Annotated in this window: 44 protein-coding genes and 3 tRNA genes; 22 read left to right on the forward strand and 25 right to left on the reverse strand. The window is 53.4% G+C overall.

Going from position 1 to position 57,671, the window contains the following annotated elements; all coding sequences use genetic code 11:
- Positions 1-408: 408 nt before the first annotated feature.
- Positions 409-1,152, forward strand: coding sequence for a hypothetical protein (locus tag CPA45_RS23020; RefSeq protein ID WP_208858554.1), 744 nt, complete (start codon positions 409-411; stop codon positions 1,150-1,152).
- 103 nt (positions 1,153-1,255) lie between these two features.
- On the opposite strand, the gene recD is transcribed toward CPA45_RS23020, so the two are convergent.
- A complete protein-coding gene (gene recD, locus CPA45_RS18510; protein ID WP_096654115.1) occupies positions 1,256-3,505 on the reverse strand; it encodes an exodeoxyribonuclease V subunit alpha in 2,250 nt (749 codons plus the stop codon).
- Entirely contained in the window at positions 3,502-7,200 is a 3,699-nt protein-coding gene (gene recB, locus CPA45_RS18515; RefSeq protein ID WP_096654117.1) for an exodeoxyribonuclease V subunit beta, read from the reverse strand. Before recB ends, recD begins: the two co-directional genes overlap by 4 nt.
- 145 nt (positions 7,201-7,345) lie before the next feature.
- On the opposite strand from recB, the gene pncB reads away from it, so the two are divergent.
- The gene (pncB, locus tag CPA45_RS18520; RefSeq protein WP_096654119.1) at positions 7,346-8,521 is read left to right on the forward strand and encodes a nicotinate phosphoribosyltransferase; all 1,176 of its coding nucleotides are present in this window, start codon (positions 7,346-7,348) and stop codon (positions 8,519-8,521) included.
- Here the strand turns inward: pncB and recC are convergent.
- Entirely contained in the window at positions 8,518-12,207 is a 3,690-nt protein-coding gene (gene recC, locus CPA45_RS18525) for an exodeoxyribonuclease V subunit gamma (protein WP_096654121.1), read from the reverse strand. The genes pncB and recC overlap by 4 nt on opposite strands.
- Before the next feature lie 152 nt (positions 12,208-12,359).
- Here recC and ilvD point away from each other — a divergent pair, with 152 nt between their 5' ends.
- Entirely contained in the window at positions 12,360-14,036 is a 1,677-nt protein-coding gene (gene ilvD, locus CPA45_RS18530) for a dihydroxy-acid dehydratase (protein WP_096654123.1), read from the forward strand.
- 391 nt (positions 14,037-14,427) lie between these two features.
- On the opposite strand, the gene CPA45_RS18540 is transcribed toward ilvD, so the two are convergent.
- The 4 genes from CPA45_RS18540 to CPA45_RS18555 all read right to left on the reverse strand — a co-directional run bounded on the left by CPA45_RS18540 (position 14,428) and on the right by CPA45_RS18555 (position 19,115).
- Positions 14,428-15,747 (reverse strand): TRAP transporter large permease, encoded by a 1,320-nt coding sequence (locus tag CPA45_RS18540; RefSeq protein ID WP_096654127.1) that lies wholly within the window; start codon positions 15,745-15,747, stop codon positions 14,428-14,430.
- Between the two features lie 68 nt (positions 15,748-15,815).
- The gene (locus tag CPA45_RS18545; protein WP_096654129.1) at positions 15,816-16,361 is read right to left on the reverse strand and encodes a TRAP transporter small permease subunit; all 546 of its coding nucleotides are present in this window, start codon (positions 16,359-16,361) and stop codon (positions 15,816-15,818) included.
- Entirely contained in the window at positions 16,354-17,373 is a 1,020-nt protein-coding gene (gene dctP, locus CPA45_RS18550) for a TRAP transporter substrate-binding protein DctP (RefSeq protein WP_096654131.1), read from the reverse strand. The genes CPA45_RS18545 and dctP overlap by 8 nt, the downstream gene beginning before the upstream one ends.
- A gap of 311 nt (positions 17,374-17,684) precedes the next feature.
- Positions 17,685-19,115 carry an aminotransferase-like domain-containing protein gene (locus CPA45_RS18555; protein WP_096654133.1) on the reverse strand — a complete coding sequence of 477 codons (1,431 nt, stop codon included), beginning with the start codon at positions 19,113-19,115 and terminating at the stop codon, positions 17,685-17,687.
- Positions 19,116-19,264: 149 nt separating this feature from the next.
- Here CPA45_RS18555 and CPA45_RS18560 point away from each other — a divergent pair, with 149 nt between their 5' ends.
- A complete protein-coding gene (locus tag CPA45_RS18560; RefSeq protein WP_096654135.1) occupies positions 19,265-20,719 on the forward strand; it encodes an NAD-dependent succinate-semialdehyde dehydrogenase in 1,455 nt (484 codons plus the stop codon).
- Positions 20,720-20,800: 81 nt separating this feature from the next.
- Positions 20,801-22,087 (forward strand): 4-aminobutyrate--2-oxoglutarate transaminase, encoded by a 1,287-nt coding sequence (gene gabT, locus CPA45_RS18565; RefSeq protein ID WP_096654137.1) that lies wholly within the window; start codon positions 20,801-20,803, stop codon positions 22,085-22,087.
- A 206-nt stretch (positions 22,088-22,293) separates the two neighbouring features.
- Here the strand turns inward: gabT and CPA45_RS18570 are convergent, their stop codons facing one another.
- The gene (locus tag CPA45_RS18570) at positions 22,294-22,566 is read right to left on the reverse strand and encodes an XRE family transcriptional regulator (RefSeq protein WP_078088275.1); all 273 of its coding nucleotides are present in this window, start codon (positions 22,564-22,566) and stop codon (positions 22,294-22,296) included.
- Between the two features lie 216 nt (positions 22,567-22,782).
- Between CPA45_RS18570 and purE the strand changes: the two genes are divergently transcribed.
- Together purE and CPA45_RS18580 are read left to right on the forward strand one after the other, a co-directional pair.
- Positions 22,783-23,295, forward strand: coding sequence for a 5-(carboxyamino)imidazole ribonucleotide mutase (purE, locus tag CPA45_RS18575; RefSeq protein ID WP_078088274.1), 513 nt, complete (start codon positions 22,783-22,785; stop codon positions 23,293-23,295).
- 12 nt (positions 23,296-23,307) lie between these two features.
- Complete coding sequence (locus tag CPA45_RS18580) at positions 23,308-24,447, forward strand: 5-(carboxyamino)imidazole ribonucleotide synthase (protein ID WP_096654139.1); 1,140 nt, start codon at positions 23,308-23,310, stop codon at positions 24,445-24,447.
- An 80-nt stretch (positions 24,448-24,527) separates the two neighbouring features.
- Here the strand turns inward: CPA45_RS18580 and CPA45_RS18585 are convergent, their stop codons facing one another.
- The 9 genes from CPA45_RS18585 to CPA45_RS18625 all read right to left on the reverse strand — a co-directional run bounded on the left by CPA45_RS18585 (position 24,528) and on the right by CPA45_RS18625 (position 33,140).
- Complete coding sequence (locus CPA45_RS18585) at positions 24,528-25,352, reverse strand: TraX family protein (RefSeq protein ID WP_096654141.1); 825 nt, start codon at positions 25,350-25,352, stop codon at positions 24,528-24,530.
- Between the two features lie 91 nt (positions 25,353-25,443).
- The gene (gene iadA, locus CPA45_RS18590) at positions 25,444-26,595 is read right to left on the reverse strand and encodes a beta-aspartyl-peptidase (protein ID WP_096654143.1); all 1,152 of its coding nucleotides are present in this window, start codon (positions 26,593-26,595) and stop codon (positions 25,444-25,446) included.
- 89 nt (positions 26,596-26,684) lie between these two features.
- A complete protein-coding gene (locus CPA45_RS18595) occupies positions 26,685-27,482 on the reverse strand; it encodes a transporter substrate-binding domain-containing protein (RefSeq protein ID WP_096654145.1) in 798 nt (265 codons plus the stop codon).
- Positions 27,483-27,808: 326 nt separating this feature from the next.
- Positions 27,809-28,579, reverse strand: a complete 771-nt coding sequence (locus CPA45_RS18600; protein ID WP_096654147.1) for a transporter substrate-binding domain-containing protein — start codon at positions 28,577-28,579, stop codon at positions 27,809-27,811.
- Between the two features lie 209 nt (positions 28,580-28,788).
- Entirely contained in the window at positions 28,789-29,559 is a 771-nt protein-coding gene (locus CPA45_RS18605) for a transporter substrate-binding domain-containing protein (protein ID WP_096654149.1), read from the reverse strand.
- Between the two features lie 137 nt (positions 29,560-29,696).
- Positions 29,697-30,428 carry an ABC transporter permease gene (locus tag CPA45_RS18610; RefSeq protein WP_078088267.1) on the reverse strand — a complete coding sequence of 244 codons (732 nt, stop codon included), beginning with the start codon at positions 30,426-30,428 and terminating at the stop codon, positions 29,697-29,699.
- 1 nt (position 30,429) lies between these two features.
- Positions 30,430-31,131, reverse strand: a complete 702-nt coding sequence (locus tag CPA45_RS18615) for an ABC transporter permease (protein WP_096654151.1) — start codon at positions 31,129-31,131, stop codon at positions 30,430-30,432.
- A gap of 15 nt (positions 31,132-31,146) precedes the next feature.
- Entirely contained in the window at positions 31,147-31,917 is a 771-nt protein-coding gene (locus tag CPA45_RS18620) for an ABC transporter ATP-binding protein (RefSeq protein WP_096654153.1), read from the reverse strand.
- Positions 31,918-32,153: 236 nt separating this feature from the next.
- Positions 32,154-33,140 carry a succinylglutamate desuccinylase gene (locus CPA45_RS18625; protein WP_096654155.1) on the reverse strand — a complete coding sequence of 329 codons (987 nt, stop codon included), beginning with the start codon at positions 33,138-33,140 and terminating at the stop codon, positions 32,154-32,156.
- 343 nt (positions 33,141-33,483) lie between these two features.
- Between CPA45_RS18625 and wrbA the strand changes: the two genes are divergently transcribed.
- The gene (gene wrbA, locus CPA45_RS18635; protein WP_096654159.1) at positions 33,484-34,083 is read left to right on the forward strand and encodes an NAD(P)H:quinone oxidoreductase; all 600 of its coding nucleotides are present in this window, start codon (positions 33,484-33,486) and stop codon (positions 34,081-34,083) included.
- Between the two features lie 105 nt (positions 34,084-34,188).
- Here the strand turns inward: wrbA and CPA45_RS18640 are convergent, their stop codons facing one another.
- Positions 34,189-35,262, reverse strand: a complete 1,074-nt coding sequence (locus tag CPA45_RS18640) for a tartrate dehydrogenase (RefSeq protein WP_096654161.1) — start codon at positions 35,260-35,262, stop codon at positions 34,189-34,191.
- 167 nt (positions 35,263-35,429) lie between these two features.
- Between CPA45_RS18640 and CPA45_RS18645 the strand changes: the two genes are divergently transcribed.
- A complete protein-coding gene (locus CPA45_RS18645) occupies positions 35,430-36,380 on the forward strand; it encodes a LysR family transcriptional regulator (RefSeq protein ID WP_096654163.1) in 951 nt (316 codons plus the stop codon).
- On the opposite strand, the gene CPA45_RS18650 is transcribed toward CPA45_RS18645, so the two are convergent.
- Entirely contained in the window at positions 36,377-36,949 is a 573-nt protein-coding gene (locus CPA45_RS18650) for a lipocalin family protein (protein WP_096654165.1), read from the reverse strand. The two genes, CPA45_RS18645 and CPA45_RS18650, sit on opposite strands and share 4 nt — an antisense overlap.
- 199 nt (positions 36,950-37,148) lie before the next feature.
- Here CPA45_RS18650 and CPA45_RS18655 point away from each other — a divergent pair, with 199 nt between their 5' ends.
- From CPA45_RS18655 to CPA45_RS18670, 4 genes are all read left to right on the forward strand, one after another.
- Entirely contained in the window at positions 37,149-37,568 is a 420-nt protein-coding gene (locus CPA45_RS18655; protein ID WP_096654167.1) for a secondary thiamine-phosphate synthase enzyme YjbQ, read from the forward strand.
- Positions 37,569-37,680: 112 nt separating this feature from the next.
- Positions 37,681-39,129 carry an alanine/glycine:cation symporter family protein gene (locus tag CPA45_RS18660; protein ID WP_096654219.1) on the forward strand — a complete coding sequence of 483 codons (1,449 nt, stop codon included), beginning with the start codon at positions 37,681-37,683 and terminating at the stop codon, positions 39,127-39,129.
- 178 nt (positions 39,130-39,307) lie between these two features.
- Positions 39,308-39,916, forward strand: a complete 609-nt coding sequence (locus tag CPA45_RS18665; protein ID WP_096654169.1) for an FMN-dependent NADH-azoreductase — start codon at positions 39,308-39,310, stop codon at positions 39,914-39,916.
- 37 nt (positions 39,917-39,953) lie between these two features.
- Complete coding sequence (locus CPA45_RS18670; protein WP_096654171.1) at positions 39,954-40,253, forward strand: MGMT family protein; 300 nt, start codon at positions 39,954-39,956, stop codon at positions 40,251-40,253.
- A 73-nt stretch (positions 40,254-40,326) separates the two neighbouring features.
- Here the strand turns inward: CPA45_RS18670 and CPA45_RS18675 are convergent, their stop codons facing one another.
- Both CPA45_RS18675 and CPA45_RS18680 read right to left on the reverse strand, forming a co-directional pair.
- Entirely contained in the window at positions 40,327-41,895 is a 1,569-nt protein-coding gene (locus CPA45_RS18675; RefSeq protein ID WP_096654173.1) for a bifunctional GNAT family N-acetyltransferase/carbon-nitrogen hydrolase family protein, read from the reverse strand.
- 43 nt (positions 41,896-41,938) lie between these two features.
- Positions 41,939-42,856, reverse strand: a complete 918-nt coding sequence (locus CPA45_RS18680; protein WP_096654175.1) for a DMT family transporter — start codon at positions 42,854-42,856, stop codon at positions 41,939-41,941.
- A 217-nt stretch (positions 42,857-43,073) separates the two neighbouring features.
- Between CPA45_RS18680 and CPA45_RS18685 the strand changes: the two genes are divergently transcribed.
- The 5 genes from CPA45_RS18685 to CPA45_RS18705 all read left to right on the forward strand — a co-directional run bounded on the left by CPA45_RS18685 (position 43,074) and on the right by CPA45_RS18705 (position 51,431).
- Positions 43,074-45,095: an NADPH-dependent 2,4-dienoyl-CoA reductase gene (locus CPA45_RS18685; protein ID WP_096654177.1), complete on the forward strand. Its 2,022-nt coding sequence runs from the start codon at positions 43,074-43,076 to the stop codon at positions 45,093-45,095.
- A gap of 160 nt (positions 45,096-45,255) precedes the next feature.
- Positions 45,256-46,299, forward strand: coding sequence for a threonine aldolase family protein (locus CPA45_RS18690; RefSeq protein WP_096654179.1), 1,044 nt, complete (start codon positions 45,256-45,258; stop codon positions 46,297-46,299).
- 263 nt (positions 46,300-46,562) lie between these two features.
- Complete coding sequence (locus CPA45_RS18695; RefSeq protein WP_096654181.1) at positions 46,563-48,485, forward strand: PrkA family serine protein kinase; 1,923 nt, start codon at positions 46,563-46,565, stop codon at positions 48,483-48,485.
- 73 nt (positions 48,486-48,558) lie between these two features.
- Positions 48,559-49,848 (forward strand): YeaH/YhbH family protein, encoded by a 1,290-nt coding sequence (locus CPA45_RS18700; RefSeq protein WP_096654183.1) that lies wholly within the window; start codon positions 48,559-48,561, stop codon positions 49,846-49,848.
- A gap of 20 nt (positions 49,849-49,868) precedes the next feature.
- The gene (locus tag CPA45_RS18705) at positions 49,869-51,431 is read left to right on the forward strand and encodes a SpoVR family protein (RefSeq protein WP_096654185.1); all 1,563 of its coding nucleotides are present in this window, start codon (positions 49,869-49,871) and stop codon (positions 51,429-51,431) included.
- A 113-nt stretch (positions 51,432-51,544) separates the two neighbouring features.
- Here CPA45_RS18705 and CPA45_RS18710 read toward each other — a convergent pair whose 3' ends face one another.
- Positions 51,545-51,859: a high-potential iron-sulfur protein gene (locus CPA45_RS18710; RefSeq protein ID WP_096654187.1), complete on the reverse strand. Its 315-nt coding sequence runs from the start codon at positions 51,857-51,859 to the stop codon at positions 51,545-51,547.
- A gap of 258 nt (positions 51,860-52,117) precedes the next feature.
- Between CPA45_RS18710 and CPA45_RS18715 the strand changes: the two genes are divergently transcribed.
- Positions 52,118-52,393, forward strand: coding sequence for an Lrp/AsnC family transcriptional regulator (locus CPA45_RS18715; protein WP_078088247.1), 276 nt, complete (start codon positions 52,118-52,120; stop codon positions 52,391-52,393).
- A gap of 117 nt (positions 52,394-52,510) precedes the next feature.
- Entirely contained in the window at positions 52,511-53,359 is an 849-nt protein-coding gene (locus CPA45_RS18720; protein WP_096654189.1) for a DNA/RNA non-specific endonuclease, read from the forward strand.
- 418 nt (positions 53,360-53,777) lie between these two features.
- Here CPA45_RS18720 and CPA45_RS18725 read toward each other — a convergent pair.
- From CPA45_RS18725 to CPA45_RS18735, 3 genes are all read right to left on the reverse strand, one after another.
- A tRNA-Leu gene (locus CPA45_RS18725) sits at positions 53,778-53,864 on the reverse strand.
- 38 nt (positions 53,865-53,902) lie between these two features.
- Positions 53,903-53,989 (reverse strand) — tRNA-Leu (locus CPA45_RS18730).
- Positions 53,990-54,065: 76 nt separating this feature from the next.
- Positions 54,066-54,152: transfer RNA gene (locus CPA45_RS18735), tRNA-Leu, on the reverse strand.
- A gap of 282 nt (positions 54,153-54,434) precedes the next feature.
- Between CPA45_RS18735 and rnr the strand changes: the two genes are divergently transcribed.
- Complete coding sequence (gene rnr / locus CPA45_RS18745; RefSeq protein ID WP_096654193.1) at positions 54,435-56,849, forward strand: ribonuclease R; 2,415 nt, start codon at positions 54,435-54,437, stop codon at positions 56,847-56,849.
- 2 nt (positions 56,850-56,851) lie between these two features.
- The gene (rlmB, locus tag CPA45_RS18750) at positions 56,852-57,649 is read left to right on the forward strand and encodes a 23S rRNA (guanosine(2251)-2'-O)-methyltransferase RlmB (protein WP_096654195.1); all 798 of its coding nucleotides are present in this window, start codon (positions 56,852-56,854) and stop codon (positions 57,647-57,649) included.
- Positions 57,650-57,671 lie beyond the last annotated feature (22 nt).

Below are 57,671 nucleotides of genomic sequence, written 5' to 3' on the forward strand. Positions count from 1 at the left end.
TCTCCTGTTAGGTTTGGTCGCCTTTTCAGCTTAGCCAAACAGGCTGAGCTGGGGGAGAAGGCTCAATGAGTATCAAGGCGCTGCTATCGGACAAATTTTCCGCTTCGCTCCACTTTTGCCACCGGTGTTCGCGACGTTAAAGCGCTATATCAGTGGCTCCTAAAAGACCGCTTTTGGCCGAGTCCGATCTTCAGGCTACGTTGATGGAGCTGATCCGGTAGCTGGCCGCCCGGCAAATGTTGCCGAAGCATTCATTTGGGACAGGCTGCAACAGGGTGATTAATTCACATTAAAAAGCATATTAACGGTTTCTTAGTAAAGCGGTTGACAATTTGATCGAGAAGTAACTTTTTTCTGGATATATGTCAGTTATCATCACTGTTATATGAATTAGCTGGTTGCATAAAAATGATAGATAAAAGGCTAGTAGAGTTAAGAAAGAGGGTTAGGTCTAGTAGAAAGATCGTTGTTGATACAATCCTTGAGGATCACTCAGCTAGTATATGTATTGTCTGTGGTGCTACCGATGACTTAACTAAGGAGCATGTTGTACCTAAATGGGCATTTGATAACAATCAAAAAAAGTTTTTCGTAACAGCTATAAATGGTATAGGCCAGAGCTACAGTAAAACCACCTTGCCTGCATGTGAGGAATGCAATGGACACCTTCTTGGCTCCCTAGAGCGCTATATAGAGCAGCTGTTTAGACACAGTGACGTAACGCAAACGCCATTGTCAGACTCTGATAAACAAAAAGTAATATTATGGCTTGAGTTGATCGATTATAAATTTCAGGCTTTAGATCTTCGTCGTAAGTTAAAGAAGCCGAAAGATGGTCCTTATATAAAATTCTTAGCTGACTATCCTGTCGGTGTAATGCAGCGTTTGGATTTGTCGCCGAGCAAGGTGTTTTCTATGTTTCGCAACAGTCTAAAAAGGCTTGAGATTGCGGATAAGTCTAAACGCTTAAACTCGTTGGTGGTATTTTCGACGTCTAACGAAAACTATCATTTTTTCCATCAAGCTAATGAATATATTTTCGTTGAGCTGCCTCAGTGCAAAATTGCTTTGTTCTACTACATAAATAAAAACTTTATTGATGAAAGAAGCGCTTATGAAAGCGCAATGAATATAATAAAAAAAGTATACTAATCTGCATAATGCGACGTCATTATATAAACAAACCCTTAAAGGCCGCTCCTGGTCGAAGGCCGACATTACCAGCACCGCTAATGTCGGTTTTGATTACAGCCTTCTACATCCCACTCACCCTCATCACTTCCCTAGTAACCGCCTCATTCAACACCCCGCGTTTGGCTTCAATCAGCGTGAGCCAGTCGCGGGCGCGGGTGATGCCGGTGTAGACCAGCTCACGGGTGAGAATCGGGTTGATGGTGGGCGGTAGCAGCAGGGCGGTGTGTAAGAACTCCGAGCCTTGGGATTTGTGTACCGTCATCGCGAATACCGTTTCTACCGCGTGCAGGCGAGAGGGCAGCACCCAGCGGATGGGTTTATCGGCATCGCTAGTCGGAAACGCGACTCTCAACAGCTTTTGTTGCGGATTGCGGGGATCCGGCACGGCCAGGGTTATGCCGATATCGCCGTTCATTAGTTTTAGGCCGTAGTCGTTTTGGGTGACTAGTACCGGGCGGCCTTCATACCAGCCTTTTTCCAACGTGTAATCACTGCCAAACAATAGCTTTTCGCTGCGTAGGGTTTTGGCGATATGCAGGTTTAAGCCTTCTACTCCCCAGGGGCCTTTGCGCAGCGCGCATAGCAGTTGGAAGTGGCTGTAGGCGCTTAGCACCTCGCTTGCCCAGGCGTTATAGGCTGCTGGGTTTTCTTCAAACGATTCTCCACGCGGGCGCTGTGCGTTCAGCACCTTTAGGTAATGTCGGTAGCCGGTGGGTGGGGCGATGGGCTCATTTTTGTGGTTGGTGCGGCCTTCACCACCATTCAGAAACTTATCCGCACTGCCGTGAATGACCAGCTTATCTAGCGTGGTGTCCTCTGAAAGCGTTAGGTGGTGCAGGTCTGGGTAGCCATGGCGCAGCACGGCGTTAACTGCCTGCTGTTTTTCCCGGTCAGTTTGGGCGTGGCTGGGCTGGTTAATCGCCTGGGCCAACTGGCCGATACCGCTGTGTTCGTTAAAGCGGTGGCTTACCCGCAGCATGGTAATGGCTTGGTCCAGCGGCTGGCCCTGGGCATCCAAGTACTCGGGTGGCAGTGGCTGGCCGGTGGCGCTTTCCAGCCATTGGGCAGTTGTTGGGGTGTAGTGAGCGGCCTCGGCGCGGCGGCATAAGTCGCCGAGTACTGAGCCTGCCTCTACCGATGCCAGCTGGTCTTTATCCCCCAGTAGCACGCACTGGGCATTGGCGGGCAGGGCGCTCAGCACGGCGGCCATCATTTCGATATCCACCATGGAGGCTTCGTCGATTACCAGTACATCCAGTGCCAGCGGATTGGTGGCGTTGTGGCGGAAGTGCCGGGTGTCGGGCCTTGCACCTAGAAGGCGGTGTAGTGTCGTCACTTCGGTAGGAATCGCAATTGCGTTGGACGCAGCAGCAGGTAAGTGCTCACTTAGCAGCGCTTCCAGTTGTGTTAAGGGCAAGCTGCTTACCTGCCCAGCGATGGATTCATTTAGCCGAGCGGCGGCTTTGCCGGTGGGGGCGGCTAGGCGAATACGCAGCGGCTGGCTGGGCTGGCGGGCCAGTTGCAGCGTTTGCAGCAGGGCGAGTAGGCGTACCACGGTGGTGGTTTTACCGGTACCGGGGCCACCAGTAATAATGCCGAAACGGCTGCGGGCGGCTAGGGCACAGGCGGTTTTTTGCCAGTCCAGGGTGGTGGTATTTTCAAACAGCGTGTTTAGGGCCTGGGGGAGTAACCCTTGGTGGTTATCGTCATCCATCACCTCTAGGCGGCTGGCGATTTGCTGGTGCAGGCTTTGCTCGTACTGCCAGTAGCGGCGCAGGTAGAGCCGCGTGTGCGAGACTGAGCCTGAACCGGTGCTAGAACTTGCGTAAGCCGTCACTACCACCAGCGGTGTGTTGCCTGAACCTTCGCTGGTTAGCACTGGGTGGTGAAGCGCCGCTTGCCACTCGGCTAAGGTGAGCGTGGCGAGCACAGCACTGGGTAGCGGCGGTGGGTCGGTTAAATCATCGCCTTCCGGCGGTAGCGAAAGGGCGAAATCCGGTGCGTTAAGCGTGGTGTTTAAATCCAGACACACATGCCCACGGCCTAGCTGGTGGCTGGCCAGTGCGGCGGCCAGCAGTAGCAGCGCGGGGGCATCCGGTGCTTCCGTTGCTAAAAAACGCACCAGGGCTCGGTCTAAATCCCGCAGCCAGCCCCGTGCTACCCAGCGTTCGCACAGGGCTAGCAGCGCGGTGGTATCACTTAGCGCAGGGTGGGGGCTGATTGGCAGCGTTGTCACTTCGGGCTGTGCTGCTTCTGCCTCTGGAGCATCGCCAAACAGGTCGAAGGTGTGGGTGTCTTTGGGCTTACTCATACCGTCGCTTCCTGTGCAGGGCTTGAAAACGATGCGCCTGCAAACAGGCTATCCAGGGCTTCGATCAGTTCAACCGGAGCTGGCTCGGAAAATACTCCGCGCCCTGGGCTGCGGCTACCACGCAGAAAGACTGTCATCGAACCACCCAGGTGTTGGTGCGGGTCGTAGTCGGGGAGACGTGCTTTTAACAGCCGGTGCATGGCTAGCAGGTAAAGCGCGGCCTGTAGATCATAGCGCTTGGCCAGCAGCGCATGGCGCAAGGCTTCCGGTTCGTAATCGCTGTCATTTGGCCCTAAATAGTTCGATTTCCAGTCCAGCACGTAAAAGCGTCCCTGGTGCTCGAAGGCTAAATCTATAAAGCCTTTGAGCATACCGTTAAGGGTGTCGGCATCCAGTGCTGGGCGTTCTATCCCTGGCAGTAAGTGGCTACTGACCAGCGTATCAATTGCCTGGGTGCTTACTCGGTTGGCGGCAAACCAGAACTCTAGCTCTACTTGGTAGCTGCCAAGCTCGCTCAGCGCGACGCTTTGTTGGTTCGGCGCTGCCAGCGGTAACGGGGTGGTCAGCAGCGCTGAAAGCCAGCCAACCAGCGGTTCCTGCCATGCTTGCCAGCCGCGCAGCTGCACTCGCCGCCATAGCATATCGTTGAGTGAATCGTGGTCGTTGGCAGCGGCTGCAAACCCTTGTCTGCCTGCCCATTCCAATAGCCCGTGCAAAAAAGTGCCCGGCCCTGGGCCTCTTGGAAACTTGTGTAGGTGGAAAGTATCTGGCTGAGAAATATCTTGTGGTTCATCCAGCACTTCGAAAGCGGTGGCTTCCTGGGCGGTAGTGGGTTCGAGGGGCGTGGCCGTGGGGGCGGTAAGTGTGCCGGAGAGGCGCAGTGCTGAGTAGCTGGCAATCCACCAGTGCTCTTTGGCAGGCCGTGTGGGTGTGCGGGCATGCCCAAGCGCTACGCTCTGTTTAGGTAGGGTAAGGCGTTGTGCGCTGGGGAGGGGCGGTTCGCTGACGTGAATCGCACTGTTCTCTACCAAGCTATTGAGCGCGCTAGTTAGCGCTGCCGGTGCCATCGTTTTTCCGCCGCTAATCAGATAACCCAGGGCGCTATTTTCCAGCCCTTGGAGCGGGGCTACTCCCAGCCACGTGGCGTGGCGGGCGCGGGTTAGCGCTACGTACAGTTTGCGCAGGTCTTCCCCTAGGCGCTCCCGGTCGGCGGTGGCCAGCGTTTCTTCATCCGCGCTTAGGCTGAGCTGAAGGCTGCCTTGGGCATCGTGCCAGCGCAGTGGTATGTCTTTGTCGCTCACTGGGCGGTGGTTGGCGATAAACGGTAAAAATACCAGCGGGTACTCAAGCCCCTTGGATTTGTGGATGGTAACAACCTTGACCAAATCCGCATCGCTTTCCAGGCGCAGCTTGTGGCTGTCACCGTGGCTTTCCGGGTCGGCAATGGCGTCAAACAGAAAGCGAATTAACGCGTGTTCGCCATCAAGTTCAGCGCTTGCTTGCTGCAGTAGTTCGCCTAAGTGCAGCAGGTCGGTGAGCAAGCGCTCACCCTCTGCGAATTCTCCCAGTAGACGGGTTGGTATATCGAAATCCACCATCATACGGCGAATTAGCGGCAGCACACCTTGGCGCTGCCATAGGCGGTGGTAGTGGCTAAACTGTTCTACCCGCGCTTCCCAGGCCAGTTCGTTTTGTTGCAGGTGATCAAGGTCGGCTAGGCTTAGCCCCAACACCGGTGTCGCTAAGGCGGCGCGCAGGTGCGCTTCGGCTTGGCGGGAGCTGGCTAACGGCTCGGCGCAGGCGCGCAGCCAGCGTTCTACCTGCTTAGCCATGGGTGAGCTGAACACCTTGTCGTGGTCGGAAAGGTAAACACTTTTCACTCCACGACTGGCCAGCGCTAAGCGAATGGCGCGGGCTTCTTGCAGGCCGTTAACCAGGACTGCCATATCCGATGGTTTTAACGGGGTGAGGTCATCGCCTTTCTGAAAACCGCTCATTCCTCCATTATCGCCGCTTTGGCCTGCAGCGAGCAGTTCCACCATATAGGTAGCGCAGCGTTCGGCCATTTCGGTTTGGTAGGCGGTTTTGGAAAGCGGTTCATCCGATACCAGTGGCCATAGCGTCATGGCGGGTAGCGGCTGGCCTTGGTGGACCAACTGTTCGTCGCGGCCTTTGGCATCCACCGATAAGAAGGGCAGCGGGTTGTTGCCATCTTCCTCACGGAACAGAAATGCCCCTGCGGGGTGCTGGTCAGCGTAGTGGAAACAGTGATTCACCGCGTCGACCATGGCGCGACTGGAACGGAAGTTGGTGCCCAGCGTAACGTGGCGGCCTGCGGTGTCCTGGCGGGCTTGCAGATAGGTAAAAATATCCGCACCGCGAAAGGCGTAGATGGCCTGCTTGGGATCACCGATCAGTAGCATGGCGGCGTCGCGGCGTGGGTTTGCAACGTCGTAGACCGCGTTAAAGATGCGGTACTGAATCGGGTCGGTATCCTGGAACTCGTCAATCAATGCCACTGGGAACTGGCGCAAAATTTGCGCTGCCAGGGCCTCTTTATTGGTGCCTTGCAGGGCGCGGTCTAAATGAGTGAGTAGGTCGTTGGGGCCCATTTCGGCGCGACGTTCTTGTTCCCGCTCCATACGCACTTTGCACCACTGCACGGCATGAATCAGCAGATCGTTGCGTGGTTCCGGCAGGGCGTTGAGGGCGTCGGGCATTGCCGCCAGTGCTTGCCAAGCGGCTGGGCAGGGAGGGGCGCCCTCTTTCCATATTTCGGCCATGCCGTCTGGGGTTAGGCGTTTCCAGGCGGCGGGGGTAAGCGCGGGGCGCTCAAGATCGCTTTCACACCATTCGCGCAGTGCACCCAGCCAGTTGGTGCGGCTTTTTGCGTTGAAGCTTTGGCCTTTGAAGGCTTTGTGTTTGGCGGCCTCTTCCAGTGCGGGCACCAGTTCATCTAGCCAAGCGGGCCAGGGGGCTTTTAGCGTACCAAGCGTGGCGCTGCGTTCGGCTTCGGCAGTGCTTAACGTGTCTTCTGGGGCGGGGCGTTGGCTGCCCAGGGCGTCGCTTTCGTGGAGCAACTTGCGTACATCTTCGTGGAGCTTATCCGGCGATTTCCAGTAGCGGGTAATGCTGCCCAGGGCATCGGCATCCAGCGGGTAGTAGAAGGTGCGCCAGTAGTCGCGCACCACTTCTTGCTCCAGTTCGCGCTGGTCGTTTTCCAGATTAAGTGAGAACAGGCTGCCGCTATCGAAGGCGTGCTCGCGCAGCATGCGGTAGCACCAGCTGTGGATGGTGGAAACGGCGGCTTCGTCCATCCATTCGGCGGCCAGCTCCAGGCGGCGGGCGCAGGCGGGCCAAGTGGCCTCGGGGTATTGCTCACGGAGTTGGATAAGCAGGGAATCTGAACCAGCATCATCAGTGGCTCTAAACACCGCTGCAGCTTCTACCAACCGGTGGCGGATACGTTCGCGCAGTTCCTGGGTGGCGGCGTTGGTGAAGGTGACCACCAGGATTTCTGGCGGGGTGAGTGGGCGCACATAAGCGGTGTCGTCTTCGCTGTGCCGCCCGCCCAGCACCAGGCGTACGTAGAGCAGCGCGATGGTGAAGGTTTTGCCCGTGCCCGCGCTGGCTTCAATCAAGCGGCTACCGTGAAGCGGCAGTGTGAGCGGGTTAAGCGGGGCAGGCTGACTCATCACGGGTCTCCGAAAGCAAAGCGCCCCAGTGCGGGGCCTAGACTGTATGAGTGCTTCGCTACCTGATAATCTTGTCGCCAAGCCACTCTTAGGGCGCTCAGTTTACGCTACCAGCGGCTTCGGTTCACTCACACGAAGGGATCTCATGCTGACCTCGCTTCTGGATAACGACTTCTACAAGATCACGATGCAGAACGCCGTGATCAAACGCTTTCCTTATGCCCATGCGCGCTACGCCTTTATCAATCGTGGCAAGCACGATTTTCCTGATGGCTTCGGCGCTGAACTTCGCCGCGAAGTCGATAAGATGGCAAGGCTGCGCCTAACCGATGAGGAAAAGCGCTATCTCGAGTTAACCTGCCCTTATTTAGACCCGACTTATCTCGACTTTCTCGCTGGGTTTCATTACAACCCCGATGAGGTAATCATCGAGCAACAGGGGAGCGACCTTTCGGTGATTATTGAGGGGCCTTGGTACCGCACTATTTTATGGGAAGTACCGCTGATGGCGTTGATCAGCGAACTTTGGTATCGGCTACGTGGCGTCTCGGTGACCCGCCATGATGATGTGCTGATTGAGGAGCGAACCCAGGAGAAGATCGAGCTTTATCGCCGCTTAGGGCTGAAAATCGCTGAGTTTGGTACTCGGCGACGTTTCTCTTTTGAGGTTCACGACCGGGTGGTTGGCGCGCTTAACCATCACGGAGGTGAAGCGTTCAGTGGTACCAGCAATGTGCTACTGGCCATGCGCCATGGCGTTAAACCGATAGGCACCCACGCCCATGAGTGGTTTATGTTCCACGGTGCTCGCTTTGGTTTCAAAATGGCCAATAGCCTCGCGCTGGAGCATTGGGTAGATGTGTATCGTGGCGACTTGGGGATTGCCCTAACGGATACTTTTACGTCGCCTGCTTTCTTCGATAGCTTCGATAAGAAGTTCGCCAAGCTATTCGATGGTGTGCGCCACGATAGCGGTGACCCGATTGAGTTTGCCTCCCAAACCATCGCTCACTACGAGCGCCTGGGTATCAACCCGCTTAGCAAAACCATCATTTTCTCGGATGCTTTAACGCCGGAGCGGGTCAAACATATTCAGTCCTTTTGCCAGAATCGCATCGGAATGGCATTTGGCATCGGCACCAACTTCACTAACGATGTGGGCGCCGAGCCAATGAATATGGTGATCAAGATGGTCGAGGCGCGCCCAGAAGGGCAACAGTGGCTCCCGGTGATCAAACTCTCCGATGTGCCAGACAAACACACTGGCGACCCGGAGATGATAGCGCTGGCGAAGCGGGTGTTAGCGACTGGTCGGCCTTAAGTCTTATCTCGTGCTTTTTTTGCTGCTTTATCCTTGATTGCGTAAAACAGAGGCGCATACAGCGCTTCTGTCAGCGTGGCGAAAGTATGACCATGGGAAGTAGTGTCATTAAACAGCCGCTCGAAGCGCGGCCATTGGTGGCTTAGGTAAGGGCTTTGTTCGACTTCGCCGGTTGTTTTGTAGCCGCTTTCATAAGCGGCGACGGCAGCGGCGTAGGCGTCGCTTTCCTTGCCCTTTTCACTGGCTAGCTCCGGGCTGCCGTGCTTGGTTAGCCACGCAAAGGCGGCTTGTGGGGCTAGCGGCAGTGGTACTTCCAAGCCTTGCTTCCAGGCGCTGAGCTGGGTTTCCAGATGGGCGCGGGCGGTTTCGGCAGCGACCGGTTCCAGGGTTATGTTGCCCGCTTTGGAGAGCAGTTGGGTGGTCATCGGGCCGCTGAGGTTGCCCGCTAGGTGAGCGACCCAGTGGCGCAGGAGGTGATGCCAATGGTATTTACCGTTCTTGATCAGGCTACTGCTGAGTAGCAGTAGGCGGCAGCGGTTGCCCGTTTCATCGGTACGCAGCTCGTTTAGCCAGTCTTCCAATACGATGCCGTCGTTGCCTTCCAAGTGGATGGCTTCAGAGTCGTTTAGCGCCATTGGCCATGCGTCCAGGGCCTCTTCATAGTGGCTGAATAGCTCCTCCATGGGCTCTGCCAAGGCATCACGCATGCGTTCACCAAAGGCGCCCATGGCAAGTACGCCCTGGCCTTGGAAGCGCTCAAGGGCTTCGTGTAGCGCTTCGATGCGCGGTTCGTTGTTATCGATTGCCTGGCGTTGGGCTGCAATCAGTTGGTCTTGTAGCTGCCAGTTTTGCAGGCCGTCCAGGGCGAAGGGTTCTGAATCCAGCTCGGCAATGGCTTCCTGTTCGAAATAGACCCCCAGTCGAGTGTTAAAGAAGGCGCGTGCCGGTTCGCGTAGAAAGCTGCCCAGTTGGCCGAGTGTCAGGCTGGTTGGGGTGTTTTCCGATGGGGGCAGGGTGGCTTGACTTGGCTGTGTGGCGCGTGGGGCGTGTACTTCACGCCATTCATGCGCATAAGTGAACAATCGGTTCTGGGACTTGGTGGCAGAGGTGGCGCTGGCAAAAGCGTCGTTGGAGACAGCGTCGTTGGAGACAGTATCATTGGAAAAAGCGTCGTTGGAGAAATAAACGCGGCTAAACGGCTGCAGCGGGTGCTCGGTGGTCAGTGCTTCCAGTAGTGGCGCGCCACCCTCTATCTGCCAGCCTGCTTCCAGGTGGTCGCGCAGCTGGCCGACAAGTACCGAAGGCGGTAGCGGCGTGTTGTCGATTTGGCTTTTGCCCACCCAGCTAATGTAGAGCTGGTCGCGGGCGGAGAGTAGCGCTTCCAGAAATAGGTAGCGGTCATCTTCCCGGCGGGAGCGGTCGCCAGGGCGGTAGTCACTGCCCATTAGGTCGAAGTCCAGCGGCGGTTGGGAGCGGGGGTACTCGCCATCATTCATGCCCAGCAAACATACGCGCTTAAACGGAATAGCGCGCATGGGCATTAGCGTGGCGAAGTTAACTGCGCCTGCTAGAAAGCGCTGGGAAAGGCTGTGTTCGTCAATCTGTGCCAGCCAGTGTTCACGCACCATGGAGAGCGGCAATGGCTCGGTTAATTGGGCTTCCTCGCTGCTTTCCAGCATCTGCTGCAGGCCGTTTTCCAGCTTGGTGAGCATGATGCTTTCTTGGGCATCATCGGTAAGAAAGAAGGTTTCCAGCAGCGTGCGCAGCCGCGCTACCCAGCTGGCGGCATCGGTGGGTTGGCAGAAGGTCTCCCAGGTGGCTTCGAGCTTTTCCAGCAGGGTAGCCAGCGGCCCCGCAAGGCCTGCTTCCAACCCGCCGATATCATCAAACGGTTCGATACCTTGCCATGGATGGCCTTCACCCACGGTGTAGCCAAGCAGCAGGCGGCGTAGGCCAAAGGCCCAGGTGTTTTGGCTTAGCCCGCCGGGCAGTTCCAGAGTTTGGCGCTGTTTGGCGTTTAGCCCCCAACGAATGCCTGCACCTTCCATCCAGCGTTCCAGTATTGGCAGGTCGCGCTCTTCCAGCCCAAAGCGCTGGCGCAGGGCGGGTACATCAAGTAGGTCTAACAGGTCACTGACCGTAAGGCGCAGCTCCGGCAGGCGCAGTAGCTTTTCCAGGGCGATCATCAGCGGCAGGCGGTGGCGGCTGGCTTGGTCGGAAAGCGTATAGGGAATATGGCGCGGGTCGTCGTTTTGTAACTGGCCAAAGACTGCTTCAATGTGCGGTGCATAGCGGTCGATATCTGGCACCATGACAATAATATCCCGCGGGCGCAGGTCGCGGTCGGCACTGAAAGCGGCCAGTAACTGGTCGTGGAGAATCTCAACTTCCCGTTGGGGCCCATGGGCAATATGAAACACGATGGAGTCATCAGCCGAGTTTAGCGCAGACCAGTGGGTTTGGGTTTCAGCCACTGGGCGCAGCTCGCGAATATCGTCTTGTAGCTGGCTAAGCAGGCAGTTGCGTTCAGGGCCATTAAACGGTTCGAACATATCAATGCGCAGTGCTTGCTGCTCAAACAGGGTTTGGTAGTTGCCCGAGTCGTCATGCTCATCCAACAGGCGTAGGTAATCGCGGCCTTGTTTGCCCCAGGCGGCGAGCAGTGGCTGGGCGTGCAGATGCAGGGCATCGTCAGCATCGCCGGTACCAAGTACATCCAACGCTTCGGGCATGCCGGTTTTGCGCTGCTGGCGGTAGCGATTGGCGCGCAGTAGGTCCTTGTGCTCGATGATATCCGCCCAGTAGAACTGGCAGGGGTTGTGCACGCAGAGGACGATTTGGCAGCAGCGGGAGAGCGCCGCCAGGGCTTCCAGGGTTTGTTGGGGCAGTGATGAAATACCGAAAATAATCAGCCGTCGCGGTAGGCCAGGTGGGCAGGCTTGGCCTTCCAGCTGTTCGGTAGCTTTTAAAAAACGCCGATGCACCTGGGCGCGACTGCTGTTGAGCCCTGCCTCGCCCTGGGTAGTGGCCACATCATCGCGCAGAATGCGCCATAGCGCGGGTTGCCAGCGTTGCTGTTCTTCTAGCGGGCGGGCGTCGCCTCGGGCGGTGATCAGCACATCGTCGCCGTTGGCCCAGGCGTCCAGCCAGTCGGCGCGGTAGACCTGATACTGGTCGAATAGATCTGCGAGCCGCTCGGCCAATTGATAGTGCTTACGCTGGTCGCGGTCGACTTCCAAAAACTGCGCTAGCGGTGCGAACACTTCTTGCCCGGCCAGGGTGGGCAGCAGGCGCAGTAGTCGCCATACCAAACGTGACTTATCAAACGGCGAGGTTTCAGGCACGGCATCGCCGTCCTGGTCAACGTACGTTAGCACCGTGCGGTAGGCTTGCCATAGCAAGCGTGCCGGCAGCATAACGTCCAGCGCTGCAGCAATGCCCGCGCCGCCGTTTTGCGGATCTTCCGCTAGCGCTAGCTTCAACCACTGCCCAATGCCGTTGCTCTGCACCAGAATAGTTTCATTTTCCAGCGGCCCCAGTGGGTGCAGGCGCATCCACTCCACCGCTAGCCCACGCAAATCTTCCAGGCGATTGCCGTGTACCACCATAAAGCCGGGAGTGAGCGGCGTTGATGAGAACGGTGTTGGTGAGAACGACGCTGGCGAGCACTGTGAATTGGCAGACATGCGGTGGTGTTCCTTCGCGGCATTAGGCATTGGGAATAGCGCGTAGCGCTATGGTGCCATAAGTTAAGTGTCTTGCGGGATGCGTGTTATATCGCCAAGCTATGCGGATACCGTGAGTTAAGTGATGTGAGTCAAACGAAGAGGAATTCCCCATGAACGAGCCGACCAATAACATTCGCCGCCACTCTTCCCAGGTGGTGGATGGCCCTGGCAAGGCAGCTAGCCGCGCTATGCTGCGGGCAGTGGGGTTTAACGATGATGATTTTACCAAGCCCCAGGTGGGTATTGCTTCTACTTGGAGCATGGTGACGCCATGCAATAGCCATATTGGTGAGCTGGCAGAGTTCGCCTGCGCTGGTGCTGATGCGGCGGGTGGCAAAGGGGTAATCTTTAATACCATCACTATTTCTGATGGTATTGCTAACGGCACCGAAGGTATGAAGTATTCGCTGGTATCGCGGGAGGTGATCGCTGATTCCATCGAAACCGTGGCGGGCTGCGAAGGCTTTGATGGGCTGGTGGCCATCGGTGGCTGCGACAAAAATATGCCCGGCTGTGTGATGGGCTTGGCGCGGCTGAACCGTCCTAGCGTATTCGTATACGGTGGCACCATCATGCCGGGTAAGGGGCACACCGATATCGTCTCTGTATTCGAGGCGATGGGCGCCCACTCCCGTGGTGATATTGATCTGATCGAGCTTAAAAATATCGAGGAAACCGCGATTCCAGGCCCTGGCTCCTGCGGCGGCATGTACACTGCCAATACCATGGCGTCTGCTATTGAAGCATTGGGTATGAGTCTTCCGGGTAGCTCTGCACAGAACGCAATTTCTCAGGAAAAACGCGACGACTGTAAAGCAGCGGGAGAGGCGGTGCTGGAGTTGCTGGCTCAGGATATCAAACCCTCAGATATTATGACCCGAGAGGCATTTGAAAACGCGATTACTGTGGTGATAGCCCTTGGTGGCTCAACCAATGCAGTGCTGCACTTGATTGGCATGGCGCGCACCATTGGTGTTGAACTGACCCTTGCTGACTTCACTGAAATCGGTAAGCGCGTACCGGTGCTCGCTGATCTTCGCCCCAGTGGCCACTATATGATGAGCGAGCTGGTGGCGATTGGCGGAATTCAACCGCTGATGAAAATCTTATTAGACGCTGGATTGCTAAATGGTGGCTGCCTGACGGTGACGGGTAAAACATTGGCAGAGAATCTGGCCGATGTGGAGCCTTACCCCATCGATCAGCAGATTATTGCGCCGCTTGGTAATCCGCTCAAAGCTGAAAGCCACCTGCGTATCTTATTTGGAAATTTGGCACCCGAAGGTGCGGTGGCGAAAATTACCGGTAAGGAGGGCACTCGCTTTAGTGGCTCTGCGCGAGTATTTGGCTCTGAAGAAGAAGCGCAAGCACGCATTAACGATGGCACTGTTGTGGCGGGTGATGTGGTGGTGATTCGCTACGAAGGCCCTAAAGGCGGGCCCGGTATGCGCGAAATGCTCACGCCCACCTCTGCCATTATGGGGCGTGGTTTGGGTAATGATGTGGCGTTGATTACCGATGGTCGCTTCTCCGGCGGCAGCCATGGCTTTGTGGTGGGGCATGTGTCACCAGAGGCTTTTGATGGCGGCCCGCTGGCGCTGGTAGTGGATGGTGATGCGATCACCATTGATGCGGAGGCCGACACCATTGATGTGGATATCAGTGATGAAGAGATGATGCGCCGCCGAGCAGCCTGGCAGCAGCCAGAACCACGCTACCGCAAAGGTGTATTGGCCAAATATGCACGGCTTGTAAGTTCCGCCAGCACTGGCGCTGTAACGGATTAAAGCGCGTAGCAGCGTTAAAGGTAGTTGGTTCAATGAGGCGGCGTAGCTGGGTGGCTTCGTTCGTCGCGGGTGCCGCATTCGCTCGTGCCTCGCGAGATGCGTTACGCCGCGCTACGAAATAAGCGTTGATCGGGTTTTGTGGCTTCGTTCGCCGCGGGTGCCGCATTCGCGCGTGCCTCGCGAGATGCATTACGCCGCGCTACAGATATGCGTTGATTGGTTTTGTAGCGCGGTGTAAGCGGAGCGCACCCGCGGGATTGCCATGCATCGGCACTGTGATGGGTTAAAGCGCGTAGCATCGTTAGAGATCTTGTTGGTTCAATGGGGAACGTAACCCCCTCCGTGGAGGGGGGAAGTTGAACTCAATCTAACAGGCTCATCTTGGTAGGTGTTAGAACAGCAAGTTCGGCAGCCATAGGGCGATACTCGGAAAGGCGACGACCAGTGCCAGACCGAAGATCTGTAGAGCCACGAAGGGTAGGGCAGAGCGGTAGATATCTACTATGGTGATGGACTTGGGAGCCACCGAGCGCATGTAGAACAGGTTATAGCCGAAGGGTGGTGTCAAATAGGCTGACTGCATGCTGAGGATGAACAGTACCGCAAACCAGGTCGTATCGAAGCCAAGGTCGCGAACGATAGGAATATAAAGCGGTATGGTGATGAATAGGATGGCAAAGTCATCCAGAAACATACCCAGCAGGAAAAAGCTAAACAGCATGAAGATAATGATGGTGTAGGGCGAAAGTGAAAAATCATCGATGATATCGCTGATCAACATGCCTGCGCCCAGGCCCATATAGATGCGGCTGAAAAAGACTGCTGCGATGGCAATCCAAATCAACATGCCGGTTATCTTGGTCGTGCTGAGCATGACATAGCGCAGCAACCCCCAGCTAAGTTTGCCACGTGCCATCGTGATCAGCAGCGCGCCTGCTGCTCCGACAGCTGAGGCTTCGGAAGGGGAGGTGACGCCGCCAATAATGCAGCCAAGCACCGTGGCGACCAGGAGTCCTGGAGCGAGGATATGGCGTAGCGATTCAAGCTTTTCCTTGGTGGAAAAACGCTCCTCTGGACGTGTGGCGGGGCCAAGTTCAGGGTTGAGGTGGCAGCGGATCAGAATGTAGATCATGTAGATGCCTGCCAACATCAAGCCAGGTATAAGGCCTGCCGCGAACAGTTTGCCGACTGACTCACGAGCCAGAAACGCATAAACAATCATCAGTACGCTGGGTGGGATAAGAAAACCTAGAGCACCGCCCGCCATGATTGTGCCGGTGACCAGCCTCTTATGGTAACCGCGCTTGAGCATCGCCGGTAGCGCGATGATGCCAAGACTCACGGTCGCTGCACCGGAAACGCCAGCCATGGCGGCAATCAGTGCGCAGATGAGTACCGTACCTACCCCTAATCCTCCCGGTATGCTCCCCATCAGTTTGTGGATCATGCCGAATAGATCGTCGGTTATACCCGAGCGTTCTAGTACAAGGCCCATGAAAATAAACATGGGGAGTGAAACAAGCAGGAAGTTGTCCATGGCGCTGTAGGCTGATGCCAGTAGAAGATCCAGACCGCCGGGTCCGAACATCAGATAGGCGCTGCCCATACCAGAAATCATCAGTGCCAGAGCCAGTGGTGCTCCCATAGCCATCAACACCAGCATGGATAGAAACATGATGGCAGTAATCGCCAGGGGCTCAAGTTCAGCCATAATAAAGCCCTTGTTGTGACACGTGCGTTAGACGCGTCAATTATGATGGAGTGATTAAGCGTTAGCGCTTAAGGCTCAATGTCATTCACGTCGACGCGGGGATCTTCGTAGTGCGCGCCAGCCAACCTCAGCGCTGCTCTGACGAGTTCGGCCAGGCACTGCAGGATTAAAAACCCCACTGCCAGTGGTATGGTCGCTTTGATTGGCCAGAGGGGTGGCCGCCAGACGCTACGGTTGGAAAATTCGTCGATGCGCCAGGAGTGGTACGCAAAGTCTATCGCCATGCGGAAAACCACCGTCAATACCACGATCGCGAGGATGAATATCACTAGGTCGCAGAATGCTTGGGCGCGGTTGGGTAGCAGGCGATAAACTACATCGCTACGAACATGACCTTGATGACGAAGGGTGTAGCTTCCAGCCAGGATGCTCATGGCACCGAAGAGCATGGTGGACAGCTCATGCCCCCAGATGGTGGGGGAGTTGAGAAGGTAACGCGCCACGACTTCGTAGAGCAGTACACCAATAATGCCCAGCGTCAACCAGGAGGTTGCCCTTCCGACCCAGTCGGAAAGGCCATCCTGCACCCTTAGATAGCGGGTGACTTTACTCACTGAGACGCCCCTGTTCGGTTGCATTTTTGATCAGGATGTCGATGGCCTGAGCGTTACGTTCGGACTTCGCGGCTTCTTCTTGCCAGATTGGCAAAGAGGCTTCCGCTAGGCGGTTGGCATCTTCTTCGGGCAGGGTGGCAAATACAAAAAGCTCGCCCTCATCAATCAGCCTTTGGTTGCCTTCTTCCAGCCAGGTGTGGATGTCTTCTAAATACTGGGCAATCTCGGAGGTCAGAATCTCCTGCTGCTCCTCTGACATTTTTTCCCAGGTGCTTGGATTGATCAGTGCGGTTTCTATCCAACCCGGATTGAGTAGTTGGATGTCCGTATAGTATTTGGCCACTTCGTTTAGCTTAAGCTGCTCATACTCTACTGGACCACCATATATGGCTCCGTCGATAACCCCTGTCGAAATCCCCACATATAGCTCTTCTCCCGGAAGGAATACGGTAGGAATATTAAATTTTTCCAGTACGGTGGCGATGGAGCTTGTTGCACGAATACGCATGCTTTGCAGGTCCTCAAGGCTGGAGACCGGCTTGCTCGTCAATAGACCGTAGTCGCTACCGTAACCTCGGCCGATCAGCCTGACTCCCTGCTCTTCATAGGCTTCGGCAATCAATTCGTCGAGGCCTTGGTTAGCAAACACATCCCGTGCTTCGTCTGCCGTTACCCAAGCACCTGGAAGGCCCGCTTCGATGGTGCCAATACCTACCCGGCCGGGCCAGTAACTGCCTACTCCATGGGCAATATCGATAGTGCCACGTGCCACGGCATCAACGAACTGGTCGCTATTGACCAGCTCGCCACCGCGGAAGAACTGGATACGGATGGAGCCGTCGCTCGCTTCACTGACACGATCGCGCAGGTCAGCTGAGATTTTATCGACTTCCGTTCCATAGAAAGTGTGCATTCTTAGCCGAATGTTGTCGGCGTAGGCGAGTTGGCTTGCCACTAGGGCGGTGGCGACGGAAGCGGTTAACGTGGTTTTGACGAAGGTTGAAAGCTTCATAGGATCCTCTCTGTGCTGTTATTGGAATTAGTATTTGATCGCCCTACAGCCCCTGATACAGGCTAACGTCAGAATTCGAGTCCATAACAAGCGAAATCGCTATTTCATGGAAATTCCTACTTTCTCTCGTATCTGCCACTGCAGGTGCTAACAGCTGGTTAAGATTTTTTTAATTAGTGGAGTTGCATTTATGTCCAGCGTTCTAGTATTGCGCATTCAGCCTTGAGTAAGCACTGAATAGTTACCAAGCGTTACGCTAGCAACATTTTGCATAACGATTATGGACCAATGCTATTTTTGAGATGGACCAATTACGTGTAGGTGGCGAGAAGACGGGTCAGGATATGCCTTAGGCGTAATGCTTCGGCGGTTAGAGTGCGCCCTGAGAGCATGCCAATACCTAGAATCAGGCCACTACGGGAGTCTTCTTCTGAGCAAACCAGGCTCAGTGGGCGGGTGATGAGGTGTGACTGTAACAACTTGCGTGCGATACGCCGGTCGTCAACCTCTGGGGAAAACTGTAGACACAGACTGATAGAGTGGCTTGGTGGAGATACATCAATCACTCCGGGGACCTGCACCAACTGATCATGCATTACCTGTTGACGTGCCAGGTAGTCGCGCTGGATTCGGCGGTACCAAGTGTCCAGGTCGCCTTCGGCTAGGAACTGCGCCAGGGTGGCCTGATCCAGTAAGCGTCCTTCGCGAAATACTTCGCTGCGCAGGCGGTTAAGCGAATCCACGAGGCTATGGGGGGCAACCAGGTAGCCAAGACGTAAGCCTGGAAACATCAGCTTGGAAAAAGACCCTACCAGTAGATGTTGGCTGGAGTGGCCATCAAACATCAGGCTGGTGCTGTCTTCTCCGGTGAATTCGTAATCATCTTCCAGTACGTAGCGGGGCTGCACTTCATCGCAAAGTGCCTGACGGTGTGCCCGTGATGTGGCGATACTCAGAGGGTAGTGATGAGACCCAGTGAAGTAGGCTAGCTGCACGGGTTTTGATGAGTCTCGTGGTGCATGGCCTGTTTCTGGGTGCCAGGCCACGCGCTCCACTGTTGCACCGACGGCGGTGAAGATGTTGTGCGCTCCCCAGTAACAGGGCGACTCCATCAGTACGCGGTCCCCTACATCGGATAGCGCCAGAGCACATAGCTCGATGCCGTTATGGGTGCCGTCTGTGATGATGATTTGGTCAGTGTCACAGGCTAAACGGCGCCAGCGCCAGAGAAAATCACGAATGGCGCGCTTGAGTGGCCCGTAGCCGCCGCCAGAGTAAGATAGTAGCAGCACATTGCGCGGGACGGTAACGCTGGCATAAAGCTCTCGCCATTTGGCCATGGGGAACTGGGTGATATCCGGAATGCCAGGCATAAACGCGCCACTTTGGATGGCGCTAGCGCTGTGGGCCTGAAGTATTTCATTTGCACGGGAGGAGAGCTGTGCGGTGTCTGGTGGTAGCGCTTGGCGAGAAGACACGGGGCGCCGGGTCCAGGTGCCTTGGCCTTGGCCGGTGATGATATAGCCTTCCTCAACAAGCACCCGCATTGCCTGGGCCAAGGTGTCTCGTGCCACTCCAAGTTGGCTGCATAGCGCGCGATGTGCCGGGAGCCGACTTCCTTCTGGCCAGTCGTGCAGGATCGCTAGCCTCAGTGCTTGCTCAATACGTACGCTCTTGCCCAGCTGTTCTGGCTGCAGGCTGAAATACTCCATCAAGGGTGCCAGGGAAAGACTTGGAGCCATGGTTTTCACCATCAGAGGAAAGAGAAAGAAGCCGAAGAGATTATGCCGTGAATCTGATCTATTGGTCCAGTTGGTTAGGTAATTGGTCCATTGGTGGGTGGCGTCATAACTGCTAGCGTGCTTACTGATAACAATATCAGGAGATCTCCATGACTCTGATTAAATCGCTGTTGATCGATGGTACTGCAGCGGCACTTGTGGGGGGGCGCTGGCGTACTGGTTCCAAGTCTTTCCCCGTGACTAACCCTGCGACTGGTGAGTTGCTAGCTCAGGTGGCTGACCTGGGGGCGGACGATGCTCGCGATGCCGTGGCTGCGGCCCATGCCGCGTGGGGGAGCTGGAAAGCGGTACCGGCTAAACAGCGGGCGGCTATCTTGCGGGCTTGGTTTGAACGCATTCATGAACACGCTGACGAGCTGGCCGAGCTGATGACCCTGGAGCAAGGTAAGCCACTGGCTGAGGCGCGCGGTGAAGTTACCTATGGGGCGAGTTTCATCGAGTTTTTTGCCGAAGAAGCTAAGCGTATGTCAGGAGAAACACTACCTACTCACGCCTCTGACAAACGTCTACTGGTGCTACGTGAGCCGGTTGGTGTGGTCGCGGCCATTACCCCGTGGAACTTCCCTATGGCTATGATCACCCGCAAGTGCGCGCCGGCCATTGCCGCTGGCTGCACAGTGGTGATCAAACCAGCCGAGGCGACGCCGCTTACCGCCCTTGCACTTGCCAAGCTGGCTGGTGAAGCCGGTATGCCTGATGGGGTGATCAACGTGGTTACCGCATCGCTGCCAGCAGCAGTAGGGGATGTGCTGACGACTGACCCAAGGGTTCGTAAAGTGTCCTTTACGGGGTCAACGCCGGTGGGCAAGAAGCTACTGGCGCAGTGTGCGGGGACCGTTAAAAAAGTATCCATGGAGCTGGGGGGGAATGCTCCCTTCATCGTATTTGATGATGCTGACCTGGACGCTGCCGTATCGGGTGCCATCGCTTCTAAGTACCGTAATGCCGGTCAGACCTGTGTCTGTACCAATCGTTTTTTGGTGCAGGACGGCATCTACGACGCATTTATTGAAGCGCTGGCTGAGAAAGTCAAAGCGTTGTCGGTGGGTGATGGACGGGAGCCAGGCACATTGGTTGGCCCGTTAATCAACCAAGCCGCAGTGGATAAGGTACAGCGTCATGTGGATGACGCTGTGGCCAAAGGTGGACGCTTGCTATGTGGTGGTCACTCCCATGCGTTGGGCCATAGCTTTTATGTTCCCACCGTGATCGCCGATGCCACGCCCGAAATGAGTGTCGCTAGTGAAGAAACCTTCGGCCCGCTGGCGCCAGTGTTTCGCTTCCAAGATGAAGAGGAAGCCATTGCCATGGCCAATGATACACCCTTCGGCCTTGCCGCTTACTTCTATGCGCGTGATTACCGCCGCATCTGGCGTGTGATGGAAGGCTTGGAGTACGGCATGGTTGGGGTCAATGAAGGGCTGATCTCCACTGAAGTTGCGCCTTTTGGTGGCATTAAAGAGTCCGGGCTGGGGCGCGAGGGATCACACCACGGCCTTGAGGATTTCACCGAGCTTAAGTACGTCTGCGTGGGTGGGCTTTAACTCGCCGCTTAGTCTTTCTTGGCTCTGTGTCTGAGCCCTTTTAACAGTTTATTAGCCCTGATAATTAGCAAGGATTTGTTCATGACCAATACATTCACCAATGCTGAATTGAATGAACTCAAAAAGCGCTTTGTTGCCAACGGAGCCGCTACGCCAACCGAGCAGTTCGTGGCGCGTGCTGAGAATGCCGAGTTGTGGGATGAGGATGGCCGACGCTGGATCGATTTTGCCGGAGGTATCGGCGTGCTCAACCTGGGCCACCGTCATCCCCGTATCGTCAAGGCCGTGCAGGAGCAATTAGAGCGTGTGATGCATACCTGCTCGGCGGTTATCTCCTACGCACCCTATGTACAACTGTGCCAACGGCTGTGCGAAAAGGTGCCCGTCAAGGGGCCAGAGCGCAAGGCAATGCTGGTTAATACCGGTGCTGAGGCGCTGGAAAATGCGGTCAAGATTGCTCGTGCTGCCACTGGCCGTTCCGGTGTTATTACCTTCGACGGCGCCTTCCACGGTCGCACCATGTTAACGTTGGCCATGACCGGCAAGGTACTGCCTTACAAGAATGATTTCGGCCCTATGCCGGGCGATGTCTATCGCGCGCCTTACCCCAACCCGCTGCACGGTATTAGCGATGAGATGGCGCTTAGTGGGATAGAGAAGCTTTTCAAAACCGATATCCCGGCACATCGAGTAGCGGCGATTGTGATCGAGCCGGTTCAGGGGGAGGGCGGTTTTTATATAGCTTCGCCAAGCTTTTTGAAAGCACTGCGCGAGCTCTGTGACCGTCATGGCATCCTGTTGATTGCTGATGAGGTGCAATCGGGCTTTGCTCGTACCGGCAAGTTGTTTGCCCTGGAGCATAGCGGCATCGAGGCGGACCTACTGACGACCGCTAAGTCGCTGGCGAACGGCATGCCGCTATCGGCGGTCGTAGGCACTGCTGAGATTATGGACTCCTCTGGCCCTGGCTCTTTGGGGGGGACTTACAGCGGCAATCCTCTTTCCTGTGCTGCTGCGCTGGCCGTGCTGGACACGATTGAGGAGGAGAACATCCTGGCGCGGAGTGAGAAGATGGGCCATCTGCTCGCCGAGCGCTTCGCTGTTTGGGAGCAACGCTTCGAGATGGTGAGCTATCCGCGTAATCTTGGCGCCATGGCGGCCTTCGAGCTGCTTGATGCTAACGGAAAGCCCGACACCACCATGGCTCAGGCGCTGTGTGCCAAAGCCCGTGAGCAAGGACTGATCCTGCTCTCCTGTGGTTTTTACGGCAATACCATTCGCGTCTTGGTGCCGATTACAGCGCCATCTGATGTACTTGAGGAGGGCCTGGCTATCATCGAGCACTCGTTGGAAGCGCTCGCGGGCTGATGCGGTAGAGGGAGTAGGTGTTAATGCTTTTATGAGTTGGCGGTACTAACGAACTGTTTGCTGTTGACCGTTTGGAAGCAGCCCGCGCCCACTGCGCTGGCTGCTTCTTTTTTTAACAAAGTTGTTTCTTTTTTACAAAACAGGCCAGCCCAGTGGGCTGACCTGTGTTGAGAAATAAGTGAGTTACTGTTTAGTAGCAGCTGCTGCTATGGCGCCTCCAGCTCTAAGGTACGCCGCAGGACATTGAGCTCGTCAATGTTGAGATGCTCTAGCCTTCCGGCGAGCAGGTCGCTGACTTTTTGTACTGGAAGGCCGGCCTTGCGGGCTATTTCGCGGCTTCCCAGCTCTGATACAGCGATCAGGCGAGTGATTATACGCATTAGGCGCGTACGTTTTTCTAAATCCCTGACATCTAGGTCAGGGCTGCTTCGCGGAGGATCTAGCGTTTCTGCGTGAGCAGTTGAGTATGCCGTACTCATGTGACTCCATCAGTCTGAAATGACAATCACACAATGCCGTCAAGTCGCGCGCTTTTCAATGCCTAATTTGATGAAAATTTCACGACAATTGCCAAGCCCGCAAACGACAGGCTCTGGTAAACTATGTGCCTTCCTATTTTCTAACGAGCCGTCTATGGCGCTTGGCTCGTTAAACGCATTATTGCTTTAGCAGGCCATTGGCCGAGGAGTTTTTGCATGTCGAACAGCGCACCCAAAGTGGGCGTGATCATGGGGTCGAAGTCTGACTGGCCGGTTATGGAGCACGCGGTGGCGATGTTAGAGCGGTTGGGCGTTGCCTATGAAACCCGTGTGGTTTCTGCTCATCGCACCCCTGACTTGCTGTTCGAATATGCGAAGAGTGCTGCCGAGCGTGGCCTGCAGGTGATTGTTGCAGGAGCCGGTGGTGCGGCCCATTTGCCGGGCATGGTTGCCTCACAAACGGCGTTGCCAGTGTTAGGCGTGCCGGTCGAATCCAAAGCGTTGAAAGGCTTGGATTCGCTGCTTTCTATCGCCCAGATGCCGGGTGGTATTGCGGTGGGTACGCTGGCGATTGGCAAAGCGGGGGCAACTAACGCAGGGTTGCTGGCAGCACAAATTATCGGTTTGCAAGACTCCGCCGTCCGTGAAGCCGTTGAGGCTTTCCGCGCTGAGCAAACACAACTCGTGCTGGATAACCCCGACCCGCGCCCCGATGCGGAAGCGAATTAAGGAGTCCTGGCGATGAGCTCTGGCATTTCAAAAAACATCGGTGTGTTAGGCGCTGGCCAGTTAGGCCGTATGCTGGCGCTAGCAGGCTACCCTTTGGGTAATCGCTTTACGTTTCTGGATACCACCGGCAGCCCTAGTGCAGGTATTGGAGAGGTAATTGTCGACCCCAATAACCAGCATCTGGCGGAATTTCTCGATAAGGTTGATGTAGTGACCTACGAGTTTGAGCACCTGCCTGTGGAACTCGTTAAACATATTGAGCAGCACAAGCCGGTATATCCGGGTAGCCGTGCCATTGCCGTTTGCCAAAACCGCGTTGAAGAGAAAGCACTATTTGATCGTCTGGGTATCCCGACGGCTGCTTATCGCGTAGTAGAAAGCGCTGAACAGCTTGCAGCAGCGGCGGCTGAGCTGGGCTGTCCGGTGGTCGCCAAGTCGGTTACCGAAGGTTATGACGGCAAAGGCCAAGCGGTGCTAAAAGCGCCCGAGCAAGCTCAGCAGGCGTGGGACTCCATCGGTCACCCGCAGTTGGTCGTTGAAGCCTTTGTTGATTTTGTGCGCGAAGTCTCAATGATTGCTGTGCGTGGCCGTGATGGGGAAGTGGTGTTCTACCCCATGGCTGAAAATCAGCACGTTGATGGCATTCTGCGCTATTCCGTGGCCCCGTTGCCGGATTTAGATGCCAGTGTTCAGCAAACTGCCGATAACTATATTCGTGCATTGTTGGATGAGCTGGACTACGTGGGCGTGCTGGCGCTTGAGCTATTTCAAACTCGTGATGGTAGTTTGCTGGCCAATGAAATGGCTCCGCGGGTGCATAATTCTGGCCACTGGACCATGGATGGTGCGGTCACGAGCCAGTTTGAAAACCATCTTCGCGCTGTACAAGGGCTGCCTTTGGGAAGTACGGATGCAATTGCCCCTACCTGCATGGTCAATGTCATTGGCTGTGAAGGCGATAACGCTGCGATGCTGGCGATAGCCAATACTCACCTACACCGCTATGACAAAGATGGGCGGGCAGGGCGCAAGCTTGCCCATGTCAATGTGGTCGCAAATACCCACGCTGAACTGCTTGAGAAGGTTCGCGCCTGCCAAGCATTAATACCTGATGCACCTCCTGTTGCGTGGAGCTTCGAAGCGTTGCTTTAGTTCATGCAGCTTTAAGTTCATGCAGCTTTAGTTCGTGCATTGAGGCAAAACGCCGCCCTATTGAGGGCGGCGTTTTGTTATTAACCAGCCAATTGGCCGCTCAGCAATAGCCATAAAGCAATCAGCGCGAAGTGACCAGGATACCAGGCTAACCAGAGGCGACGCGGCATAGCAAGCGCAACAGGCGGTATACGTTGAGCCGCCCCTGCGGCTAGCACAAGCACTACCACGCAGGTGGCCACGGTGAACGATTTAGCCATGTCGGATGCATTCATCTGGCCGGCTATCCACAAAACAGGAAAAGCTGCCAATCCAGCCCAAAGGCGTGACTTAAGTGCCTCATGGGTACCATTAAGTGCCTGCATAGCAAACATAAATAGCGGAATTAGCAGCAAACCATTGTGGCCATACTCCACCCAAAACCCGAGCAGGTACCAAACGGTAACGACCAACCCTGCGCTAAATACTAGCCAGCCGAAGCCAATTGTCTGCTGTTGGTAGTGCTGCCAGCCTTGGCGTACCAGCGCGCCTATGGCTAAACCACTGGCTAGCGTAAAGCAGACGTTGAGGATAAAAGCGTCGGAGGCACGCGGCATCATCATGTAGGGGATTTGGGCCGCTAAACCGATAATTAAAATACGCCACGAGTAGCGCAGTGGGTTGCGGGTGTTAAATAGCCCGTGCCAAGCCACCATGGCAGCAAACAGTGGAAAGGCGATACGGCCAATCGAAGAGCCTGCCCAATTTAAGTCCCAATCACCTGGGAGCACATAGCGGGTGAGATGGTCTACCGTCATAGTGAACAGCGCCAACCACTGGCCCCATGCTGTCCAGTGGGAAGAGGGGCGTGACGTCTCTCTTGTGTCTGCTATTGGTGACAAATGTGCCGCTGTTTGTTCGGTCATGATACCTCCCTGTAAATAACCACGATGGAGTAAAGACCTGTTTTGGCTGGGCAAGTTCGCCATTACGCGTAGCGCCTGTTATTCACGCAGATTACAGCGTGCTCATACCATAAACCGGTTTGCCTAATGCCCATACTTGTTCAATTGCCCAGCGCCCTTCTGTCAGTACGATAAAGTCAGCGTCGGCGCCAGCGTGTAGGCGGCCTTTATGAGGTAGTTTTAATGCATCGGCGGCAGTGGTGGCGGCACAGCGCAGCGCTTGCTCCATGCTAATGTGGTGCTCATTGATGCACTCACCAAGCACCTCAAATAAGCTACTTAATTTTCCCGGTTTTAAGCCAATAAAGCGATGTTGCTCGTCAAATTCTGGAAGTGAGGCATTGGCATCTGAAGAGAGGCTGAGTTGACTGGGAGCAATACGTGCGCGTAGTGCCCGAGCCACTGCCTCCGATGCTGGGACTTCACCCTTGGCAAGGAGCTCTGGGGTTGAGCTGGTAGTGAAGTCGATCCGGCCGCCTTCACGGGCAAAACGCAGGCCATCTTCAAGCAAAGCGGAGGTTCTGTTGATGTGGGTGGGGTAAAACTGTGCCAAAGGAATAGCGCTGTGCTTCGCCACTTGGCGTAGCGGTTCCAGGTGTGAGTCGGCATCGCCAGTATGAATAAATACAATGCCCGATTTTCCTGCTAATAGGCCAGCGGTACGCGCTTCGGAGGCTAGGCGTGTCAGCTCGTGGGTGTTGGGCTGAGAGCCGCGATGGTCGCTAATCGCCACTTCCCCAACGCCGATAAATTCTGGGATATAAAGAATATCACTCGCTACCGAGCCGGTTAGTGTCACCGGAGGCAGCTGGTAGGAGCCAGTGTAGGCATAGGTGGTTAAGCCACCAGCAGCGAGTTCTCGGGCTTTACCGATTAGGTTAGCCGGCGTACGGGTAAGAGCGTCGGTGCCTAGAGCGCCAATCAGTGTAGTAACACCAGAGGCGCAAGCGTCTTCAATGCTAAGCTCAGCGGTACGATTACCAAAACCGCCTTCGCCGCCACCGCCGATGTAGTGCACAAGTGGGTCTACCAGGCCTGGGATCACTCTGCGCCCTTCAAGGTCTAGCGTGTTGATCAGTGCACCCACGTTTACCTGCTCTGTGGCATCAAGAACCGCAGCAATACGTTGGTCGGCAATCAGTAAGTGGCACAGGCCGCGTGGCTCTGGCGTAAACAGTTGAGCATTTTTAACAAGAGTCAGCATGTGTTTCCCTGAGGAATCAACAGATATGAAGTGAGCGCCGACCCCAGGTCGGCGCCGTGACAGTTTGCATGGATGTTTGTAGGTGACGCTTATAAGCGTACATCGTACTTGAAGTAGCGGTTCATGATCTCATCATAGGTGCCATTTTCTTTGAGCTCGCTGAGTGCTTTATTGAAGCGATCTGCCAGAGCTTCGTCGCGTGGGCGGAATGCGACACCCACACCTTTGCCGAAGATATGCTCAGGCTCTTTGATAAAGTCGCTGATGCGCTGGAATTCGCTCTCTGGCGTATCAATTTCAATAGCGGCTTCAGCAATCGGGTAGTCCATAAAGGTGAGATCTAAACGTCCGGCCATGAGGTCGGTCACTACATCGTCTACGCCGGTGTAGCGGCGAATCTCCAGGATATCGCCGTATAGTTCGGTAACGTAGTTATCTTGATTCGTTGCCCGTTGAACGCCGACGGTGAGGCCTTCTAGGCTGGCGCGGTCTTCAATATCGATATCACGCTCTCGCGTGGTAATCCAAGCACTGGGGGTTGTGTAGTAAGCCTCTGAGAACAACACGCGCTGGGCGCGCTCGTCAGTAATTGCCATTGACGACATAATAGCGTCGTAGTTGCGGGCGAGTAGACCAGGGATAATGCCGTCCCAGTCTTGCTCTACCCAGGTGCAATTGATTTCCAGGTAGTCGCATACTGCGTTACCCAATTCAATCTCAAAACCCGTTAGGGTTCCATCAGCCTCACGGTACATAAAGGGCTCGTAGGGGATGTCGACCCCAAGGCGAACTTCGGAATAATCACGTGCCGCTGCGGTAGTGGATACGAAAGACATAGAAACACCAACCGCCAACATAGCGGCGAAGGGAAGCGTTGTATAACGCATAGTAGTCTCCTGAAGCGATTTTTAAGTATGGAGCTATATCATCCATGCACTGTGATAGTGCGGAGCCAATACATGGGAGGCGCTGCTGTTGCGTTAATGTCGCACAGCAAGCATCACGCGCAGGGGCGTGAGATGACACGGGCGTGTCAAAAGGGGAGGGCTATTCGTCGAACCACTCGCTCAGGTAGAACCGAGCGACATCGCCGCTGGCACCTGGGCTTAGTGCGCACAGAGCTGGCGCAATAAAAAGAGAAAGAGGTATCTGCATGTTGGCCTCTCGCGGTATAAGCCTCCCCAAGGTAGGGAGGCACTCAGACGGCTAGTGCTTACTCTTCGCCGAAGTAACGCTCGTGAATACGGTCATAGGTACCATCTTCTTTTACAGCAGCAATAGCCTCGTTAAAGCGTTCTGCGAGGGCTTCATCACGGGGCCGTAGAGCAATGGCAAGCCCATCACCAAAGTACTTGTAAGGCTCGTTGATCATATCGCCAATCACACGGTACTCGCTACGTTCGCTATCCAGCAATGTCGTTTTACCGACAGGATAATTCACAAAGACGATATCGACGCGGTCTGCTTCCATATCCAACAGCATGTCATCCACACTGGCGTAACGACGAACCGTAGCGATATCTCCATATAAATCGGTAGCGTAGTTATCTTGTAGAGTGCCGCGCTGAACACCAAGTATCAACCCCTTCAGGTTGGATTCATTCACTTCTTCGAGTGCCGTATCAACAGGCCCAAACCACGCAGAGGGAACCGTTAGATAGGAGTCTGAGAACAAGACCTGGGCACGACGTTCTTCGTTGATGGTCATGGATGACATGATGGCGTCGTAATTACGAGCAAGCAGGCCGGGAATAATGCCATCCCACTGTTGTTCCACCCATTCGCAGGTGACTTCCATTTGCTCGCAAAGCGCATTGCCTAGATCAATGTCAAACCCCGTAAGCTCACCATCTGGTGTGCGATACTCCATTGGCTCGTAAGGGACATCGACACCAAAGCGTATATGGTCATAGCTATCACGTGCTTGGACGTGACCAATCGCGAGAGATGCCGCTGTGATGGAGATAAATATAATATTTTTCATAATGCTCCCTGTCAGAAACAAGCCGTCAAATAGCATTGCCCAGTGCAGGTCCACTAACCAGTAAAGCCAAACAGTTCAGTAGATAGGTTTCGCTGGGCTAATTATAATGAGAGCAGAGTGCTCTTTATAAGAGTGATTGAAAGGCTGGTTTTAGACGGCATTAGTACAGCACCCTCAATAGCGCCGAGGGTGCTGTGGTCTATTAGCGTTTACTCTTCGCCGAAGTAACGCTCGAAAATTTCATCATAGGTACCGTCGTCTTTAAGCTCGGCAAGGGCTTCGTTGAATTTCTCAGCCAGTGCTTCGTCCCGCTGGCGGAAGGCGATACCAAAGCCGTCACCAAAGTACTCTTTAGGCTCGCTGATACGCTCGCCAATCACGACGTATTCAGTGTCATCGTTGTTTAGCAGAGTGGACTGGCCGATCGGGAAGTCCAGGAACACGATATCTAGGCGCTGTGCTTGCATATCCAGCACCATGTCATCCGCAGTGGAGTAGCGGCTGATGCTGGCGACGCTGTTGAAGTTGTCCGTGACGTAGTTGTCCTGCAGCGTACCGCGCTGAACGCCAATCGTCTTGCCTGCCAGAGTTTCCTCATTGGCTTCGGTAATATCGAAGCTGCTGGGCGCGAACCAAGCGGAGGGCATGGTGATATAGGGGGCGGAGAACAGTACTTGCTGGCGACGCTCATCATTAATCGTCATTGAGGACATAATCGCGTCGTAGTTGCGCGACATAAGGCCAGGAATGATGCCATCCCACTCTTGCTCGATCCACTCGCAGGTAATGCCGATCTGGTCGCACAGTGCGTTACCGAGGTCGATATCGAAGCCGGTTAGCTCACCATCAGCGGTACGGTACTCCATTGGCTCGTAAGGGACGTCAACGCCGATGCGCACATGGTCGTAGTTGCGCGCTTGTGCTGAAGAAGCGGCAGCAATGGCTAGGCCAAGTACCGAAACAGTTAAGAGTTTTTTCATTTTTTATACTCCGTAGATAACAGGTTCACTAGAAGTGATCCCTCTTAACGTACCCCAGGTTGAGGCTAACGGAAAGAGGGAGTTGGACTCAGAACCAACGTTTGTTTGACGGTTGGTTTGTTTTTATTTTTGCTGGCCTAGTTGGTTTGTGGTCTCAGGTGAGCCAGGAGTTTTTTCTCCAGAAAACGGAAAAAGTACAAAATGGCAAAGGTGAGGCAGAGATAGATAGCGGCTACAAACAAAAAGGCTTCGAAGGGAGCGTAAAAACGTGCATACACAAAGCGCGCGGCACCCGTCAGGTCCATCAGCGTGACAACGCTGGCAATAGCACTAGCGTGCAGCATAAAGATCACTTCGTTACCGTAAGCGGGCAGGGCACGACGAAAGGCGCTGGGTAGGATAATGCGCCGCATCATTAGGCTATCGGACATGCCATAGGCACGAGCAGCTTCGATTTCACCTTTAGAGGTGGTCTTAATAGCCCCACGGAAAATTTCAGTCGTGTATGCCGCCGTATTTAATGTGAAGGCGAGCAAGGCTGGGTAGAAAGCTTCCCGCAGGAGGGGCCACAAAAAGGTCTCCTGAATACCGTCGATAAACACCACACCGTAATAAATGATATATAGCTGGATAAGCAGTGGAGTACCGCGGAACACATAGGTATAGAAGTAAATCGGCAGACTGATCCACTTGTGCTTGGAGCTGCGCATGATCGCCAAGGGTACAGCTAATACGAGCCCTGCTATTAGAGAAAGGAACACCAGCTGTGTGGTCGTTACTAACCCTTCCCAGTAATAACCCAGCGTAGTGGGAGTGAAAATCAGATTGCCAGCGAGCAGGTCGTTGAACCACGCGGAAATATCTAGCATCTCATTGCCCCCCAAAGCCGATGTCGTAACGTTTTTGTAGCCGCACAAAAATCCACTCGGATACGCTGGCAATGAGTAGATACACTGCCGCTACGGGAAGTAAGAAAACAAAGGGTTCGTGAGTTGCGCGGGATGCCTCTGCGGCAACACGTACCATGTCGGTTAAACCGATGACCGATACGAGCGCGGTGGTTTTCAGCAGTACCATCCAGTTATTAGATAGGCCCGGTAGCGCGTGGCGCATCATTTGCGGAAAACGAATGCGTCTAAATACTAATGCACTGCTCATTCCGTAGGCTTTGCCTGCTTCAATTTGGCCGTTATCCACTGCCATAAAGGCGCCACGGAAGGTTTCGCCCATGTAGGCACCAAAAATAAATCCAATGGTGATGACGCCCGCTGCGAAAGCGTTAAAATTGATATAAATATCAATGTTGTAGTTGTCATAAAGCATATCGCTAATGGCGTTGACACCGATCTGTCCGCCAAAAAATAGCAACATCATCAGCACAAGATCCGGTACACCACGAATCACAGTGGTATAGACCGTTGCAGTGCGATGAAGTAACCAATTACGTGACATTTTGGCGGTAGCAGTGAGCAGGCCAAGCACAATGGCCAGGATCAGTGATAGCACCGCTAACTGAAGTGTGACGCCCGCCCCTTCGATCAGGCGGGGGCCGTAACCTTGCAAATCAAGCATGGTATCCCTCGCGGATCAATATTTAGGGGCTAGAAATTGTTTTAGGCGCGGTGACTGCGGATTGCCAAGCACCTCTGCCGGAGCACCAGCTTCTTCTACTAAGCCCTGGTGAAGGTAAATCACTTTACTGGATACATCCCGGGCAAAGCTCATTTCATGGGTGACCACGACCATGGTGCGGCCTTCATCGGCTAGGTCGCGCATCACTTTGAGCACATCACCAACGAGCTCGGGGTCAAGGGCTGACGTTGGCTCGTCAAACAGCATCACTTCAGGGTCCATGGCCAGTGCTCGGGCAATGGCTCCGCGCTGCTGCTGGCCACCAGACATTTGCGCAGGGTAGGCATTGGCGCGGGCGCTTAAACCAACCCGTTCTAGCAGGGCATGGGCGTGCTCTATGGCTTCTTTTTTAGGCTTGCCTAGTACATGAATGGGAGCTTCGATAATGTTTTCAAGCAGTGTCATGTGGGCCCAAAGGTTGAAACTCTGGAACACCATCGACAGTTTTGCGCGCATCTGTACCACTTGTTTCCAGTCGGCTGGCTCACGGCCATGCTTCGTGACTTTAAAGCGGATAGGCTCGCCGTGCACAATCAGGTCGCCGTCATCAGGCTGTTCCAGTAAGTTCATACAGCGCAAGAAGGTGCTTTTACCAGACCCAGATGCACCGATTAGGGTGATGACATCACCCTTTTGGGCTTCAAGAGAGAGGCCTTTGAGGACTTCCGTATCGCCAAAGCGTTTTTTGATATTACGCACTTCAAGGGGCGTAGGCTTATTGGCCATAACTTAGGCTCCAGTACAGGGTTGCCGCAGTAGCAACGTGTGTAAATGTATGTTGGCTGTGCGGCTGGCGCGAAAAAAGGGGCGATTCTATCAGGACTGTGCGTGATACGCGTGTTTTATAAAAACGGCTTATACTAATGCGCGTACCTCGTTGCCTTAAATCACCTCTACGTTATTGTTATCAAATATGTTTTTATAAATATCAAGGGTGTAAAGTGCTGTTTAAGCGCGCTGCACTAACATGGCGGCTTGCAGGGAACAACCAGTAGTGCTGCCCGCGCTCCTATCTCAACTTGGGCATTGGGAAATACCACGTGTAGCGCAGACTCTTCATCAATGAAATCTCCTGAGATGCCGTCTTTCGCTAGGCATGTACCTGGCTCAAAGCGGCTGAAGTTGGGTACATCATCGTCAAAACAGAGTGCAAATACTTCGGCTTGCCGCATCAGCTCATGCTTTACCTGAAAAAACGTCATCGAGTCTGCAGGTTTACCAGCGGGCTCATCAGCGCTACCTAGTGCGCTGATAAGCATATGCATTGGTTCAAGAGCGACCATATCGTTTTCCCCAAACGGTGCAACGCGGCCTAGCTCGAAGGTAAACGCTTGGGCAGCGTGGTAATGCTTACTGTAGTGGGAGAACGTCCAGCTGTGCTGATGTTGGTGCAGTACTGCTTGTAAATCCGCTGCGGCTAGCCATTCCCACTGGGCTGGGGCGGTAACACTGTCAGCAAAGGGCTCGACTACAAAGCGTGTATACAGGCTGCCCCTGATCGCTGTATGCAGATCGTAATGAAGTTTAGGTAGTGCATCGTGGCGCGCGTAAAACGTGTCCACAGCCTCCATTAGCTCTCGAGCGCGGTCGGGCTCGTCACCCTTTTCATCCAGGCCGCGCTTAAATAGGCGATTTAAATTAGTGGCAATAAAACGCTGCTGTTTTTTCAGGGCAGGGATATTGCCCATAATCACCAGTACTGGAGCGCCTAGCTGTGTGGTATTGGCTTCTAGCGTACATAGCCAATTGCCCAACAGCTCTATGGGGGCGGTTTCATTGCCATGAATGGCCGCCGAAAATACACAAGCATGGGCGTTAGGGCGAACAGTATTCGGTGTTAGCTCCATAATGCCCGGCGCATGAAAGTGGTAAGTGCCGCTTGCAAAGCGACCTGTGCGCGGTGTGGGACTTTCACCATCGAGCGTCCAGTCGAGCCATTGGCCTAGCATGAAGAGTTCCTTGGGCATAGATGATCAGCTTTTAAGGTGCCCTACCTTTACCACGCTGAACCCTAACCACAAGAGGTAGCGTCGTTAGCATGAAAATGGCGGGTGCGAACATGAAAGTATTCGGGCATAAAACGCTGATGCCCAAGACGCGATACGCTTTTCATATAGGAGGGGGTAGGGGACGATTTACCGAGGCGCTGATATTTTGTAATGCACTTGCATCGATGAAATCGAAGGTGGCCTTCGAAAACATTCGCTTTTTTCTACGTTAGGCTGGGCTATGTTGTATTGAGTTTTCGTAAGCTCATGCTGGGTAACCCGTTGTAACGCAAAGGAGTGAATAATGACGAAAGTATTGGTGCTGTATTATTCTATGTATGGCCATATCGATACTTTGGCTGCCGCTGTAGCTGAAGGGGCCAAAGGGGTGGATGGCGTGGAAGTGATCGTCAAACGTGTGCCAGAAACCATGCCTGAGGAAGCATTTAAGAATGCTGGCGGAAAGCAGGATTTCACTACGCCTGAAGCGTCGCCTCAAGAGCTTGCCGACTACGATGCGATTATTTTTGGCACCCCGACACGATTTGGCAATATGGCGGGGCAGATGCGCACCTTTCTTGACCAGACGGGAGGGCTATGGGCGAAAGGTGCGTTACGCGGCAAGGTGGCTAGCGTGTTCACCTCGACGGGCACTGGTGGTGGGGATGAGATGACTATCACTTCTACCTGGACGACACTTGCCCATCACGGCATGATCATTGTGCCTATTGGTTACGGTATTGATGAGCAGTTTGATATTTCTAAAGTAAGTGGCGGTACGCCCTATGGTGCGGCCACCCTGGCAGGCAGCGACGGTTCTCGTCAGCCTGATGATCGTGAGTTAAAAATTGCCCGCTTCCAAGGCAAGCATGTCGCGGAAATTGCCACTAAGCTCGCGGGTTAGTGTTTTTCGATGAATATATAAGAGAGCGTATATATAAGGGAGCGTATATATAAGAGAAAGCCCGCCTCACTGCTACAGCAGCGAGAAAGCAGCGAGGCGGTTTTTTTAAGCGCCAATACGCTCGGCAATGGCTTTTCCTAAACTTGCAGTAGTGCCTTGGCCACCCACATCGCGGGTAAGTACGCTGCTATCTCCTTCGCTTAGTACCTCTTCGATTGCAGTTACCACCGCATCGGCGGCCTCTTTATAACCTAGATGCTCCAGCATCATTGCCCCAGACCAAATCTGACCGATAGGGTTAGCAATGCCTTGGCCTGCAATATCCGGCGCGCTGCCGTGTACCGGCTCGAACAGACTGGGGAACTGACCTTCTGGGTTGATATTGGCAGAGGGGGCAATGCCGATAGTGCCGGTACAGGCCGGGCCAAGGTCGGAAAGAATATCGCCGAATAGGTTGCTACCTACCACCACGTCGAACCAGTCTGGATGGAGCACAAAGTTAGCGGTCAGAATATCAATGTGGAATTTATCCATAGCGACATCTGGGTACTGTTTAGCCATCTCGACAACGCGCTCGTCCCAGTAAGGCATAGTGATCGAAATGCCGTTAGATTTAGTCGCCGAGGTGAGCTTTTTGCGGGGACGGGTTTGTGCAAGGTCAAACGCATACTTCAGCACGCGATCGACGCCGGTGCGGCTCATCACCGTTTCTTGGATGACGATTTCTCGTTCGGTTCCCTCAAACATTTTTCCGCCGATGCTTGAATACTCGCCTTCGGTGTTTTCGCGTACAACGTAAAAGTCGATATCGCCTACTTGCCGGCCTGCCAGTGGGCTTTTAATGCCGGGCATTAGCTTGCAAGGGCGCAGATTGATGTACTGGTCAAACTGACGCCGAAACTGCAGCAGTGAGCCCCACAGCGAAATATGGTCGGGCACTTTATCCGGCCAGCCAACGGCGCCGTAAAACAGTGCATCAAACCCTTTTAGCTGTTTGAACCAATCATCGGGCAGCATTTTTCCGTGCTCTAGGTAGTAATCGCAGTTACCGAATTCAAAGGTAGTAAAGTCCAGGTCTATATTGAAACGCTTAGCTGCGGCTTCCAGAGTACGAATGCCTTCGGGCATGACTTCAGTGCCAATGCCGTCGCCAGCGATGACTGCAATGCGGTGGGTCATGGGGGCTCCTTGCTTATTATTGATAATGAATGAGTGAGCACTGATGCGTGACTAGCACGCTCTGAGGTATCAGTTCTGTGCTGAGTGTAGCGGCTATTTTGGTGGGGATAATCAGGCTACCATTCAAGTTATTGTTGCGTGAAAGTGTAGAATTCCTGAGGAGTAATATGGCGCACCTGGACGATCTGGCGTTTTTTCAGCACTTGGCTCGGGCGGGGAGTCTAACCGCGACGGCTTGTGAACTGGGGCTTTCTCTCTCGGCGGTAAGTAAGCGGCTAAAGCAGTTGGAAGCACGCCTGGGCGTTGAGCTGGCTGCCCGTACGACGCGTCGGTTAACGCTAACTGCAGAGGGCGAGCGATATTTGGCGCGTGGTGCGCTGATTTTAGATGAGCTGGATGAGTTGGAAAATTCACTGGGCGAGGGGGCCGGCCAGGCACTTAGCGGGCGCTTGCGCGTTAACGCCACTTTTGGTTTTGGGCGTCGCCATATTGCCCCCTTGCTGTCGAGCTTTTGTGCTGAACACCCAGAGGTGGATGGGTGGTTAGAGTTGACCAATTTTCCGCTCAATTTAAGTGATCACGGCTTCGATATAGGTATTCGTATTGGTGAACCGCCAGAATCGCGCCTAGTTGCTCGGCGTATTTTAGTTAATCGACGGATACTCTGTGCATCGCCAGCCTATATCGCCGAAGCACCAGTGCTTCAAGCCCCTGGGGATTTACAGCAGCATGAGTGCTTAGTGATTCGTGAGAACGATAGCGATTTTCCACTATGGCGCTTTGAGCGAGCTGCCCCGTCTATAACTGACTCATCTATAAACGTATCGTCTGAAAAGGTGCAGTCGGTAAAGGTGAGTGGTCGCTTGGCAAGCAATGACGGAGAAGTGATTACCCGCTTAGCCTTGGATGGCCACGGTGTGATGCTGCGCTCCTGGTGGGATGTGAACGAACACCTTGCCAGTGGCGCTTTAGTTGAATTACTCCCAGGCTGGCAGGGGGTGCGGGCAGACTTTTATGCAGTGTTTGAACAGCGCCGTCATGTGCCCGCCCGCCTGCGCGCTTTTATTGACTATATTCAGCGTGAGATGGCGGGGAGGGTATCAAGATTGCCTAATTAGCGGCTAGGGCACGCCTCTCCTTGGGTGACATCTATCAACTCATCAGTAGGAAAATTAAGTTCGGCCGCCCGTTGGCGCAAATACTCTTCCTCAGCGCTGTCCATCTCAGGCGTACGTGAAAGAATCCATAGGTAGTTACGGTTAGGGCCTGCTACCAGCGCCCAGCGGTAGTTGTCGTCCAGCTCAAGAATATTGTAGCCACCGTAGAAGGGGCCAAAGAAGCTGACTTTCAGTCGTCCAACGTTTTCATCGTCAATAAAGTAGGCGCGTCCCTCTGCTTCCTTCCACTCTTGCTTGGCTAAATTATAGCCTCGGTTAATGACTCTCACGCCACCATCACTACGCAGGCTGTAATCGGCGGTTACGCAGTCCAGCTCACGCTCAAATGAGTGATCTAAGCGCGCTATTTCATACCATTGGCCCAGATAACGATTAAGCTCAAAGTCGGCTACTGGCTCTGTACCGTCAGGAATGCCAGTACAACCTGCTAAAACGAGGCCGCAAAGTGCTGCTATTCCTGATCTTGCTACAGAATAGTACAACCTGGAGTAATACACAGGTTTAAGCATTGTGCTCTCCTAGTGATGGTGTCTTAAAAGCGCTAAACCTAGCAGTATCGGTGAGGATGCGCCATGGCTATGGAAGCCAAGTAGGTCGCTGGGGGAGTATGCTGAGAAGTGACTATACTTGTCACCGTCTATCCCTTGTAGTGTCCGTTCACTATTGGCAATGCTGAAAACAAAAATACTGAAAACAAAGGAGTGTTTTATGTGGCATCAGCAGGAGATCCATTTCCCCGAAATGCCCCAGGGGTTTCATCTTGTTACCGATGATATAGCTCGGGCGTTACCTTGCTTAGCAGAGTGCAGCCAAGGGCTGTTACATCTTCAGCTAATGCATACGTCTGCGTCGCTCACGCTAAATGAAAATACTGACCCTGATGTGCGCCACGATCTGGATGCCTTCATTCGCCGTTTGGTACCTGAAGGGTTGGATTACTTTCGCCATACGCTAGAAGGGCCAGATGATATGCCTGCTCATGTGGCGGCGAGCTTGTTGGGAGCTCAATTGACTCTGGCCGTACGCGATGGGCGTTTAGCGCTAGGCACTTGGCAGGGGGTATGGCTGGGTGAGCACCGTAGCCAGGGCGGGGCACGCCGGTTGCTTGCCACATTAAATGGCTGCTAGCGGCGGCAAGTGATTCTCACTGCTATTACATAAATTTGCCGATTTCCTTGCCATTTTGGTGCATCCGTGAAGAATGATGCGTCCTCACTATTTCAAAAAAGGCATGTTCGGTATGGATTTTACTCTTCCTCCCCTGTTGACTGCGATGGTTGACCGCGGCAATGGGCTACTGTGGGGCAGTGTGCTGATTTATCTTTTGATCGGTGCTGGTCTCTATTTCACAGTGATGACCCGCGGTATTCAGGTGCGCTATTTTGGTCACATGTTCAAGCTGCTGCGTACCTCTCGCCAGTCTAACGGAGGGATTTCTTCGTTCCAGGCGCTTTCAACGAGTTTGGCGGCTCGGGTGGGTACCGGCAACCTTGCTGGGGTAGCCGTCGCTATTTACTTTGGCGGGCCCGGCGCGATTTTCTGGATGTGGATGACCGCCATGGTGGGTATGGCGACCAGCTTTGTGGAGTCTACTCTGGCTCAGGCATACAAAACCGATCACGGCGATAATACCTTCCGTGGTGGTCCTGCCCGCTATATTGAGCGTGGTCTCGGTTTACGCTGGTTGGCAGTGCTGTTTTCGGTCTGTTTGATTATTGCCTTTGGATTGGCATTTAACAGCGTTCAGGCCAACTCTATTGCTCAGGCGATGGAGCAGGCCTTTGCCGTTCCCACCTGGGCCATGGGGTTGGTACTTATGGTGGTTGTGGCGCCGATTATTTTTGGTGGCTTGAAGTCCATCGCTAAAGTAGCTGAGCTGGTCGTGCCACTTATGGCGTTGCTGTATTTGATACTGGCGCTAGTGGTTGTGGCGCTGAATATTAGTGATTTGCCTGCTGCGTTTCTCACCATTATACAAAGCGCTTTTGGCCTAGAACAGGCGGCGGGTGGCGCTATGGGCTACGCTATTTCCCAGGCCATTATGAGCGGTATTCAACGTGGTCTATTCTCCAACGAGGCGGGTATGGGGTCGGCGCCAAATGCGGCGGCAACGGCCAGTACGCGCCCCAATCATCCTGCTGCCCAGGGTTTTATCCAAATGTTGGGTGTGTTCTTGGATACTTTGGTGATTTGTACCGCAACCGCTGCGATCATCATTATGGCCGGGCCTGAACTGTTAGCCGGTGAAGAAAATAACGGCATACAGCTAACCCAAATGGCACTTTCCAGTCACGTGGGTGAGTGGGGTGGCATGTTTATTGCGGTGGCTATTTTGTTGTTTGCGTTTACTTCGGTAATTGCTAACTACTCTTACGGTGAATCAAATATCGAGTATTTGGCGGGGCGTCGTGCGCCTATTGCTGTGCTGATTTATCGCTTAGCGGTTCTCGGCATGATCATGGTGGGTTCGGTGGCAAGCCTCGGTGCTATCTGGAACTTTGCCGATCTCTCTATGGGGATGATGGCCATTATCAACTTGGTGGCTATTTTGATGCTGTCACCAATCGCCTTTGCGCTGTTTCGTGATTACGACGAGCAGCTTAAAGCAGGTAAAGAGCCGGTGTTCGATCCTGGCCGATTCCCCAAACTGGTGAATAAGGTGGACCCCAAAGCTTGGCCGAAAAAGTAATAACCTAGACATTCTATGGTTACCCAGCCCCGCCCTGTGAAAGCAGAGCGGGGCTTTTTTTAGCAGGGCATGATTCGATTTTGTCGAATGAAACGGGGAAAACGTTGCGCTTTTGCTTAATGAAAAGAGCCGTAGAATAGCCGCCAATACTCATTGATTACCGGCTAAGGACTACTCTATGACCACTCGAGCACTGCTAGTTACCTCTTCTATTTTAGGTGAGAATGGCCAATCCAATGCGTTAGCTAACCACTTTAAAGCCCAAGCAGATTCTCGCTCTAGTGTGGCAGTTACCCATCGTGATGTAGTGGCCAATGCGCTGCCCCACTTGGCGATTGAGGAGCTAGGTGCTTGGCAAACTCCCGCTGAAGAGCGCAGCTCAGAGCAAAAGGCGTTAGCAGCCTACTCCGACGAACTGCTGGTTGAGCTGCGTGAGCACGACGTGTTGGTGCTTGCTGTGCCCATGTATAATTTGGGCATACCGTCTCAATTGAAAGCATGGTTTGACCGTGTGCTGCGTGCTGGCGAAACCTTCCTCTACACTGAAAATGGCCCCCAAGGGTTAATTGAAGGTAAACGGGCAATTATTTTAGCAGCCCGTGGAGGCCTGTATGCAGGAAGCGAATTTGATAGCCAAATGCCGCATCTGAAAAGTATGTTGGGATTGATGGGGATTCGCGACGTTGAGGTCGTATTTGCCGAAGGTTTAAACATGGGAGACTCCCAACGCGATTCGGCGATTAATGAAGCATTCCAGGCAATTGATCAACTTATCGAAGCGCTTTAAAGTGTCATAAACGTTTTGAAAACCAGTCGAGAAAGCGATGCCGCGCCCAGAACTGCTCGAGCAGATTTACACCATTGTTGATCAAATTCCTCCTGGGCGGGTAACTACCTATGGGCGCATTGCGGCAATGACTGAGGGAGCTACACCACGCATGGTGGGGTCGGCCATGCGTCACTTGCCCGATGGGCATCAACTGCCCTGGCATCGAGTGATTGCGGCATCACTAACGCTGGCTGACCACGGAGGGGCTACCCGACAGCATCAAAAGCTACGCGATGAAGGGGTAATGTTTGATGCAAAAGGCCGGGTGCCAGCCCATCTTGTCTGGCCTGATTGAGCTAAGTGCCGCACATTAAAAGCATAACGCCGCCCGAATGGGCGGCGTTATTGTCTTTATGATTGCCTCTACCTCACTCTTCCAGATTAGCCCCGGACTTCCACGACCAGTCGCGCCAGCGCAGATCAAACAGATCTTTGCGGCGATCTTTTAGGTTGGTCACCGAGCCTTCGGCCCGCACTACTGTAAGGCGTGTTAAATCAAGGTCTGAGAAGAAAATCATCTCTGTATTCGGCGTGGTTTCTGCCAGTACTGCATCGTGGGGGAAGGCAAAGTCTGAGGGCGAGAATACTGCCGACTGGGCGTACTGGATATCCAGGTTCTCAATGGAGGGGAGGTTGCCGACACTGCCGCAGAGTACGACATAGCACTCATTTTCAATGGCGCGAGCCTGGGCGCAGTGGCGAACACGCAGGTAGCCGTTTTTGGTGTCTGTCCAGAAGGGGACAAATAGAATGTCCATGTCCTGATCAGCCAGCAGGCGGCCAAGTTCAGGGAACTCCACGTCGTAACAGATTAAAATGCCTACGCGGCCTGCATCGGTATCAAATACCTGCAAATTGTCGCCGCCTTCTATCACCCAGTCGCGCCGCTCTTGGGGCGTAATATGCAGTTTGAACTGCTTTTCAACTTCGCCATCACGGTGGAATAGGTAAGCTACATTGTACAGTCGGTCATCCTCGCCGACTTCAATCATGGACCCGCCAACAATGTTGATGTTGTAGGACACCGCCATTCTTGAAAGCTCGCTTTTAAAGCGCTCGGTGAAGCTCGCCAAGAAGCGAATGGCGCCCATTTGGTCCTGCTGAGCCGAACGGTCTTGTAGACCCATCAAAGGCGCATTAAATAGCTCCGGAAATACGGCAAAATCGCTCTGGTAGTCCGAGAGCGCATCAACGAAGTATTCAATTTGCTGAAGCGCTGCCTCTACGGAAGCAAATTCACGCATTTGCCACTGAACGGCACCCACACGGACTTGGGTTGGCCGGGTATCCAGCACGCTTTCGGCAGGCTCAAAGAGAATGTTGTTCCATTCCAGCAGAGTGGCGTAGCCGCGAGACTGCTCATCTTCCGGCAGGTACTTGCGTAACAGGCGCTTTACCTGAAAGTCATTAGCGAGTTGGAACGATAATATCGGGTCGTAAATTTCTTTACGAGAGACCTTTTCAATGTACTCGGCAGGGGAGAGCTCTTCCGCGTGCTGGTAGTATTCAGGAATACGTCCGCCAGCCAGAATGGCGCGCAGGTTTAACGAACGGCACAGCTCTTTACGTGCTTCATACAGTCGACGGCCTAGGCGGTAACCACGGTAGTCAGGATGGATAAGCACATCCAGCCCGTACATGGCGTCGCCGTCGGAATCATTAAGAATTATTTCGCGATGGCCAATCAGGTCATCATATTTATGAGGGTTGGAGAATTCGTCGTAATCCACCTGTACGGTTAGCGCTACGCCCACTAATACACCATCGTCTTCGATGGCGATCTGGCCGTCAGGGAACTCCTGGACCAGCTTTGCGATGGTGTGCTCAGGCCAGGCGCCGCCGATATCATGGTACACAGCGTCCATCAACGTTTTGAGCTGGCCATAGTCGTCGCTCGTCAGGTTGCGTAGGTTTAGATGCAGTTCTTCTAAGGACATGATTCAGGGGGTCTCAGCCGTTGAGTGGAGTTAATCTATGGTATCACTGCTGGATTCTGCGTGTTTTACCTACTGCTTCAGCGCGTACCAGTGGCCGCGTTAACGTCTGCGCCATTATTACTCCAGCCAAAATCAACACTCCGCCTATAAAGTGAAAGCTAGACACACGCTCTCCTAAAAATGCCATTGCAATGAGTGCACTACACAGTGGCATTAGGTTAATAAAGATGCTTGATTGATTGGCACCAATCTGGCTCACTGCGCGCATCCATAAAAAGGTGGTGATAACTGAAGCAGGAATACCCGCGTAGAGAATTAGCCAGATATTGTGGCTATCTATCGGTGTCATTGGCCCCATTAAATAGGGTGGCAGCAGGAACAGTACCGCGAAGCATACCTGAGCATAGAGCATCACCCAGGGGGGTAAGTTCATTGCCCACCGCTTGAGCATTACCCCATAGAGTGCATAGCATATGGCGGCGACCACCATCAACGCATCTCCATAGGCTACCTGGAGCTGCAGCAGCGACATAGGATTGCCCCGACCCAGTAGTACGGTGACTCCAATAAACGCTAGTACCCCGCCTAGCACACCGCCCATGGTTGGTGGCTCGCGTAAAATAAGTGCACTTAGCAGTACGGTTAGCAGTGGCACCATGGCGGCTAGTATGCCCATATTGGTAGCGGTTGTGGTTTCTGCTGCCACATAAGCTAGGCCCTGCCATAACCCCATACCTAAAAGCCCTAACAGTGCCAGTTTAGGCCAGTTACGGTGAATTTCCTTGCGGTGGCGAATCACTGCAGGTAGTACAAAAGGTGTCATTACCAATAGGGCCAGTAACCAGCGCAAAAAAGCAATGCTACTGGGTGCAATAGTGCCTACGGCTAATTGGTTAATAGTCATGTTCCCTGACCAGATCAATACAGTGGCCAGCGGTGGTAAAAAATAAATCAATGGCATAGCACGTTCCCTTATCGTTAGCCTGTTAATGTGACGTGCTTTGTGGCGATGAGCAAGAGCTAAGACACCCCTAAAAGTAGTGATATTAAGAAGGCTAAAAGGTCTGTACGTTGCGGCAAGTATGTCATACGCTTGTTTGAATATTTTCAGCAAGCAACTCTGTTAACTTAACAGTTCTAATAATACTGAATGACTGGCCATGTACAGGAGTACCGTGATGAAACGTTCGCCCGCTTACCCCCACCTGTTTAGCCCGCTGACTATAGGCCATTTGACGCTTCCTAACCGTGTGCTGATGGGGTCTATGCACACCAATTTGGAAGAAGCGCCAAACGGTTTTGAGCGCTTAGCTGCGTTCTATGTTGAGCGTGCCCGGGCAGGAGTTAGCCTGATCGTTACCGGTGGCATTGCCCCAAATGCTGAAGGCGCGGTTTTTCAGGGGGCTAATGCGCTGACTGAGGAATCTCAGCTGCCCGAGCACCGGCTGGTGGTCAACGCTGTGCACGAGGCAGGTGGGCACCTTTGCATGCAGATTCTCCATGCGGGTCGTTACGCCTATTCCCCTGAGCTGGTCGCGCCTTCTGCTTTACAGGCTCCCATCAACCCATTTACTCCTCGAGCGCTTTCAAGCGACGATGTGGAGCAGCAAATTGCTGATTATGTGCGCTGCGCGCAGCTTGCTCAGCAGGCAGGTTACGACGGTGTCGAGGTTATGGGGTCGGAAGGCTATCTGATCAATCAGTTTATTTGCCAACGGACCAATCAGCGCGACGATGAGTGGGGCGGCAGCTTTGAGCAGCGCATTCGCTTCCCCGTCGAAATTGTTAAGCGTATACGAGCTGCCGTGGGTGAGCGTTTCTTGGTAATTTTCCGCCTTTCGATGATTGATCTGGTAGAAGAAGGTAGCTCTTGGGAAGAGGTGGTGCAGCTTGGGAAAGCTATTGAGGCTGCTGGCGCTGATGTGATCAATACCGGCATTGGCTGGCATGAGGCACGGGTGCCGACAATTGTTACCAGCGTTCCTCGTGCTGCGTTTACCGAAGTAACTAGACGCATTAAATCAGCACTCTCGATCCCGCTGATTACGACCAATCGCATCAATATGCCCGATATTGCCGAGCGCGTACTAGCTGAAGGCCACGCGGATATGGTTTCCATGGCACGGCCATTTCTAGCCGACCCTGAGTGGGTGCGCAAAGCCGAGGCGGACTTGGCGGACGAAATTAATACCTGTATTGCCTGTAATCAGGCCTGTTTGGACCATACCTTTATGGGCAAGCTGACCTCCTGCTTGGTGAACCCCCGCGCCTGCCACGAAACAGAATTGAGCCTTGAACCCGCGCAAATGCCTAAGCGGGTAGCCGTGGTGGGCGGTGGGCCTGCTGGTCTAGCCACGGCTGTTGCGGCAGCAAGCCGTGGACACCAAGTGGTGCTGTTTGAGCGTCGCAATGAGCTCGGTGGGCAATTTAATTATGCACGCAAGATCCCCGGCAAAGAGGAGTTCAATGAAACGCTGCGCTACTTCCACGTCATGCTGGAAAAGCACGCTGTCGATGTACGTCTGAATACGGCGGCCAGTGCTGCAGACTTGGCTGAGTTTGACGAAGTGGTGATCGCCTCTGGCGTAACGCCGAGGGAGCTGTCGCTGCCAGGTGCTGACCACCACAGTGTACTTAGCTATGCCGAGGCGATTGAGCATCCGGAGCGTGTGGGCCAGCGTGTTGCGGTGATTGGCGCTGGAGGCATTGGCTTTGATGTTTCCGAACTGCTTGCCCACCAGGGGCACCCAGCGATGGACCTGGCAGCTTGGTGTGATGAGTGGGGGGTCGATCTTGCTGTGGATGAGCGTGGTGGCTTGAAAGTACCTATGCCGCCAGCTTCACCCCGAGAAATCGTGATGCTTCAGCGTAAAAGTTCAAAGCCAGGTAAGAACCTGGGTAAAACTACCGGCTGGGTGCACCGCGCATCGCTAAAACAGCGTGGTGTAAAAACGTTGACGGGCTGCGAGTATCTCAAAGTTGACGACGGCGGGCTGCATATTCGCCGTGATGGCGAGGAGCAACTGTTGGCGGTAGACACGATTGTCGTTTGCGCAGGGCAAGAGTCGGTTCGTGAGCTTATCGAGCCACTACGCCAAGCAGGCATTCGCGTGCATGTGATTGGCGGTGCGGACGAAGCTGCTGAGCTAGATGCCAAACGTGCAATTGATCAAGGCACGCGTTTGGCAGCCTCGCTCTAAGTAGCTGCTTTATAAAAGGGTTGAAAAGCGCGGGTGACGCTAACGTTTAAATGGCGATAGACTGGTCTATCCAACAAGCCTCTTATCGAGGCTTGTTGTTTAAGGTGCGGATGGCACCCTGTCCGCACCGTACGACCGCCAGATAAAAAGGATCATCGCCATGCCCTCGGAGTGTACCCCACGATTTTTGGCCAGTGATAACACGTCCGGTATTTGCCCGGAGGCCATGCAGTATTTGTTAGAAGCTAACCAAGCCGATGACTTGGCCTATGGTAACGATCGCTGGACAGCCCGCGCCGCTGATCGCTTTCGTGAAATGTTTGATTACGATTGCGATGTGTTTTTTGTCTTCAATGGTACTGCCGCAAATTCACTAGCCCTTTCCGCCATGGGGCGCAGTTACCATAGCGTGATTTGCCATGAGCTGGCGCATATTGAAACCGACGAGTGCGGTGGCCCTGAGTTCTTTTCTAATGGTGCCAAGCTGCTCACATCACCAGGGGCTAACGGTAAGTTGACACCCCAGGGTATTGAGGCGTTAGTGACTAAGCGTAGCGATATTCACTACCCTAAGCCGAAGGTGGTTTCCCTCACCCAGGCGACGGAGGTGGGTACGGTATATTCGCGGGAGGAGCTGCTCGCTATCCGTGCGATGGCTGATAAGCATGACCTGCGCCTACATATGGACGGTGCCCGCTTTGCTAATGCCTGTGCTGGCCTCAAAGCGACGCCGGCTGAGTTAACCTGGCAGGTGGGTGTTGATGTGCTTTGCTTTTCAGGTACCAAAAATGGTTTAGCATTTGGTGAGGCCATCCTGTTTTTTAATCGTGAGCTTGCTGAGGATTTCTCCTACCGCTGTAAGCAGGCAGGACAGCTGGCCTCGAAAATGCGCTATGTTTCCGCTCCTTGGCTAGGACTGTTGGAAAGCGGGGCTTGGCTGACCAACGCTGAGCATGCTAACGCGATGGCACGCTACTTATCGGAAGGGTTGCAGGCACTCCCAGGGGTGTCGCTCATGTTTCCCACTCAGGCTAACAGCGTTTTTGTTGAGTTTCCGCCCCATGCTATTGAAGCGTTGAAAGCCAGAGGGTGGACCTTCTACACCTTTATTGGCGCAGGAGGTGCTCGGTTTGTATGCGCATGGAATACCACCGTTGAATTACTTGACCAGTTACTGGCTGATGTAAAAGCGGTGCTTGAATAGCGTCACCAAGCGCTTGCTAGCTGCCGTAGCGCCGCCTTTATGGCGGCGCTGTGCTTGCTGTGTATTACACATCTGTTTAGTGTCTTTCAACGCAACTAAATCTCTTCTCTCATGCTCATATAGTTAACGCTGAAGCGTTGAAGAATTAGTAATTACTTTTTGCTAATACTGACTACGCTGGTAAAGCGATACCTCGTTTTGCACGCCGTTACAGATACTTGTTTGTACGGTGGCTGTCTGGGGATGGGCTACAGGAGAGTTTCATGAGCATTTTTGATCACGTTCAAGACCGATTCGCCCGGGTTCAGCAGGAAGACATCAGCCTTGAGGAGTACTTGGCGCTTTGCCGCCGTGATCCTAAAGCGTATGCCAGCGCTGCCGAGCGTATGCTGGAAGCAATAGGTGAGCCTGAAGTGATCGACACGGCGAAAGACCCGCGTCTATCACGCATTTTTTCTAACAAGGTGATTCGCCGCTATCCTGCTTTTGCTGAGTTCCACGGTATGGAAGAGGCCATCGAGCAAATTGTGGCTTATTTCCGCCACGCGGCTCAGGGGTTAGAAGAGCGTAAGCAGATTCTTTATTTGCTAGGGCCGGTAGGTGGTGGTAAATCGTCCTTGGCCGAACGTTTGAAATTGCTAATGGAGCGCATTCCATTCTATGCCATTAAAGACTCGCCGGTGTATGAGTCGCCGCTAGGGCTATTTTCTCCCGAAGAGGACGGCGAGCTGCTAGAGCAAGAGTATGGTATCCCGCAACGTTATCTGCGCAGTGTCATGTCTCCTTGGGCAGCCAAGCGCCTTAAAGAAGCTGGCGGCGATATTTCCCAGTTTCGGGTGGTGCGTCTTTATCCTTCGCGGTTGAATCAGATTGCCATTTCCAAAACCGAGCCAGGTGATGAGAATAACCAGGATATTTCTTCGCTAGTCGGTAAGGTCGATATTCGCCAGTTGGAGCTTTACTCCCAGGATGATCCCGATGCTTACAGCTTTTCTGGGGGCCTGTGTCGAGCGAACCAAGGGTTGATGGAGTTTGTGGAGATGTTTAAAGCACCCATTAAGGTGCTGCACCCACTGCTTACCGCAACTCAAGAGGGTAATTACAATCCTACTGAAGGTATGGGGTCGATTCCCTTTGACGGGGTTATATTAGCCCACTCCAATGAATCAGAATGGCAGGCATTTCGTAATAACCGCAATAATGAAGCGTTTTTAGACCGGGTTTATATCGTTAAGGTGCCTTACTGCCTACGAGTCTCCGAAGAGATCAAGATTTACCAAAAGTTGTTAGAGGACTCCTCGCTAAATGCCGCCCCCTGCGCGCCGGATACACTACGTATGCTGGCTCAGTTCTCGGTGCTTTCGCGGCTTAAAGTGCCGGAAAATTCCAGCATTTACTCGAAGATGCGCGTCTACGACGGCGAGAATCTGAAAGACACTGACCCTCGGGCTAAGTCAATCCAAGAGTACCGCGACTCTGCCGGTGTTGATGAGGGTATGCAGGGGTTGTCGACGCGCTTTGCGTTCAAAATACTTTCTAAGGTATTTAATTTCGACAGTACTGAGGTAGCAGCAAACCCTGTGCACTTGCTGTATGTGCTAGAACAGGCACTAGAGCGCGAGCAATTACCCTCAGAAGTGTTTGAGCGTTATATCGGCTTTATCAAGGAGTTTCTGGCGCCGCGCTATGTGGACTTCATTGGTAAAGAGATTCAAACCGCATATCTGGAATCCTACAGCGAGTATGGCCAGAACATTTTTGATCGCTATGTTACCTATGCTGATTTTTGGATACAGGATCAGGAGTACCGTGATCCCGAAACTGGTGAGCTGCTAAACCGTCAGTCACTCAATGAAGAGCTGGAGAAAATTGAGAAGCCCGCGGGCATTTCCAATCCGAAAGACTTCCGTCACGAAGTGGTTAACTTTGTGCTGCGGGCGCGTGCGCAAAATAACGGTATGAACCCTAGCTGGCAATCCTATGAAAAACTCAAAGGTGTTATTGAACATAAAATGTTCGCCAATACCGAAGAGCTACTGCCGGTGATCTCGTTTAATGCGAAAGCTTCGAAGTCGGATCAGAAAAAGCACGAGGATTTTGTGGCACGTATGGTGGATCGTGGCTACACCGAAAAACAGGTGAGGTTACTGTCTGAATGGTATTTGCGTGTGCGTAAGTCCCAGTAGCGGATGTTCTTAAGCACTGCTCTCAAGAACGGATGTTGAGAAAAGTGCTTAAGACTAGGGTTAAGGAGGTCGTATGACCTACTTTATTGATCGTAGGCCTAACGCTAAGCATAAAAGCGCGGTCAATCGGCAGCGCTTTCTAGAGCGTTACCGCAAGCACATCAAGCGCTCGGTAGAGGAGGCGGTGAATCGCCGCTCTATCACCGATATGGAGCGCGGGGAGAAAATATCTATCCCCACCAAAGATATTTCTGAACCGGTCTTTCAGCATGGCGCCGGTGGTGCACGTAATATCGTAGCTCCTGGGAATAAAGAGTTCTTAGAGGGCGATAAAATTCGCCGTCCTAGTGGCCAGGGGGGCGGTGATGGCTCTGGGGAAGGGGGTGCTTCTAACCAGGGGGAGGGCACTGATGAATTTGCATTTACCCTTAGCCGAGAGGAGTTTCTGGAATTTGTTTTTGATGGCCTAGAGTTACCTAACTTGCAGCGTAAGCCATTGAAGTCTCTTGAGGAGGTTAAGATGGTGCGGGCTGGGCTGGCCCGCGACGGTGTACCGTCACGTATTAGTATCACTCGTTCAATGCGGGAAGCGTATGCACGGCGTATTGCAATGCGTGCCCCCATTAAGCGGGCGCTTAAAGAGGCCCAAGAGGCGCTAGCAGCAGAAGAGAGTAAAGACCCTGTGCTACGCAATCCTGCACGCATTGCTGAGTTGAAAACGGAGATCGAGCGTCTGGAGAAGCGTATCGAAGCAGTACCGTTTATTGATACTTATGACCTGCGCTACCATCAGTTGGTTGCGCAGCCCCAACCCTCAAGCCAGGCAGTGATGTTCTGTGTTATGGACGTTTCCGGCTCCATGACCCAAAACCATAAAGACATCGCCAAGCGCTTTTTCCTGCTGCTCTATCTGTTTCTAGAGAAGCATTACGAAAAAGTGGAGCTGGTGTTTGTGCGACACCACACAGCCGCGCGGGAGGTCAGCGAAGAAGAGTTTTTCTACTCCCGTGAGACGGGAGGAACTATCGTTTCTAGCGCGCTCACTCTGGTGAATAAGATTATTGAAAAGCGCTACCCCGCAGAGCAGTGGAATCTCTATGTGGCGCAAGCATCCGACGGCGATAACTGGGATGACGACTCGAATATCTGCCGTGACTTGCTAATCAAGCAACTGATGCCGCAGTTGCAGTATTACGCCTATGTGGAAATTACCCCCCACGACCATCAGTCGCTGTGGCATGAGTATGAAACTGTGGCTGAGGAGTTTTCCGAACGATTTGCCATGCGCCAGATTGTTGATGCTGGTGATATTTATCCTGTCTTTCGAGAGCTGTTTAAGCGCCGCTTAAGCCAGGAGCGGTAACGCGAGTTGAGGAGTACGCCATGAGTGTAACCCGCAAGCCAATAGCGACCGGTTCTGATTGGAATTTTAGCGTATTGGAGCGCTTTGATGAGGAGCTTGCCAGGCTTGCCGATGAGTATCGGCTGGATACCTATCCCAATCAAATTGAGGTGATCACCACTGAGCAGATGATGGATGCTTATGCCAGTGTGGGGATGCCGGTGGGCTACCATCATTGGTCATTTGGGAAGCAGTTTCTTGCCGTTGAGCAGGCCTATAAGCGTGGCCAGATGGGCCTAGCCTACGAACTGGTGATTAACTCCAACCCCTGCATTGCGTATTTAATGGAAGAGAACACCCTAATGATGCAGGTGCTGGTTATCGCACACGCCTGTTATGGGCATAACTCTTTCTTTAAAGGCAATTACCTGTTCCGTGCCTGGACTGATGCGGACTCAATTGTTGATTACTTAGTCTTTGCCCGTAAGTATATTGCCCAGTGTGAGGAGCGTCACGGTGTTCATGCGGTTGAACAGTTACTAGATGCCTGCCACGCATTACAAAACTACGGTGTAGACCGTTATAAGCGGCCATCCCCAATTTCTGCTGAAGAAGAAGTTAGGCGCCAAGATGAGCGTGAGGCCTACCTGCAAACCCAGGTAAATATGCTGTGGCGGACGATTCCTGAGCCACCTAGTGGTACAGAGCCTCTGCCTGGTAGTTTACACAGCGATGATGACCCGCTTGATCTGCATGGTGGGGGCAAGTACCCACCTGAGCCACAAGAAAACCTACTTTACTTTATTGAAAAGAATGCCCCCTTACTGGCGCCTTGGCAGCGTGAGATCGTGCGCATTGTGCGTAAGCTGGCGCAATATTTTTACCCTCAGCGGCAAACCCAAGTGATGAACGAAGGGTGGGCCTGTTTTTGGCACTACACGCTGATGAATAGGCTTTACGATGAAGGTAAGGTGGATGAAGGCCTAATGCTGGAGTTTTTGCAGTCCCACGCGGCGGTTATTAATCAGCCGGGCTTTGATAGCCCTCACTATAGTGGCCTTAACCCCTATGCGCTGGGCTTCGCCATTTTTATTGATATTAAGCGGATTTGTGAATCGCCAACTGATGAAGACAGGGAGTGGTTTCCCGATATCGCGGGCAGCCCGTGGCGTGACACGCTTGAATTCGCTATGCGCAATTTTAAAGATGAGTCGTTTATCCAGCAGTTTTTATCGCCCAAGGTGATACGGGATCTTAAGTTATTCTTAATTGTTGACGATGATCAATCGGACATGATGGAAGTTGCCGCTATACACGATGAAAGGGGCTATAAACGGGTGCGCAATGCGCTTTCAAGCCAGTACGCGCTTTCAGTGCGTGAGCCTAATATTCAGGTAGTCGAAGCGGCTATTCGTGGTGATCGTTCGCTAACGCTACACCATGTGCAAGATAATCGCCGACCACTAGGTCGTAGTGTTTACCCTGTCATACGCCACTTACAACAGCTTTGGGGCTTTCCTGTGCATCTGGTATCGATGGAGGAGGGGAGAGTAACGCGCCGCTATCACTGGCCAGTAGAGGGCGAAAGTAAAGAAGAGGATTAGCCAGCCGTATAAAACAACCACCCTGCGCTGGACGCTGAGTGGTTGTGGGCTAGCAACTGGGAGCTAGTCGCTAAGAGCTAGTAGTTAAAGGCTAGCTCTTAGCTAAGGATGAATTAACCCTTAGCAGTCCAGGACTGACACCAGCCTTTGGGCTCTACACTATTCTCTGGGAATAGCTGGCAGCCTTCTTTATCGGCGACCCAGAACATGCAGTTATCACAAACCTCACCCTCTTCGTAGGCAGGGTGATCGCTTGCATCACTTGCTACTTCAACGTAGTTAAGCGCCTGTGCCGTAGGCGATGAAGGGTCTAAGCGGGGTAGCTCCTGAGCAAAGGCAGTTTTCGACAGGATACCAGCACCAAACGGTAGGGCAGCAAGCCCTAGCACGCTGTTACGCATGAACTTACGACGGCTCTGATTAGCCATGGTGTCTCCTTATCGTCACGGTCTGACGTTTTGTCTTAAGTTATCGGGTGGTTGACCACCTCTGATGCTCCGACAAGTCTTATCTATCGGAGGTTTCCAGCACATGCTAGCGCATGCTCAAAATTAGTGCGAATAACCTCATAAAAGCGCGACAATTGGTCACGTGATGCCGTAGTCCTTGGCCTTGTTCAAAGGACTGCTATACTCGGCCGCTTATCGCTAAGTGGTTTTCAAGTTATTTTTTTAAGTGAGGGCGCTATGCAAAATGCAGTTATTTTAATCAATGCCGAGAAAGGTCAAGTCAAAGCGGTGGCGGAGCGCTTGGCTGATGTGGAAGGTATTAGTGAAGTATTCTCTACCTGTGGGCGTTATGACTTGGTTGCTATTGCTCGGACACGAGATTTTGAAAGCCTCGCTGAGCTGGTCACTGAACGCCTGAATACCGTAGAAGGTATTAGTGATACCGAAACGTTGAATGCCATGCAGGTGCACTCTCGACACGACCTCGAAACGATGTTTTCGCTTGGCTGGTAGTGGTCAGAACGCGGCTTAAAAGAAAAATATCAGTGCTTAAAAATACCGGTACTGGAAAACATAAGTATATAGCAGGTTTATCTTTGCAAGGGAGTAAGTCCGTTGGGGAAATCGCTTATGCGCTGGCGTCGCCAGGGTCGACGCCTGGGCATTGCTGTGCTGTTTGTGGTGATGGGGGCTGGGTTATGGGAATACCAGGGGCGTCAGCATCAGGATGCCTACACGTGGATGGGGGTGCCTACCTGGGAGAGCTTGCATCCTACTACCTTTCATCGCGTGTTGCGTAATGATGGGTTTCTGGTGGGGTGGTCTGATGTGCGGGTAAACCCGCTATGGGTAAGCTATCAGGTAGCAGCGGTGCCGGATGACATGCGCATTGGGCCAAGGCCAAACTTTCAAGCTGATTGGCGAACATTGTGGCCTATTAGTGCCGATAGTTATGCAGGTAGTGGCTATGACAGAGGGCATATGGCGCCCAACTATGCCATTGCTGCTGTGCATGGTCGGAGTGCTCAAGTAGATACTTTCTTAATGAGTAATATGACCCCCCAGCGGCCGAACTTAAATCGTCAGCTTTGGCAGCGTCTTGAACAGTCAGTGATGGATCATTTCGCTCCCCGCTTTGATCGCTTGCAGGTCATTACCGGGCCGGTATTCCCGGATCGCTTTATGGACAATGTGTTTAATCGAGTTGGGTTTGTAGAGGTGCCAGAGGCCTTTTACAAAATTATTGTGGCACCCCATGATGAAGCACCGCTTGCCCTGGCATTTATTATGCCCCAAGACGTGCATGGCAATGAGCCGCTGGAGGATTATCTGGTTACCATCGATGAGATTGAGGCGCGTACCGGACTTAACTTTTTCCCGGATCTTTCGGCAGAGCTTGAAGCAGTGCTGGAAGGCGAACTGCGTACTCATGGCTGGGCGTTGGAAGAGGTATCTCAACGTCCAGGGCGTTTTCAGTAATGCTTGAAGCGCCTTATCCCTGAATAGCGCGAACTGGTTGCTAGCGGGTGGTGGTGCCAGCAGTTTATCGAGGCGCTACACCCGCAAATCGCAGTGGTTACGTAAAAAAAACCGCCATGACAAAGCATATTCACTTTGGGCGGTATCTATAACTAGCGCTGCTATATTTATATTGGTGCTGGCGACTTAGTTCTGGCGACTTGGTTCTAGCGACTTAGTTCTAGCGACATAGTGCTGGTGCAATTGGTACGAACGCATTAGCACTATCTGTCCTGTATTAATAGAAAAGGGATGACAAGATAAAAGTGGTTGCAAGATAAGGTATGCAAGGAAGCATTCAATAGAGGAGTGTATTCAAGATAGAAATGCATTCAAGATAGGGAGCGCTTGAGAGTGATGCGGACGGAACCATTTAAAATGGTGCCCAGGAGAGGACTTGAACCTCCACGTCCATACGGACACTAGCACCTGAAGCTAGCGCGTCTACCAATTCCGCCACCTGGGCGCATCATCTAACGCTTAGATTTACCGTTTGTATTCGTATGGTGCCCAGGAGAGGACTTGAACCTCCACGTCCATACAGACACTAGCACCTGAAGCTAGCGCGTCTACCAATTCCGCCACCTGGGCGAATACAAACTTACTGCCTATATTACTTACCGTGACACCTTATTGCACCATGAAAAGGGGATATCATGATGTAATTTGGTGCCCAGAAGAGGACTTGAACCTCCACGTCCATACGGACACTAGCACCTGAAGCTAGCGCGTCTACCAATTCCGCCATCTGGGCAAGTGGCGCGTATGATACCGAGGTCGCGGTTAAAAGCAAGCCCTGATGGGCGTTTTTTATGTCTTAAATCGCACATTTACAGTGTCAGATGGTTGGGTGATTGAACATGCAGCGCTATACTGCCTGTATGACCAAACAAAACATGAATTTATTCAACTTGCTGGAAAGTGAACCAGTTGTTGAGCCAGCTGCTAACACGTTAGCTAAGTTCCCCCGCCTGCAGCGCTTATTAGCTACGCTGTTTATTCGCCTCCCGCAGACGCAACTAAGGATGTTGATCGCATGAAGTATTGGACGTTGAGTGATGATCCGCACGCCGAGCGTGAGGCGCAGAAATATGATAACCCGGCGCCTAGCCGCGAATATTTACTGGCTGCCTTAGAAAGCTACGGCAAGCCGATCACTCATGAAAACATGAGCCGGATGCTCGGAATTGAAGATGAGGATCACCTTGAAGCCATCCGTCGACGCATGGCTGCGATGGAGCGCGATGGTCAAGTGCTGCGCGACCGTCGCGGTGCTTATGCACTGATTGATAAGCTTGATTTAATTAAGGGTAAGGTGCTGGGGCATCGCGATGGCTTTGGCTTCATTCTGCGTGATGACGGTAAAAAGCCGGACCTTGTGCTGCCGCCCCGGCAAATGCGCCGGGTCTTCCACGGCGACCATGTACTGGTGCGTGTGAGTGGGCGTGACCGTCGAGGCCGGGATGAGGCCACAATTGCGGATGTCATTGCACGCAATACCCAAACTATTGTAGGTGTGTATCGCAGCAACACACCTGAATTTGGTGTGCTGATTCCTGAGAACCCGCGAATTACCCAAGAGGTAATCATTCCCCACACGGCTAGTGCTGGCGCAAAAGATGGACAGGTGATTTCTGCCAAAATTGTCCAGCAGCCAGAAACCCGCGTTCAGCCGGTGGGCGAAGTCATCGAGGTGTTAGGGGAGCGTATGGACCCTGGCATGGAAATTGATATTGCTATTCGTAGCTACGATATTCCCGCTGAGTTTCCTCCGGAAGTGCTAGATCAAACCAGTGGCATTTCAGCAGAAGTGTTGGAAGGGGATAAGCAACATCGGGTAGACCTGCGTGATACCCCATTGGTGACCATTGATGATGAGTCGGCCAAAGATTTTGATGACGCGGTATGCGCTTGGAAAACCAAGTCGGGTAGCTGGAAATTGTTAGTCGCAATTGCTGATGTTTCCCACTATGTGCGACCTGGTACTGCCCTTGATGACGAGGCTCGCACGCGAGGCAACTCGGTCTATTTTCCTGGCCAAGTAGTGCCGATGCTGCCTGAGCTGCTCTCTAATGGCTTGTGCTCACTAAACCCCCATGTGGATCGCTTAGTGATGGTCTGTGAGATGAATATCTCTAGAACCGGTGCCATTAGCCGCTATTCGTTCTATGAAGCCGTTATGAAGTCGCATGCTCGCCTTACCTATAACAAGGTGGCGGCAATGCTTGATAATGAGAGCGAAGAGGGGGAGGCGCTGCGTAATCAGCACCAGGGTTTAGTAAAGCCGCTGCAGAACTTGCACGAGCTCTACCATTTGCTGCGTAAAGCGCGGGAAGAGCGTGGGGCAATTGATTTTGATACCACTGAAACTGCGATTATTTTCAACGATGAACGCAAGATAGAAAAAATCGTCCCGCGTACCCGCAACGATGCACATAAGATTATCGAAGAGTGCATGTTGGCTGCCAACGTAGCTACTGCCCGCTTCTTGGATAAGCACGATTTACCTGCGCTTTACCGTATACATGAACGTCCAACCCCGGAGCGCCTTGACAAGCTGCGCCTGTTCTTAAGTGAGCTGGGACTGTCGGTGGGTGGTGGCGATATGCCCACCCCCCAGGACTATCAGGCGCTGAGGGAAGCGATTGTTGATCGTCCTGACGCTGACATCATACAAACAGTGATGCTGCGTTCGATGAATCAAGCAGTTTACTCACCTCAGAATGAAGGGCACTTCGGTTTGGCGTATCAGGCATACGCGCACTTCACTTCGCCTATTCGCCGTTACCCTGACTTGTTAGTGCACAGGGCTATTCGCTCGGTGATTCGTGGGCCGCGCCAAACAAATACCGTGATAAGGGTAGATGGTGCGCCAGTTGATCCACCAAGTAAGTGGTGCCCTTACACATTTGAGCAAATGCTTGAGTTAGGTGAGCACTGCTCCATGACCGAGCGGCGTGCTGATGAAGCAACCCGTGATGTTGAGGGCTGGCTGAAGTGTGAGTTTATGTCGGACAAGCTGGGCGAAACGTTCGAAGGATCTATCGCCTCAGTGACGCAATTCGGGTTGTTTGTGCGCTTGGACGAGTTCTACGTTGAAGGTCTGGTGCACGTAACCTCGCTGCCATCTGACTACTATCACTATGAGGCTGAGAAGCACCGGCTCAAAGGTGAGCGTACTGGTACTACATATCGCTTGGGTGATGGGCTGACTGTTCAGGTGGCGCGGGTTGATATGGATGACCGCAAGATTGATTTTGGTCTTGCTGATGAGAAACCACGTCCGCGCCGTCAGCCGCGCAAACGCTCAGGTGGACAAGATCGCCCTAGTGGGCAAGAGCGCTCGGGTGGAGATGGGCGTTCAGCCGCTAAAGCAGATAAACAGCCAACGCGTCGAGGCCCGCGCAGAACGCGCAACGGCCCACGCAAACCTTCACCGAGTAAGGGTTAAGCATGAAGTCGGCGTCGTCTCGACGGGGTTCGCGCCCTACTGTTCGCACTCCAGATGGGCTAGATCAAGTGTACGGTGTGCATGCGCTTGAAAGCCTGCTTGAGCGGGGTGAAACGCCCCGTGAGCTGTGGGTTCAACAAGGGGCAGGCAATCGTTTAAAAGAGGTGGTGGCTAGCGCCCAGGCACGTGGTGCACGCATCAAAGAGCAGCCACGTGATCTGTTGGATCAGCTTACCCAAGGGGCTGCTCACCAGGGCGTGGTGGCTTTTTGTCCGCCACTAACTCCGGAAGGGGAGGAGTCCTTGTGGTTAAAGCTACGTGCTTGGCAGGCGACTACTCCTCCGTTATTGCTGGTGTTGGATGGTGTGACCGACGTGCATAATTTTGGTGCTTGCCTACGCAGTGCGGATGCTGCAGGTGCGCATGGGGTTATTGTCGCCAAGGACAAAGCTGCACCGCTGAATGCTACTGTGCGTAAAGTAGCCTGTGGGGCTGCCGAGGTGGTGCCTGTTTATCAAGTCACCAATCTCTCCCGCACCTTGGCTAAGTTAAAAGATGCCGGTGTGTGGATTACAGGAACGGCGGGAGAGGCCGAGGCTAGTGTTTATGATATCGATATGACGGGCCCTACCGCACTGGTGATGGGGGCTGAAGGTAAAGGTATGCGTCGCTTAACTCGTGAGGCGTGCGACAACTTGGCCAAGTTGCCAATGGCTGGGCAAGTCTCCAGTCTGAACGTTTCGGTTGCCACCGGTATCTGTTTGTTTGAGGCTGTTCGGCAACGACAGCTTGCAAGTTAAGTAACCGCCCACTAAAATGCTT

The organism is Vreelandella nigrificans (assembly GCF_002374315.1).
In the GTDB taxonomy this organism is placed as follows: Bacteria; Pseudomonadota; Gammaproteobacteria; order Pseudomonadales; family Halomonadaceae; genus Vreelandella; species Vreelandella nigrificans.

Excerpts from the sequence above, each read along its gene's own strand:
- CPA45_RS18685 (WP_096654177.1), top strand. The coding sequence starts at position 43,074 with ATGAAACGTTCGCCCGCTTACCCCCACCTGTTTAGCCCGCTGACTATA.
- rlmB (WP_096654195.1), top strand. The coding sequence starts at position 56,852 with ATGAAGTCGGCGTCGTCTCGACGGGGTTCGCGCCCTACTGTTCGCACT.
- CPA45_RS18625 (WP_096654155.1), bottom strand. The coding sequence starts at position 33,140 with ATGCTAGGCCAATGGCTCGACTGGACGCTCGATGGTGAAAGTCCCACA.
- CPA45_RS18560 (WP_096654135.1), top strand. The coding sequence starts at position 19,265 with ATGACTCTGATTAAATCGCTGTTGATCGATGGTACTGCAGCGGCACTT.
- recB (WP_096654117.1), bottom strand. The coding sequence starts at position 7,200 with ATGAGTCAGCCTGCCCCGCTTAACCCGCTCACACTGCCGCTTCACGGT.
- CPA45_RS18675 (WP_096654173.1), bottom strand. The coding sequence starts at position 41,895 with ATGTCCTTAGAAGAACTGCATCTAAACCTACGCAACCTGACGAGCGAC.
- iadA (WP_096654143.1), bottom strand. The coding sequence starts at position 26,595 with ATGCTGACTCTTGTTAAAAATGCTCAACTGTTTACGCCAGAGCCACGC.
- CPA45_RS18705 (WP_096654185.1), top strand. The coding sequence starts at position 49,869 with ATGAGTGTAACCCGCAAGCCAATAGCGACCGGTTCTGATTGGAATTTT.
- CPA45_RS18540 (WP_096654127.1), bottom strand. The coding sequence starts at position 15,747 with ATGGCTGAACTTGAGCCCCTGGCGATTACTGCCATCATGTTTCTATCC.
- rnr (WP_096654193.1), top strand. The coding sequence starts at position 54,435 with ATGAAGTATTGGACGTTGAGTGATGATCCGCACGCCGAGCGTGAGGCG.
- CPA45_RS18695 (WP_096654181.1), top strand. The coding sequence starts at position 46,563 with ATGAGCATTTTTGATCACGTTCAAGACCGATTCGCCCGGGTTCAGCAG.
- CPA45_RS18710 (WP_096654187.1), bottom strand. The coding sequence starts at position 51,859 with ATGGCTAATCAGAGCCGTCGTAAGTTCATGCGTAACAGCGTGCTAGGG.
- CPA45_RS18620 (WP_096654153.1), bottom strand. The coding sequence starts at position 31,917 with ATGGCCAATAAGCCTACGCCCCTTGAAGTGCGTAATATCAAAAAACGC.
- CPA45_RS18555 (WP_096654133.1), bottom strand. The coding sequence starts at position 19,115 with ATGGCTCCAAGTCTTTCCCTGGCACCCTTGATGGAGTATTTCAGCCTG.
- CPA45_RS18715 (WP_078088247.1), top strand. The coding sequence starts at position 52,118 with ATGCAAAATGCAGTTATTTTAATCAATGCCGAGAAAGGTCAAGTCAAA.
- CPA45_RS18605 (WP_096654149.1), bottom strand. The coding sequence starts at position 29,559 with ATGAAAAAACTCTTAACTGTTTCGGTACTTGGCCTAGCCATTGCTGCC.
- CPA45_RS18680 (WP_096654175.1), bottom strand. The coding sequence starts at position 42,856 with ATGCCATTGATTTATTTTTTACCACCGCTGGCCACTGTATTGATCTGG.
- CPA45_RS18655 (WP_096654167.1), top strand. The coding sequence starts at position 37,149 with ATGTGGCATCAGCAGGAGATCCATTTCCCCGAAATGCCCCAGGGGTTT.
- CPA45_RS18640 (WP_096654161.1), bottom strand. The coding sequence starts at position 35,262 with ATGACCCACCGCATTGCAGTCATCGCTGGCGACGGCATTGGCACTGAA.
- CPA45_RS18665 (WP_096654169.1), top strand. The coding sequence starts at position 39,308 with ATGACCACTCGAGCACTGCTAGTTACCTCTTCTATTTTAGGTGAGAAT.
- CPA45_RS18670 (WP_096654171.1), top strand. The coding sequence starts at position 39,954 with ATGCCGCGCCCAGAACTGCTCGAGCAGATTTACACCATTGTTGATCAA.
- CPA45_RS18660 (WP_096654219.1), top strand. The coding sequence starts at position 37,681 with ATGGATTTTACTCTTCCTCCCCTGTTGACTGCGATGGTTGACCGCGGC.
- dctP (WP_096654131.1), bottom strand. The coding sequence starts at position 17,373 with ATGAAGCTTTCAACCTTCGTCAAAACCACGTTAACCGCTTCCGTCGCC.
- CPA45_RS18700 (WP_096654183.1), top strand. The coding sequence starts at position 48,559 with ATGACCTACTTTATTGATCGTAGGCCTAACGCTAAGCATAAAAGCGCG.
- CPA45_RS18690 (WP_096654179.1), top strand. The coding sequence starts at position 45,256 with ATGCCCTCGGAGTGTACCCCACGATTTTTGGCCAGTGATAACACGTCC.
- CPA45_RS18585 (WP_096654141.1), bottom strand. The coding sequence starts at position 25,352 with ATGACCGAACAAACAGCGGCACATTTGTCACCAATAGCAGACACAAGA.
- CPA45_RS18720 (WP_096654189.1), top strand. The coding sequence starts at position 52,511 with ATGCGCTGGCGTCGCCAGGGTCGACGCCTGGGCATTGCTGTGCTGTTT.
- CPA45_RS18600 (WP_096654147.1), bottom strand. The coding sequence starts at position 28,579 with ATGAAAAATATTATATTTATCTCCATCACAGCGGCATCTCTCGCGATT.
- purE (WP_078088274.1), top strand. The coding sequence starts at position 22,783 with ATGTCGAACAGCGCACCCAAAGTGGGCGTGATCATGGGGTCGAAGTCT.
- CPA45_RS18595 (WP_096654145.1), bottom strand. The coding sequence starts at position 27,482 with ATGCGTTATACAACGCTTCCCTTCGCCGCTATGTTGGCGGTTGGTGTT.
- CPA45_RS18650 (WP_096654165.1), bottom strand. The coding sequence starts at position 36,949 with ATGCTTAAACCTGTGTATTACTCCAGGTTGTACTATTCTGTAGCAAGA.
- recC (WP_096654121.1), bottom strand. The coding sequence starts at position 12,207 with ATGTCTGCCAATTCACAGTGCTCGCCAGCGTCGTTCTCACCAACACCG.
- CPA45_RS18610 (WP_078088267.1), bottom strand. The coding sequence starts at position 30,428 with ATGCTAGATATTTCCGCGTGGTTCAACGACCTGCTCGCTGGCAATCTG.
- gabT (WP_096654137.1), top strand. The coding sequence starts at position 20,801 with ATGACCAATACATTCACCAATGCTGAATTGAATGAACTCAAAAAGCGC.
- CPA45_RS18580 (WP_096654139.1), top strand. The coding sequence starts at position 23,308 with ATGAGCTCTGGCATTTCAAAAAACATCGGTGTGTTAGGCGCTGGCCAG.
- CPA45_RS18570 (WP_078088275.1), bottom strand. The coding sequence starts at position 22,566 with ATGAGTACGGCATACTCAACTGCTCACGCAGAAACGCTAGATCCTCCG.
- pncB (WP_096654119.1), top strand. The coding sequence starts at position 7,346 with ATGCTGACCTCGCTTCTGGATAACGACTTCTACAAGATCACGATGCAG.
- CPA45_RS18645 (WP_096654163.1), top strand. The coding sequence starts at position 35,430 with ATGGCGCACCTGGACGATCTGGCGTTTTTTCAGCACTTGGCTCGGGCG.
- recD (WP_096654115.1), bottom strand. The coding sequence starts at position 3,505 with ATGAGTAAGCCCAAAGACACCCACACCTTCGACCTGTTTGGCGATGCT.
- wrbA (WP_096654159.1), top strand. The coding sequence starts at position 33,484 with ATGACGAAAGTATTGGTGCTGTATTATTCTATGTATGGCCATATCGAT.
- CPA45_RS23020 (WP_208858554.1), top strand. The coding sequence starts at position 409 with ATGATAGATAAAAGGCTAGTAGAGTTAAGAAAGAGGGTTAGGTCTAGT.
- CPA45_RS18615 (WP_096654151.1), bottom strand. The coding sequence starts at position 31,131 with ATGCTTGATTTGCAAGGTTACGGCCCCCGCCTGATCGAAGGGGCGGGC.
- ilvD (WP_096654123.1), top strand. The coding sequence starts at position 12,360 with ATGAACGAGCCGACCAATAACATTCGCCGCCACTCTTCCCAGGTGGTG.